This is a genomic window from uncultured Jatrophihabitans sp., assembly GCF_964251945.1.
Classification (GTDB): domain Bacteria; phylum Actinomycetota; class Actinomycetes; order Mycobacteriales; family Jatrophihabitantaceae; genus Jatrophihabitans.
The window spans coordinates 1-56,068 of record NZ_CAXULP010000012.1; the positions used below are offsets into that span (position 1 = coordinate 1).

The following is a 56,068-nucleotide window of genomic DNA, read 5'->3' on the forward strand; positions in this document are numbered from 1 at the left end:
CCCGGGCGGTTCCTGGTAATCAAGGTTTACCCAAGGGCCAAAGGTCCCTCACTCTTAGTAGTCAGAATCTACTTTCGGGCGACTCAGCGCGACCAAAGCAGGACAATCCAGCCGACACGCGACACCACGCGACACCCGCGCGACACCCGCGACTCCACGCGCGACCCGGCGACTCCACGCGCGACCCGGCGATGTCCCACAGCCCGACCAAAACGACCCGGACAAGGCAGCCCTGCCCCCGCCAGCAACGAGCGCCAGCGGGTCAGTCCTTGCGATTAACCGATGGCGCCGGTCAGCCCTGCGCGCGGACGCGAGTCGGGTAGAAAGTGACGACGACGCGGTCCTCCTGCGCCTGCTCCGCCATCGACTCCAGCGTCTGCCCGTACGTGCCGATGAGCTTCGCCATGAAGCTGCGCTGGGCGTCGTCGTCGGCGATCTCGACCGTGGCCCTGACTTCGAGGGTGTGGAACGGATTGGTCGGGGAGATCGAGAACACCGTGGCGTTCGGTCGGGCCAGCAGGTTGTCGTACTTCTTCCGGTTCTTGGCCAACGAGGTGCGCAGCAGCCCGTCGTCGCCGAGCAACACCCAAACCGCCGTGGTCTGAATGCTGCCGTCGTCGTTGATGGTGGAGAGCGCGACCGTTGCGGAGGTGACGAGGTCGTGGTGGCTGGCCGGGATGGACTTGGTGGTCATGTCCCCATACTGCCGCGACCCAGTCGGGACGTCGGCGACCCAACCGGTGATCATGGAGATCGTCACCGCGTCGCACTCGATATCGTGCGCCTCAGTTCGCGCCCGCGTGACTTTCTCGGCGTTGCCCGTGGGCGCCGTGCCAATCCAAAACAAGAATCGTGGCGTCGTCGGCGAGCGTCTGCCCTGCGGTTTGCACGACGGCGTCGGCAAGGTGTCGCGTGGTCTCCCGAGGGTGCTCGTGCCGGGTCTGAAGAAGTATCGCCGCCACGTCGATGGCCGCGGCGTTGCGTTCGAGCATGCCGTCGGTGACGAAGACGAGCCGGTCGCCCGGCTCGAGTGCTATTGACGTCGAGCGGTAGGCGCAGTCGGCGTTCAGACCGAAGGGCAGATCCACCGGCAGCTCGATCTCCTCGACGTGATCCTCCCGAACGCGCAGGGGCAGCACGTGGCCGGCGTTGACCAGGTCGAGCAGACCGGTGCGCAACGCCAGCCGGCCCAACACGCCGGTGCAGAAGGCGTTGCGCGCATACGTTCGCACCGCCTCGTCTGCCCCGGCCGCCTGCTCGAGAAGCGAGCCGCCGGTGCGCCGGGTGTTGCGCAAGCTGCTCACGCACACGGTCGCGGTGAGCGCGCTGGAGACCCCGTGGCCCATCGCGTCGGTGATCGAGAGATGCAGCGTGTCCCGGTCGAGGCTGTAGTCGAAGGTGTCTCCGGCGATTGTCGCCGCCGGCTCCAGCCAACCGGACAGCGTGAACGATCCCGCTTCGCAGGTCAACGCCGCCGGGAGCACCCGACGCTGGATCTCCGCGCTCAGGCTGAACGGGGTCGATCGCTGTCCCCACTCGAACAGGTCGGTGTGCCGCCGGTTGACGATGACCACGAACGCCAGCGTGTGCGCGACCTGGCTGATTTGCTCGATTGTCTGCGCGGACGGCTCGTTCGCGAGCAGAACCTCGAGCAGCCCGATGACCTCGCCGCGCTGCGTGACGGGGGCGAGGACTCGCCAGCCGTCCCCTTCGGCGAACGCGGTGCCGTGCTGTTCGCGCAGCACGCCTTCGATGATCGGGTCGGTGAACGGCAGCGAGTCGGCGGTCTCGGACCCGAGACCGCGCTCGTGGGAAGACTTCGACTCCCCCGGAACGCCGAGTCTGACCAGCGCGCGACCGGACAAGTCCGCGATGAGGAAGCCGACGTGGCGGGCGTCGAGGTCGACGGCCAACTGGCCGGTCACGGCGTCGACGGCGTCGACCGGCGAGGCCGCTTCGGCTTCCTCCAGGATCGACGCTCGGGCTGGCCGGCGGGATGAAACGATCATCGACCTCCTCGAACGCGCGACGAGCGCCAGCGGTGCATATGAGACTCGGTCGACGCTACCGCCGGTGTCCACCCCGGCGCCGACATACACCGCAGGCGCCGACCCGTCCGTCGGCCCAGCTGTCACCGACCCACGATCACGCGACCACTTTGCGGAGAAAGAGGCGTAAGGTCCACTTGCTGATCACGCAGCCAAGCCCGAGGCGTCGGCCTTTTGCCGATGTCGAGCAGCAGCTCAAGCCGGGCACGTCCAGGCAGGTCTGGGTATTCGGCGATCGATGGACCCGCGACACCGAGCGCTCGCAGTCGACGAGTCCGCCAGGTGCCTGAGGCACCACCACGCTGGACGCCCGCGCGATCCAATCGGCCGAATGCGGCCAGGCGATGGGAGCAGCTGGTGGGCCAGTGGCGGGCATCGATGGACATCCCAGCGACGCCACTCGGATTGGCTGCCGCCCGACACGTTGTGATCGGGCTGCTGCCTGGCTGGGACCTGCCGGATCAGGTGTGCGACAAAGCCGAACTCGTCATCAGCGAGCTGGTCACCAATGCGATCGTGCACTCCCCCTTGACCGACAGCTTCGAACTCGAGCTGGTCCGCCAAGCTGACGGGGTGCGCGTGTCGCTGGCTGACGGCTCGTCGATCCGACCAGTCATCCGCGAACTGTCCCGCGACCTGCCGAGCGGCCGCGGCATGTTCCTGGTCGAGCATCTGGCCAGCGAATGGGGCTCTGACGAGCACGCCGGCGGCAAACGAGTGTGGGTGACGCTGACGGCCGCTGATTGGTGAGCCCGTCCGGCCTCATGCTTGTTGATTGACCATCACGTGGACGGCGCGTTCGTGCTCGAGCCGCCCGGGACGCAGATGGTCGAGTGGATCTCGCGGGTCAGGTCGGCGATCGTCTTCGTCAGCGCAGTGTTCGCCTGCAGCTCCTGCTCGTTCGCCACGAAGTCGTGATCGGCCTTGTGCTGCTGGAAGTCGGCCTGCCGGTTCTGCCCGATCATCACGAACGTCGACAGGAAGATCGCCTCGAGCGAGACGATCAAAGTCAGCGTGGGCCACGGGCTCTTCTCGACGACCAGCATCCAGACGGCGAAGACGATGACGTGCACATAGACGAACATCATCGAGCCGGCGAACTTGGTGATGGCGTCGGCGATGCGCAGCTGGACATCTGCCGAGCGTCGTTCGACTTCAGCGGCGACGCTGGGGTGCCGGGCGGTTTGCGTTGTCGGTGTGGTCGACAATCCGGGTGAGGTCATGCCGGCATTGTCGTCGCGCGGTCAGCCAGCCGGCGGTCAGACGCGCGCGGCGGAACGCGAACGGTGCAGCAACAGCGCGAACTCAACCGCGCTGACCGGCCGCGAGAACAGATACCCCTGCGCGGTGTCGCACCCAAGAGCCGCGAGGTCGTCGAGGACCTGCGTGGTCTCCGCGCCTTCGGCCGTCACCGACAGGCCGAGGCTGCGGCCCAGTTCAATCACGGTTCGCACGATCGCGGCATTGCGCGGATCGTCACGCATCGACATGACGAAGGCGCGGTCGATCTTCAGCTCGTCGAACGGCATCATCACGAGATAGCTCAAGCTCGTCTGCCCGGCCCCGAAGTCGTCGACCGACATGGCGAACCCCGCGGCGCTGAGCGCGACGACGGTCCGCGCCGCGCGCTCCGGGTCGGTCATGATCGACGTCTCGGTGATCTCCAGCGCGAGCCGGCTCGGCGACATGCCGGCGGCGGTCACCAGCGTCGTGAGCTCGTCGGCGAGGTGCGGCCGGAGGAGGCTGCGCGCGGACACATTGACCGCGACCCTGAGCAGGCCCTCGGGGTCGAGGGACGGCAGCACTTGGCAGGTCGTCCTGATCACCCAGCGGGTGAGGTCTTCGATCAGCTCGGTCTGCTCCAGGGCGCCGATGAACGCGTCGGGATACAGCAAACCGCGGGTCGGGTGCTGCCAGCGCACGAGCGCCTCCGCGCCGACGATCGCGCCGGTGCGAACGTCGTGCTTCGGCTGGAAATGAAGCACCAGCTCGTCGCGCTCGATGGCCCCGCGGATATCCGACAGCAGCGCGAGCGCGAGGGAGTCGTAACGGTCCAGCTCGGGCGAGAACCGCACGACCGGACTGTGTTCGCGCTTGGCGGTCGTCAGCGCGACATCCGCCTCGCGGAGCAGCTGGTCGGCCGAACGCGCCGGCGAGCGCCCGATGGTGAAGCCGACCGACGCCTCGACGGCGAGCGGTGCCCCGCCCACCAGCATCGGCTTGGCGACGACCGCGCGCAGCCGGTCCATCATCAGCAACACGTCGCCCGCGGACCGCCCGCGCAGCAGAACGCCGAATTCGGCGCCGCCGAGCCGGGCGAAGCCGTCGTCCTCGCCGAGCACCGCGGCGATTCGCGTCGCCGTCACGGCGATGACTTCGTCGCCGCTCTCCCAGCCCAGCGTGTCGTTGACGAGCCGGAACCGACTCAGGTCGAGCAGCGCGATCGCCAGGTTGTCGAACGCGCGGTCCCGGCCGCGACTGGGTTTGCGCGAGCTCACCCACTCGGTGAACTGCGCGCGGTTGGCCGCTCCGGTGAGCGCGTCGTGCGTGGCGAGAAAGGCGTTGGCCTCGGACTCGCGCCGCAGCCGGCCCATCACCGACGCCGACACGCCGACCAGGCACAGCCACAGCAGCAGCAAGCCGCCGGTGATGGTGAGCAGCACGCCGCGCTGATCCCGCTCGATCGCCAACGCGATCGGCGAATACGGCACGTACATCTCCAGCACGCCGAGCGGGCGTCCGCGGGCTTCGCCGCGCAACGGGAGATACACCTCCACCGCTCGCGGTCCGCGCGGCCCGCTGGCGTCGTCGGCGTTGAGCCGGGTCAATTCGGCGACGGTGTGCCCGTTGGCCGCCTTCTCGGCGTTGTCGTCGTCCGGCGTCGCGCTCGAGCCGTCGCTGGCATACACGACCCGGCCGGCCAGGTTCCGGAGCCGGAGCCGCAGCACCTGGCCGGCGGCGATGGTCGTGCGCACGGCCCGCGACAAGGCGACGCGGCTGGCAGGCGGCAGCGTTGTCGCACTGGCGCCGAGCGGCTGCTGGCTGATGATCGGCGAGACCGCGGCGCCCTCGATCAGCTTGGCGTTGGCGACGCCGTCGGATAGACCGCGCGAGTCCGCCTGCGACCGCACCACGACGAGCAGCGCCGCGCCCAGCACCACGACCGGGACCAACGTCACGGCTGCATAGACGGCGAACAGCCGCCGCACGCTGGTCGCGCGGGCGATGCCTCCGGGCAGCCGCATGGGGCTCTTATCGACAGCTTCGGCCGTCACCTGAGCTCCCGCGACCCGTGCGGCGCAATCTCGCCGGCCGTTTCTCTAGCTGGTGACGTCCTTCGTCGTGATCCGGGAGAACGCGATGCTCAGGAAGATCGCGGCGTAGGCCAGGTGCAGGGCCGTCCAACGAGACAGGTCCGCGACGCTGATCGAGGAGCGCAGCAGCTCGCCGAACCCAAGCCAGTGGTCGGTCAGCAAACCCGGATGGATCGCCGACAACTGCGGCACCGCGTCGAGGAGGGCGGAGAAGACCGCGATGCTGATGGTCGCCGCCATCGCCGCGATGGCGTTCTCGGTCAAGGTGGAGATGAGCAGCCCGCCCGCGGCCAATGCGAAAAGGGCGATCGTGACATAGGCGACGATGCCGAGCGTGCGCAGCAGCCCGTCGCCGAGCCCGACGGTGTCGCCGGACAGCAGGACCAGCGAGTGCAGTCCGAACAGCGCCGCCCCGGCGATCAACCCGACCACCGACACCACGAGAACGGCGAGGCCGGTGAAGCTCGCCACCGCCGCGGTCTTCATCGCGAGCAGCCGGGCGCGCGGCACCGGCACCGTGAGCAGGTAGCGCAGCGTGCCCTGCCCCGCCTCCCCGGCGATCGAGTCGCCCGCGATCACGCCGATCACCAGCGGCAGGAAGAACGGAATGGAGACGGTGAGCGAGGTGAAGACGAGGAACAGGCCGTTGCCGGTGACCCGCCCGATGAACTGCGGGCCGTCGCCACCGCGCGGATCGCTGACCTTGACCGCGATGCCGATGACGATCGGCACCACGGCGAGCACTGCCAGCAGGATCATGTTGCGCCGGCGTCTGAGCAGCAGCCGCATCTCACCCCGGTAGAGACGCGCGAACGCGCCGCGGTAGCGCTGCACAGACAGGTCTGCGTCCACGGAGGACAGCTCACCGGAGGACAGCTCACCGGAGGACAGCTCACCGGAGGACATCGAAGCCCTCCCCGGTGATCGACACGAACAGGTCCTCGAGATCGGGACGCTCGACGTTCAACCCGCGCAGCCGCACGCCGGCCTGCACGAGCGCCGCCGCCACGTCCTCGGCCGCGAGCGAGCCGAGCCGCGCGACGACCGGGCCGTCTGGCCCGCCCGCCGAAGCGTCGAGGCCCAGGCGGCGCATGGCGAGCGTCGCGGCCTCGACGTCCGGCGTGTCGATCCGGATCGTTGGGACGCCGTCGGCGAGCACGTCGTGCAAGGTGCCTTGGCGTAGCAGCTTGCCGCCGGACATCATCCCGACGTGCGTCGCGACCTGCTCGATCTCGCTCAGCAGGTGGCTGGACACGAGGACCGTGGCACCGTCCGCGGCGAGGTCGCGGATCAGCTTTCGCACCTCGCGGGTGCCCTGCGGATCGAGTCCGTTCGTCGGCTCGTCGAGGATCAGCAGATCGCGCGGTTGCAGCAACGCGGCGGCCAACCCGAGTCGTTGCTTCATACCGAGGGAGTAGTTGCGGTACTTCTTCCCGGCGGCTGCGGTCAGCCCGACCCGGGCCAACGCCTCGGTGATGCGCTGCGCGGACGTCGCCGGGTTCGCGGTCGCATCGCTCGCGTCGAGGCGGCGCAGGTTGTCCCGGCCGGTGATGTAGGGGTGGAACGCCGGGCCCTCGATCAGCGCCCCGACGCGGGGGAGCACCCGCGCCGAGGCGCGCGGCATGGGCTGGCCGAGCAGCTCGAACGAGCCGGCGTCGGCCGCGATCAACCCCAGCAGGACTCGGATCGTCGTCGTCTTGCCTGAGCCATTCGGGCCGAGGAAGCCATAGATCGCGCCGCGCGGCACCGCGAGGTCGACGCCGTTGACAGCGATCTGCTCGCCGAAGGATCGCGTGAGGCCGACCGTGCGCACCGCGAGCGGTTCGGCGGCGTCGGCGGTCGGCGCCGTCCAGGCGGGCGCAGTTGGCGCCCTCGAAGCGGGTGCGGTCGCCGCCGGTGGATCCGCCCCCGGATCCGTTGCGGCCGTCGGCGGCGTCGGGCTGCTCACCGGTCGGTCAGCGCGGTGCGCTGGCCGCGATGTGCTCGAGGGCAGTGGGTTTGACCGCGCCCGCGAACACTCGCCCGTCCGGCAGCAGGACGACGTTGATCAGGGCCGTGTGCAGCAGCCGCATGCCCGAGGTCCCGACCGCTGTGGTGACGTCGTTCAGATTCGAGCCGCCGAGCAGGCCGCCGACGAGGTCGCCGCCCGAGGCCTCGACGACCGAGGTCCAGTCGGACCCGATCACCTTCGGCTTGGCGCCGTATGCCGCGGCGCTCGGGCGGTGGCCGAAAGATCCGGCGGGCCGCAGGCGCCCTTCGGGCCGCAGGCGCCCGTCATGGTGGAAACGGCGGCCGTCGTGGCGGTTGCTGCTCGCGCCGAGCGGGTCGTTCGAGAGGGTCGCGCCCTTGGGCAGGTGGAACGCGAAGGTGGACGCGGCCGGCTTGGCGAAGCTGATGGTCGTGAAGCCGATCTCGAACGCCGGCGACGACGCGGCCCCGAACACCTGCACCCGCAGCGGGATGTGCTTGGCCGCGTCGATCGCGATCGTCACCTCGCGCACCGTCGAGTTGGCGTCGCGCGGCGCGAGCACCAGCGTGTAGGCGCTCCGCCCGGCCACGGTCTTCGGCGGGTCGACGTGCACGGCGGTGCTCGGGCCGACCGTCTTCAGCACCTGGTCGGCGACGGCGGCCGGGGTCGGCTGGTCAGCTGTCGCTGCCGTTTCGCCGGCCTTGCCCTTCGGCACCACCGAGTGCGTCACGGTGTTCGACTGGGACGTGTAGGTCCAGACGTCCCGGCCGTTGTGGATGACGTCGGCCTCGGACAGCTCGCCGAGCAAGGCGACCCGTTGCTTGTCCACGCCGTCAGACCACACCCGGGCGGAGTGCGAGCCGGCGACGAACGTCTGCCAGGACAGCGAGGCGCTCGACCCGGCGGCGCCCGGCAGCGACGGCAGGCCCAGGTTGGCGACTTCGCGGATGTCGCCGGAGAACGTCGTCGCCCGCGAGGACTGGACGGCAATCAGCAGCTGCTTCGCCGTCCGCGCCGGCAGGTTAGGGCTGGCGGCGGACGTCGACGCGTTGACCACCAGCACGCCCGCGGCCACGGCGCCGGCGACGACAAACGGAGCGGCCCAGGGCAGGCGACGGCGCGCACGCCCGAGCTTCGCAGCGGGCGGTGGGGCTATCTCGGCGGCAGCCATAGACCCCATAGTGCGCCTCCAACCTGGGTGACGCATTGCCGGCGCCCCCAGCGCAGTCGAGTCAGCGGCTGATCCGCTGGACCACGCCCGCCTGCGTGCCGGTCACCCAGATCGAGCGCGAGCCCGGAGACACCGCGACGGTGTTCGGCTGGCGGACGGTGTCATAGCTCGCGATCACTTTCGGCGCGGGCGCCGACACCGCCACGCCGACGACCTTGTTCCTGCCGGTCAGCGTCACCCACACGGTGTCGGTGAGCCGGTCGACCGCCAATCCATACGGCGCGCCCGGCAACGCCAGCGCGCCGACCTGCCTCAGCGGGGAGACGTCGAAGATCAGCAACTGATTGCCCCGGGTGTCTGCCACGGCGATTCTGCCGCCGCCGATCAGCTCGCCGTGGGTCGGACCCTTGCCGGCCGCGATGGTGCCGCTGCGCCGGTAGGTGCTCAGGTCGTACGTGTCGAGCCGGTAGGCGCCGACGTCGACGATGCCGAAGATCGTCCCGTCGCCCACCACACCACCCGGCTGGGTGAGGCCGCGGATCGTGCGCACGACCTTGCCGTCGGAGATCACCGACGCCGACTTGCCGAACTCGTTGCCGACGACGACCTTCCCACCGCTCACGCCGGCCGCGTCGTGCGGCTGCTTCTCGACCTTCGTGCGCACCTCCGGCCCGCCGCGCAACGAAACCTGGACGAGCTCGTCGGCCGTCTCAGCCGGCACGAGCACCGGGCCGCCGGGCGCGGCCAGCTGCAGGTGTCGCGCCGAACCGGGCAGCGCGACGGTGCGGCGCACCGCAAGCGTGCTCGGGTCGAGCAGCAGCAACCGGTCCGGCGAGCGCACCGCGACGGCGACGGTGCCGGTCGTCGCGTCGTAGACGATCCCCTCGGGCTCGGCCCCCACGGAGCGCACCAGGCCCGCAGGCGCGGCGGTGGTGGCCGGCGCGGTCGCGGGCTCCGCCGCCTTGCGCGGGCTGCTCGAGCAGCCGACGGCCGCCACCAGCACCAGCCCGACGGCGAGCAGCGGACGGATCGACACGTGTCAAGTGTGCTCGATGGCGCGCCCGCGCCCGCGCCCAGACACCGGATGCCGGCGAGAGCCAATCCTTGACAGGAAACCAAAAGGTTTCCTATTGTGGCGGCGTGGAGGCGGTGTTCCGTGCGCTCGCTGATCCCACCCGTCGCCGGCTGCTGGACGAGTTGTTCGCCGCCGATGGGCAGCCGCTCGGCCAGCTGGCCCGGCGCTTCGACATGAGCCGGGTCGCTGTGGCCAAGCACCTCGCCCTGCTGGAAGCAGCTGGCCTGGTCGTCGCCCGGCGCCGCGGCCGGGAGAAGTTGCACTACCTCAATCCGGTGCCAATCCGGCAGGTCTACGACCGCTGGGTCAGCAAATACACCGGCACCTGGGCCGGCGGTCTCGTCGACCTGAAACACGACCTGGAGGCGCAGATGGAAAAGGTGTTCGAGATCTACATCCGGACGACGCCGGAGCGGCTCTGGCAGGCGATCGTCGATCCGCAAGTTCGCGCGCGCTATCAATTCGGCATCCGCGTCGAGGGCGAGATCGCGCCAGGGTCGGCGTTTCGCATGGTGCACAGCGGCGCCCCTGGCCCGCTGGGCGAGGGCGTCAACCTGGAGGTCGACGCGCCCCGGCGGCTCGTGCAGTCGATGCACGCGCTCTGGAACGAGGACGTCGAGCGCGAGGGCACCAGCCGGGTCACCTGGGAGATCGAGGCGATCGGCGACTCCTGCCGGCTCACCGTGACCCACGACCAGCTCGCGGACGGAGCGAACAGCCAGCTCTACGGCGGCTGGCCGATGATCTTGTCCGGGTTGAAGACGTGGCTCGAAACCGGCGAGGAACTGACCACCCCGGGCTCGCTGATGTATGGGGGCGCCCAGTAGCCGCGGTCAGCCGTCGGCGGTCAGCCGTCGGCGCGGGCAGGCGCCAGCCAAGCCGGCCGCGACCCAGAGCGCGTCGGGCGGTCGGCGGGCCGGGTCCTCGTCGACGAGCCGGAACTCGATGCCGAGCGTGACGCAGCCGCCGTCGTTGTCCGGGTTGTCGCCGATCATCACGCAATGCCGCGGCGAAACCCCGAGCTCGGCACAGGCCATGGCGAAGATCGTCGGGTCCGGTTTGACGACGCCGCGCTCGTCGGACAGCACGAGGACGTCGATGTGCTCGGCGACCCCGTGCCGGTCCAGCACCGGCCGCGGGTCCCAGCCGATGTTGCTGACGACCGCGACGGGGATTTGACGCGCGCGCAGCTCGCGCAGCGTCCGGACGGTGTCCGGGTAAGCGAGCCACGCGTCCGCCGCGACGCCCCGGTCGTAGAGCCGGGTGGCCTGCTCGGCAGTCAGACCGGCCAGCTGGCCGGCCCCGGCGTACGCGGCGCGGTGCGCGTCGGCGGACAGGTCCCGGTCGTCCCACGCGTCCGACAGCTCTGGCGGCACGTCCGGCGGCCGGGCGCTGCCGTTCAGCGCGCCGCGGCGCACCAGCTCAGGCACCAGGTGCAGCAGCTCATCGCCGAGCGCGATCCGCACCGCGTCGGCGGGCGGCTCGATGTGGAACAGCGTGCCGGAGAAGTCGAACAGCACCCCGCGCTCGGCCACGGCGCCGAGCGTAGTGGGGTGCTGCGGGCGGAGAATCTGGTTAGCTGCTCAGCTCGTCGCCGGTGGCCTTGGCCGCCTCGGTGTCGCTCGCCGCGCCGTCCTTCTCCCGCTCGAAGACGTCCTTCCACTCGAGCTCGCTGTCGGTCTGCTCGCCGACCTGCTTGACCATCTCCTCGTCGCTGACGCCTTCGCCGGCCGGCTTGACGTCGCCGCTCTCGCTCATGCGCTTGCTCCCTCACGCTCGGGTACGCCGGTGGCCTACCCCGGGTGCGCGGCCGGTCAATCGAGCTCACCGGCCGGACGTCAGCGATGTGAGGAAAAGGTCCTGCTCCAGGTTCAGCAGCGTGCGGTCCTGATCGCGGGTCGGCCCGGAGGCGTACCAGGCGTCGAAGACGTCGACCCCGTTGTCCTGGCCGACGACCTGGAACGCCTCGTGCGCCGGCACCGCTGTGGCGATCCCGGGTATCGAGTGGCCCTCGCGGAGCAAGTCGTCGATGCTGCCGGTGCCGTCGGCCAGTTCCAGCTTCTGGAACCGGATCGACACGCCGTAGGGATCCTGCGAGGTGCCCGCGAAGGACGTCGCGATCGAGGACACCACGACCTGCTGACCGGCCAGGTCGACGAGCGCGAGCGTCCGGTGGGTCGGCCCGCACTGATGGGCTTTCAGGAAGGCGACCATCGTCGCGCCGTAGGCGTGGGCGGCGCAGTCGGAGATGTCGTCGGCGGCGTAGACCTGCGCCTGGTACGTCTGCTGGCTACTGGTTCCGGTGACGGTGATCGCGGTCGGGGTGACGGTCGGCGCCGGCGTCGACGCCGGCATCGACGGGTCGGACGACGATGAACGAGCCGGCTGCGTCGGCGCAGGGGTGGTGGACGGGAAGTCGGCCGTGGTGGACGCGCTGCCGGCAACCGCGCCGGTCCCACTGACCGCGGAGGAACACCCAGCTGCGGCGAGCGCACCGAAGGCGACCACCACGAACAGCCGGGCGAGACGAACGGCAGGCCGGAGCATGACCCTCCCAGGTGGCGACACTGGGAGACTAGAGGCTCGCTCGTGCCGCCGGCAGCAGGCCGGTGGCGCCGAGGTGCTCGTCCACTCCATCAGGCAGCGGAGGCGCCGACATGCGGATCGTCCGGGCCGGCGCGGCACACGCGCCGGCGGTGGCGGATGTCTACCTGCGCTCGCGCGCGGCGGCCGGCGACGCGATGCCGGCCGGGGTGCACCCCGACGACGACGTCCGGGCGCACGTCGCCGAGGTGATCGTCCCGCAGCGCGAGACGTGGGTCGCGACGGACGCGACGGGCGCGGTAGTCGGCGTGCTCGTGCTGGCCGACGCCGATCTGCACTGGCTGTTCGTCGTTCCGGAGGCGCAGGGCGGCGGGGTGGGCTCGACGCTGCTCACGCACGCGAAATCGCGACGGCCGGACGGGCTGGCGCTCTGGGTGTTCACCTCGAACGAGCCGGCGCGCCGGTTCTACGTCGCGCGCGGCTTCGAAGTGGTCGGCGGAACGGAAGGCGACAACGAAGAGGGGGCGCCGGACCTGCGCATGGCGTGGCGGCCGGCCGAGAGTTGACGACTGACAATGCCATACCGCACGGTATGCACATGGCTATCGGCCGAGTGCCGCGTAGAACTCGAGGTGGGCTTCGGCGGCGGCCGTCCAGGTGTGCTTCGCCGCCAGGTCACGTCCCGCCGCGAGCCGGCCGGCGTCCGGCGCGGCCGCGGCGGCGAGCAGACCGGCGGCGAGTTCGTCGACCGTCGCGGCGAACGCGCCGGCCGGCCCGAACACCTCGCGCAGCACTGGCAGGTCGCGCAACACCACCGGCACCCCCGCCGCCATCGCCTCCATCGCCGCCATGCCGAAACCCTCCTTGACCGAGGGGAACGCCAAGGCGGCCGCCCCGGCGACCAACGACGGCAGCGCGTCGTGCGACACCGGGCCGAGCAGCTCGAGGTCGACATCGAGTTCGGCAGCGCGTTCGAGCACGGCCGACCGGTACTCGCGATAGTCGAACAGCGTCTCGCCGCCGGCCACGACCAGCCGCAGCGACGGGTCGACGCGTTGCACCAGCGCCATCGCCTCGACGAGGTCGGCGCTGCCCTTGCGCGGTTCGATGCCGCCCACCGCGACGACGTAACGGCCCAGCCGGCGGCGCCACGCCGCGATGCCGTCGGCGTCGTCGGCCGCCGCGGCGAACCGGCCGCCGTCGATGCCGTTGGCGATGACCGTCGCCTCGATCCCCCAGCCGGCGCGGAGCTCGGCGGCGACCGCGCCCGAGACGCAGACGTGCGCGTAGGGCCGGACGATCGCCTGCTCGTGGCAGGCCGCGAGCTGCGGCGTGGTGAACGTGTCGAGGTGGTGGACGGTGCGCACGCAGCGCGGTACGGCGTTCGCGCTGATGCAGTCCTGCGCGTGCACCACGTCGTACCCCTGCCGATGCCCCGCAGCGGCGCCCGGCCCGGCGTGTCGGGCCGCTGCGGGGCCAATCCCGGCGAACGCGTCGCCGAGCACGTCGATCGAGCGGACGATGCGGTCGCCGACGTCCTCGTCCTCGACGTCCGGGAAAGGCACGAGCCGCACGCCGACACCCGGCGACACCGGGCGGAAGAACCCGCCGTCGCCGCCGCGCGCCAGCGACCACACGTCCACCTCGTGCCCGAGCTCGGCCATCGCCTCGGCGAGCGCGAGAGTGTGCACCACCCCGCCGCGCGGGCGCGTCGAGTAGGTCAGCAGGGCGACGCGCACGTCACTTGTCGAGATAGAGGTCGGGGCGCCGCTCGTCGAGGTGGCGCAGCACGAGCCGGGCCCGTTCGATCTCGGCGTCCACGTCGAGTTCCGCGACCGCCAGGCCGGCCTTCGCCCAAGTGCGCGACCGCACTTCGCCGCCTGGCCCGACGACCTTCGACTGGCCGAGGAAGCGCAGGCCGCCGGTGGTGCCGGTCTGGTTCGCCGACACCCAGACGACCTGATTCTCCGCCGCGCGGGCGCAGTCGTAGAGGTCGAACAGGCGGGACTGCCGGTCCTGCGTCAGCCGCGGCGCGCGCTGGGTGATGCTCGCGGGCCACGCGGACAGGCACGCGATGATCCGCGCGCCGTCCAGGGCGAGGGTGCGGGCGGCTTCCGGAAAGGTCTTGTCGTAGTCGATCAGCATGCCGAGCCGGCCGACCGGGGTGTCGAACGCGGCGATGCGGTCGCCGGCGGCGTACACCAGCGCCTCGCCGGGCGGCTGGTGCACCTTGCGATACCGGCCGAGCACGCCGTCGCCGTTCAGGCAGATCGCCGAGTTGTACCGACGGCCGCCGGACAGCTCGGTGTAGCCGAGGCACACCACCAGTTCCCCGAGCATCCCGATGATCCGGCGGAACTCCGGCGCGTCCGGCGCGAGCGCAGGCGGCAGCGCGTCCGGATCCGGCGAGCGCAGGTCGGCGAGGTAGCCGCCGAGCACCGCGTCCGGGAGCACCAGCAGCGCGGCGGCTGCCTTCTGCGCGGCCCGGACGATCATCTCGACGCGCGCGATCGACCGCGGCAGGTCGCGGCCGAAGTGGGCGGCCGCCGCGGCGATCCGGGTCTGCGGCATCAGGCGAACTGGCTCGCGCGGGCCCCGACCATCCGCGGCGCGGGGTCCTCGGCGATGTGCCCGGCCACGTGCCCGGCCACGTGCCCGGCAGTGCGCGCAGCGATGCGCTCGGCGATGCGCTCGGCGATGTGCGCCGCGTCCGGCTCGAGGCCCGCGAAGCGGCCGGACCCCCAGGTGTGCTGCCAGGGCAGGCCGACGAAGTACAGGCCCGGCGTCGGCGTCACGCCCCGCAGGTGCGCCGGATGCCCGGCGCCGTCGAACACCGGCGCGTGCAGCCAGCGGTAGTCGCGCGTGAAGCCGGTCGCCCAGACCACCGCGGCGAGGTCGTCAGCCGCCAGCTCGGAGCCGGCGTAGCCCGTCGGACGCCACGACGGCTCGTAGCGGCTCGGCGGCTCAGCCGTGACGATGCCGCCCGCGGCGATGTGCTCGTCGATCAACTGGTTGATGCCGTTGTAGACGGCGTCGGCGGCGTCGAGGTTGTGCTCGAGGTCGGCGGCGAAGGAAAGCCGGCCGTCCTCGATGCCGGCCAGGCGGCCGTGCAGCGTCATGCCCTGCTCGGCGAACAGGCGCAGGTCGATGTCTCGTCCGCCGTCGCGACCGGTCACGTAGTGGTTCGTGCGGTCCTGCGTGCGTTCCTCGACCGGCTTCTCGGTGACCGGGCGGTCGTAGTGTCCGGTGTCCTGCATCCAGGCGATGACATCGCGGCCGCGATAGCGCCGGGCGAAACGCGGCGCACGGCCGACGGCGAGGTGCACCTCCCGGCCGGCGAGGTGCAGATCCTCGGCGATCTGCGCCCCGGACTGCCCGGTGCCGACCACCAGCACCGGGCCGGCCGACAGCTGCGCAGCGCTGCGGTACTGCGCTGAGTGCACCTGCGCGACGGACGCCGGCAGCCGCTCGCCGACACGCGGCACGGCCGGCGTGTGGTAACCGCCGGTGGCCACCACGACCTGGTCGGCGAGGTAGTCGCCGGCCGCCGTTCGGACCGCGAAGCCGGCGCCCGTGTCGAGCGGCCGCACCGACGTCACTGCCGTCCGCTCGCGCACCGGCGGGTCGAAGCTGGCGACGTAGCCGGCCAGCCACTCGACGATCTCATCGCCGACCATGAAGCCGTCCGGCTCCGGGCCGGCGTAGTGGTAGCCGGGCAGCCGGCACTGCCAGTTCGGCGTCACCAGGCAGAAGGAGTCCCACCGCGCGTCGGACCACGCGTGCGCGACCGTGTCGCGTTCCAGCACGACGTGCTCGACGCCGTCGCGGGTGAGCAGCCAGCTGACCGCAAGGCCGGCCTGACCCGCGCCGACCACGACGACGGGGACGTGCTGCGGCGTGCTTTCCGTTGCGTCGGCGGCCACCGCGTCACACCGCCGCGAGGGAGTAGGCGTCGGGGCGGCGGTCGCGCAGGTGGAACATCGGCCCGCGCGCAGCGCCGAGCATCCCGGCGAGGTCGACGCTCGCGTACGCCACGCCTTCCGTGGTGCCGGTGGTGGCGAGCACGTCGCCGCCGGCGTCCACCACCTTCGCCGACGCGACGAACCGCAGGTCGCCGAAGGCGCCGGACTGGTTGGCCGAGACCCACAGGTACTGATTCTCCAGCGCGCGAGCACGGTCGAACAGGTCGAAGCGGCGGGTCCACCGGTCGTCGGCGAGGTCGGGCGAGGAGTGGGTACGGGCCGCCGGCCACGCGGACATGCACGCGACGATTTCGGCCCCGTCGACGGCCAACGCTCGGGCCGCCTCGGGGAACGCCTTGTCGTAGCAGATCATCATGCCGAGCCGGCCGATCGGCGTCTCGAACGCGGCGAACGAGTCGCCCGCGGCGTAGAACGCGCCCTCGCCCAACGGCTGGTGCACCTTGCGGTGGACGCCGAGCAGCCCGTCCCCGGTGATGGCGACCGCGGTGTTGTACCGCTGGGCGCCGTCGGCCTCGCACATGCCCGCGGTGACGACGAGCTCGCCGGCGAGTGCGGCGAGGCGGCGCACCTCCGGCCCGTCGACCTCGAGCGCGGGCGGCAGGTTCACCTCGCCCGTGCCGTCGAGATTGGCGAGGTAGCCGCCGAGCGAGGCCTCGGGCAACACGACCAGCCCGGCGCCGCGGGCGCGAGCGTCGTCGAGAATGACGGCGATGCGGGCGAAGGCGTCGTCGAGGTCGCGCCCGAAATTGGCGGCGACGGCGGCGACGGTCAGTTCGGCCATGTCGGGTCCTTCGTCGAGTCGAAAGCGTCATGCTCAGCGGTCGTCATGACGTGCCCAGGGCATGACGGACCTCGACGCAGCGGCTGGCGCCGAGGCCGGTGACCGGCCCCGGGACGCCGTCGGTCAGCTCGCCGTCTGGCCAGCGCAGGGCGACGCCGCCGGCCGCACGACCCGTGACGAGCTCGCCGCAGACGGCGCTCGTGGCCGGGCCGGCCGGCGGGACGCCGCGGCCGGGCTCGTCGCAGGTCAGCATCGCGAAGCCGGGGAAGCAGCCGAGCCAGTCGGCGACCCCGGCGCCGGCCGGGACGGGCGCCGCGGCGACGTCGAGCACCGCGCCGCAGCCGCTGGCCTCGGCGAGCATCCCGAGCGTGCCGACGACGCCGGCCATGCTGACGTCCTTCGCCGCGGCCGGCTGCGCGTCGGCCACGAAGCCGGCCAACATGCGCAGCTCGGCGCCTGTCCGCGAGGTGGTCGAGTCCCATTGCCGGCCGGTGTGCCCGGGCCGCCAGTCGCCGCCGAGGTCGGCCGTCATCGTGACCGCGTGGCCGGGACGGCCGCCGGACGCCGGCACCGGGCGCCGGGTGCGGCCGAGCGCGGTGACGGAAAGCGCCGCCGGCACGCCGAACTGCGTGTGGCCGCCGAGCACCGGCACGTCCCAGGCCACGGCCGCGGCGCGCAACCCGGCGAGCACGCGCGCGGCGAACGACGGGTCGCGCGCGCCGATGGCGTCGAGCAGGCCGACCGGCGCCGCGCCCATCGCCGACAGGTCGTTGACGTTCACGAGCACCCCGCACCAACCGGCCCACTCGGGATCGCGCTCGACGAGCGACGGGACGATCGCGTCGCACGCGGCGACGAGGTCGCTGCCGGGCACCGGCGCGCCGTCGTCGCCCACGAACCCGACGCCGCCGAGATGCAGGCCGGCCAGCAGCGGTCCCAGGGCGGACTTGGCGGCGCGCGCCTGGGCGGCATGCCGGCCGATCGGCCAGCGCATGCGCACGTGCGGCGCGCCGGCGACCTCGGCGGCGCCGACGCGTCGCCAGCCCAGTCGGGCGAACAGCTGCTCGTTGGCTCGCTGGACGGTCGCGTCGAAGCGCAGCGCGCCAAGCCGTTCGGCATGGGCGCAGGCAGCCCGGACGAGCGCGGGGCCGATCCCCGCGGTGTGCCGCGCCTCGGGGCGGACCGCCAAGCGGCTGCCGACCCACCAGCCGATGTCCGGCGCGACGGCCGGCGCCAACCGGACGCCGCCGAGCACCGAGCCGTCGTCGGCACGCGCCACGAGCACGAGCGCCCGCGGGTCGTCGTCGACGTCATCGGCGTCCGAGCCGGCGAACAGGCCCTGCTCGTCGACGAACACGCCATGCCGTACCGCATGGTATGCCCGCACGGTGGCGAGGTCGGAGGCGATGTCGATGGCCCACGGCCGCCGGGCACGGCCATGGGCGCCCAGCAGCACCTGCCCGAGCTCGCCCTCGCTGATCGCCGGGGTTGCCCGCGCAGCGGCGCGCCACGCCGGACGCGGGGCCGCTGCGGGGCCAAGAAGGACGTCGGTCATCGCGGCCTTCATCCGCCCGCGGTGGCCAGCGCGCTGCAGGCGCCGCAGGCCGCGCACCCGGCGCGCTGATCGGCGCCGCGCATGCCCGCGGACACCAGCAGCTCGGCGACCCGGTCGGTCACGTCGGCGACCTGCCACGAGGGCGGCGCGGCGACCCGATCGACGTCGACCGCGAGCGTCCCGGCGATCGGCCGGAACGGCACGACGAACGGGTAGACGCCCAGGTCGATCAGCTCGGCCGCGCCGGCGACGAGGTCGTCCGGGTCCTCGCCGAGGCCGACGATCAGATAGGTCGACACCTGGTTGCGGCCGAACACCCGGACGGCCTCGCGCCAGGCGGCGCGGTACTCGGCCATGGGGACGCTGCCCTTGCCCGGCATCCAGCGCCGGCGCACGTCGTCGTCCAGCGATTCGACGTGGATGCCGATGCTGACGGCCCCGGCGTCGCGCAGCTCGGTCAGCACCTCGAGGTCGCCGGGCGGCTCGATCTGCACCTGCACGGGCAGGCCGGGCACCGCGGCGGTCACCGCGGCGACGCAGCGGGCGAGGTGCCGCGCGCCGCGATCGCGACCGGCGGAGGTGCCGGTCGTCATCAGCATCTGGGCGACGCCGTCGAGCCGGACCGCGGCCTCGGCGACCTCGGCGAGCTGCGCCGGCGTCTTGACCGCGGTCGTCGACCCCTGCTTCAGCGACTCCTCGATCGCACAGAACCGGCAGCGCTCGTCCTCGCCATAGCGGATGCACGTCTGCACCACCGTGGTGGCCAGCACGTTCGCGCCGTGCAGCCGCGCGATCTTCTCGTAGGGCACGCCGTCGGCGGTCACGAGGTCGTAGAACCTCGGCCGCTGCACCGGCGTGATCTCGAGGCCGAGGTCGGCGCCGTCGAGCAGCAGCCGGCCCTCGCGCACCGTGTATTTACTGCGCTGCACGATCGGCAGCGCGACGCCGACGCCGCCCAGCAGCACGTGGCCGTCGTCGGACGGCCCGGCGCCGGCCCGGCGCGAGACGGGCGCGTCCACCGCGACCCCGCACACGGCGAGGTCGGCCCGCAGGCTGGTGGAGGTCACGAGCACGCCGACTCAGACCATGTAGGTGGAGTTGATGATCGCGCCCTTGCGGGCGTAGTGGATCACCGCGTCCTGCACGTCGAGCGGGTGGGCCGGGATGACGCCGGCGATCAGGTCCTCTTCCCGGGCGCCGTGCAGGGCGAGCCCGAAGCGGCAGCAGTACACCGTGCCGCCCTCGCCGATGAACGTCTCGAGCGCGGCGTTGATGTTCGTCTCGCCCGGGAACGCGGCGTCGCCGGTCGTCGGGAAGCCGCGGTTGGCGATGCAGTTGATCGAGCCGGGACCGTAGAAGTAGAGCGCAGACTCGAAGCCCTTGCGCAGGGCGCGGGTCGCCTGCAGCACAGCCACGAAGCTGACCGAGGACTCGTGCGCGATGCCGTGCACCAGCGTGAAGAACGATTCGCCCTTTTCGGCTTGGTAGTCGGGGAACAGTTTGGTGCTGCCGTAGATGTTCGTGCCCTTCGGCAGCGACGGGTGCGGGATCTCGGCGAGCGCCTTGTCCATGTTCTCGCGTAGCTGCTGGTCGATCGTCTCTTCGACGGCGGTCATGGTGTCTCCTTCATCGTGCGGTGGGTGATGCAGGACGGGTGCGGTGGAAGTCAGTCGTAGAGCGCGGCGAAGTTGTCCGCGAACACGTGCCGGGCGAGCTCGCCGTCGCCCGCCGCCGCGGCAAGCCGCGCGTGTTCGCCGGCGTGGTCGCCCCAGGGCTCGTCGCTGGCGAACAGCACGCGGTCGTGGCCGACGCCGCGGCGCTCGATCTCGGCGGCCAGCCAGCGCGGCGCGAAGCCGATCGCCCAGCTGGTGTCGGTGTAGACGCGCTTGCCGGCCGCGATCCAGTCGAAGAAGCGGCCGCCGATCAGCTTGATGTGCCCGCTCATGCCGCCGCCGAGATGGACGAGGTGGATCTTGACCTCATCGGCGTACCGGTCGACGAGCAGGCCGACCTCGTCGATGTCGGACGCGGCGCCGGGCGAGGTGTGCACGTGCACGATCAGGTCGTGCTGGCGGGCCGCGGCGAAGATCGCGTCCAGCTGCGGCGCGCAGGCGGCGTCCGACGGCGACCCGCCGAGCAGGAACGTCGTCTTCAGGGCCTTGACCCCGGGCTCGCCGGCCAGCGCGAGCGCCTTGTCCGTCAGCTCGGCGTCCTGCGGCAGGGGCGAGACGTAGAGGCCGGCGCTGATCCGATCGTCCCGCGCGGCCGCCTCGAGCACCACCTCGTTGAGGGCGAAGGTCGCTTCGACCTGCGGCACGCCGTAATTGGGGATGACGAGCGCGCGGTCGGTGCCCTCGCGGTCGAGGTCGGCGAGCAGCTCGTCCACCGTCGCCCGGGCGTCGATGTCGGGGTTCACCGGCGGGCCGCCGTAGAAAGCCCAGGCGGGCAGCACGCCGAGGTGGCGGTGCGCGTCAGCCAGAGGCATGGGTCAAGTAACCGGCCGTCGGATGCTCGGCTGGTTACCGTCGGAACAAATCGGTGTGTCGCGCCCGACGGCCGCTCAGCCCGACTTTCCGGCCGAAACTCCCGGCACAGCGCGGCCGCAGCCGGCGCACGGGCGGTCGCGAATGTTTCGGCGCAGCGACATGTCGTGCCGGTTAACGCCGTCGCGACACGGGCGGGCCGTGTCGCAGCACGTTTCCGCGGTGCGCGCGAGCAATAATCCGGGCACAAGCAGATGGGGCCCCGGTCAGGTATGAGCTGACCGGGGCCCCGCTGTCATCGGACCGGATCCGGATTGTCCAGCGCTAGCGGCCCGAGGACCGTTTCGCGTCGACCGCATCCGAACTGCCCGCCAGCGCGCGGCTGGCGCGCTGGTCCGACGAAGCCGACCGGGGCGGCACGCCGCGAAGGCGGCGCCTCGGTCAACCAGTCCCGCACTTGTGGAATATGACGTCGGGCCGGACGGTCTCCCGCCCTGCCCGGCCCGCCGAAGTTTCCTTCGACTTGTCTTTCCTGCGGTGCGAGGACACAAGAGATACGCGCTCCCGCAGCCCCGCACAAGGGGTTGCGCGCGCGTCGTGGAAAGTGATTTCGGCCGTCCACAACAAGCGGCCGGTTGTCCCCCGAGACGCCCCGGTTGTGCACCGGTTACCCACAAAAGGATCAACAGCTGCGGCAGTTCACAGCCGTGCCGCGAGCCGCGTGCCCTGGTCGATCGCGCGCTTGGCATCGAGCTCGACGGCGACGTCGGCGCCGCCCACCAGATGCGCCGTGCGGCCGGCGGCGACGAGCTCCTCGAACAGCTCGCGCCGCGGCTCCTGGCCGGCGCAGACGACGACGTCGTCCACTTCGAGCAGGCGCGGGCGACCGCTGACCGTCACGTGCAGCCCCGCCGCGTCGATCCGCTCGTAGGAGACGCCGTTGATCAGCTCGACGCCGCGTCGTTGCAGCGTCGCACGGTGCACCCAGCCGCTCGTCTTGCCCAGCCCGGCGCCCACCTTGGTCGTCTTGCGCTGCAGCAGGTAGACGGTCCGCGCCGCGGGCGTGTCGCGCGCCGCCACCAGGCCGCCCGGGATCGCGGCGCCGTCGCCGTCGAGGTCGCGGCCGACGCCCCACTCCGCGAGCCACTCGTCGCGGTCCTGCGGCTCGCCCTGGGCGCCGGCGTGCGTCAGGAACTCGCTCACGTCGAAGCCGATGCCGCCGGCGCCGATCACCGCCACCCGGGCGTCGACCTGCGCCGCGCCGGTGAGCACGTCGGCGTAGGAGTGCACGTTGGGCCCGTCTGCGCCGGCGAGCGACACCGGCCGCGGAAGCACCCCGGTGGCGAGCACCAGCTCGTCCCAGCGGCCGTCGAGCAGCTCGGCCGCGACGACGCGGTGGCCGAGGTGCAGCTTCACGCCGGTGCGCTCGAGCCGCCGAGTGAAGTAGCGGATCGTCTCGGCGAACTCCTCCTTGCCCGGCACCCGCCGGGCGAGCTGGAACTGACCGCCGATCACCGGGTCGGCCTCGAACAGCTCGACGGCGTGCCCCCGCTCTGCGGCCGCGGTGGCGACGGCGAGGCCGGCCGGCCCCGCGCCCACCACAGCGACTCGCTTCGCCCGCCGGGCCGCGGTGAGGACCAGCTCGGTCTCGTGGCCCGCTCGCGGGTTGACCAGGCAGCTCGCGACCTTGTGCGCGAAGGTGTGGTCGAGGCAGGCCTGGTTGCAGGCGATGCAGGTGTTGATCTCGTCGCTGCGATCGTCGGCCGCCTTGCGCACCCAGTCCGGGTCGGCGAGGAACGGCCGGGCCATCGACACCATGTCGGCGTCGCCGCGGGCGAGGATCTCCTCGGCCGTCTCGGGCATGTTGATCCGGTTCGACGCGACGACCGGCAGCGAAACGCTTGTGCGCAATTGAGCGGTGGCCCAGCTAAATGCCGCGCGCGGCACCGAGGTCACGATCGTCGGCACCCGCGCCTCGTGCCAGCCGATCCCGGTGTTGATCAGCGTCGCGCCGGCGGCCTCGATCTCGGCCGCGAGCTCGAGCGTCTCGGTCCACGTCTGGCCGTCCGGCACCAGGTCGAGCAGCGACATTCGGTAACTGAGGATGAAGTCCGGCCCCGACTCCTCGCGCACCCGGCGCACGATCTGCGTCGCAAACCGCCGCCGGTTCGCCGGCGAGCCGCCCCACACGTCGTCGCGGCGGTTGACGCGCGGCGCGAGGAACTGGTTGATCAGGTAGCCCTCCGAGCCCATGATCTCGACGCCGTCGTAGCCCGCCTCGCGAGCGCGGACGGCGGCGCGCGCGAAGTCCTCGACCGTGCGCCGCACCTCCCAGCCGGTCATGCCGCGCGCGCGGAACGGGGTGATCGGCGACTTGCTGCGCGACGCGGAGGCGCTGAGCGGGTGGTAGGCGTAGCGGCCCGCGTGCAGCAGCTGCAGCGCGATCCGGCCGCCGTTGTCGTGCACGGCGGCGGTGATCTCGCGGTGCCGGCCGACTTCGCTCGCGGTGGTCAGCTTGCCGGCGAACGGCAGCAGCCAGCCCGTGCGGTTGGGGGCGAAGCCGCCGGTGACGATCAGCCCCGCGCCGCCGCGGGCCCGCTCGGCGTAGAACTCGGCCAGCCGCGCGAGGTTCTTCGGCCGGTCCTCCAGGCCGACGTGCATCGACCCCATCAGCACCCGGTTGGGCAGCGTGACAAAGCCCAGGTCGAGCGGCGCCAGCAAGTGTGGATAGCGGTTCGGCATGTCGACGACCCTCCGCGATGATCTCGGTCAGAACATCGGTTTTCGCCGGTTCCGCCCGAGATCATGTCAGGAGTCGGCCGCCTCTTGCGCGGCGCGCAGCACCCGTCGGACGTTTCCGTTCGTCAGCGCGCCGATCTCGGCCGCCGACCAACGGCGGCCGAGCAGCTCCTCGATCAGCGCCGGATACCCGGACACGTCGGCGAGCCCCTCGGGCAGCCGGTCGCAGCCGTCGTAGTCGCCGCCGATGCCGACGTGCTCGACGCCCGCGACCTCGCGCACGTGCTCGACGTGGTTGGCGACCTGCGCGACGGTGGCGACCGGCGGCGGCGCCGCGGCGGCCCAGCGCGCGGCGGCCGCCATCTGGGCGCTCCAGTCACGCGCGTCCTCGCCGCGGGCAAGCATGTCGTCCTTCACCGCGGCCTCCCACGCCGCGACCGCCGGCGACACGAACGCCGGCACGAAGGTCACCATGCACACGCCGCCGTTGCCGGTCAGCGTCTGCAGCACGTCGTCCGGGACGTTGCGCACGTGGTCGCACACCGCGCGCGACGACGAGTGGCTGAAGATCACCGGCGCGGTGGTGGCAGCCAACGCGTCGCGCATGGTGGACGGGGCGACGTGCGAGAGGTCGACGAGCATGCCGAGCCGGTTCATCTCGGCCACGACCTGGCGGCCGAAGTCGGTGAGGCCGCCGTGCACCGGCTCGTCGGTGGCCGAGTCGGCCCAGGGCGTGTTGTCGTTGTGCGTCAGGGTCATGTACCGCACGCCCATGGCGTGCAGCGTGCGCAGCACCGCGAGCGAGCCGTCGATCGAGTGGCCGCCCTCGGCGCCCAACAGCGAGGCGATCCGGCCGGCGCGAAACGCAGCGTCGACGTCGTCGGCCGTGAGCGCCAGCGCGAGGTGCTCGGGATAGCGGGCGGTCATCCGCAGCACGAAGTCGATCTGCTCGATCGTCGCAGTGACCGCCGCGCCGCCGCTCAGCTGGGCCGGCACGAACACCGACCAGAACTGACCGCCGACCCCGCCTGCGCGCAGCCGCACCAGGTCGGTGTGCGTGCGGTCCTGCTCGACGTCGAGCGGGTACGCGTCGAGGTCGTAGCCGACCAGGTCGCGCATCGCCCAGGCGAGGTCGTTGTGGCCGTCGACGATTGGCGAGCGGGCCAGCGCCTCGTGCGCGCGGGCGGACACGGTCAGGCGCTGACCGGGTCTGCGAACGAGCCGAAGTCGACGGCGTACCGCTCGGCCAGCGGCTTGAGCATGTTCTGCAGGATGCCGTGGAAGTAGTCGTTCACGATCGCGTCGTGGATCGGATAGGCCTTCGGCGCGCGGACGGCGATCGCGAAGTCGATCGTCTCGCTGATCTTCGACCAGGGCGCGACCGCCGGCAGCAGCAGCACGCTGACCGGCGCCTGCGGCACGGCGAACGAGTCGCCCGGGTGATACACGGCGCCGTCGATGAGATAGCCGACGTTGGCGATCACCGGCACCAGCGGGTGGATGACCGCGTGCTGGCCGCCGAACGTGCGCACGTCGAAGCCGGCGGCCTGGAACGTCTCGCCCGGGCCTACCGCGGTGACCTGGTCGCCGAGATCGGCGAACGTCTCGCGGACCGCCGCCGGCGCGTAGACCCGCAGGCTCGAGTTCGCCTTGGCGGCGGCCCGAAGGGCGTCCGGGTCGACGTGGTCGGCGTGCTCATGGGTGATCAGCACCGCGTCGACGCCGTCCAGCGCGGGGGCGACGTCGCTGAACAGGCCGGGGTCGAGGACGAGCGCCCGGTCGCCGTCGTCGACGCGGACGCAGGAGTGCCGGAACTTCGTCAGCTGCATCGTGAGAGAAGCTACTCCGTCGCGTCCTCGTCGATGACGTGCACCGCGGCCTCCTCGGCCGAGGACGCGTAGCCGGCCGGGCCGACGTCAGCAGCGATCTCGTCCTTCTCCTCATCCGCGTGCGCGCCTTCGTCCGGGGCGACCAACCGGCCGGCGCGCGGATCGGCGTCGCCGGCGAAAACGTCCTCTTCGCTGACCTCCGGCTCCTCTTCGGACAGCTTCTGGTCGAGCGACTCGCCCTGCGCCTCCTCGAACGGCGTCGGGATGTGGCTCAGGTTGTAGGGCTCGCGGTCCGGCGGGTTGTAACCGGTCTGCATGGCCTCGTCCGGGTCGTCGCCGGTGAGGGCCTCGATGGGGTCGAGGTCGTCAGTGTCCTCGACCGCCTCGCCCCCCTCGTACACGCTGTCGCCGTAGAGATCGCTGTCGCTCATGGCTAGCTACCTTTCCCGGTTCGCCGGCCCCCTAGCGGGGCACGATCGGCGTGTGACGTCAGTGCTGTGGCTGCGCCGAGACCTGCGCTTGCGCGATCATCCCGCGCTGCACGAGGCGGCGAAGCGCGGGCCCGTCGCCGCCCTGTTCGTGCTGGACCAGCGGTTGCTGGCGCCGGCGGGCGATCCGCGGCTGGCCTTCCTCTATCGAACGCTACGCGCGCTGGACGGCCAGCTGCGCGAGCACGGCGGCCGCCTGCTCGTCCGGCGCGGCAATCCAGTCGTCGAGGTGCCGAAAGCGGCGCGCGAGGCGGCGGCGGAGTCGGTGCACGTCAGCGCCGACTTCGGCCCGTACGGCCGGCAGCGGGACGAGGCGGTCGAGCAGGCGCTCGGCGACATCGCGCTGGTGCGCACCGGCTCGCCGTACGCCGTCGCGCCCGGCCGGGTGCGCAAGCAGGACGGCACGCCGTTCAAGGTCTACACGCCCTTCTACCGGGCCTGGGAGCAGCACGGCTGGCGCGCGCCGGCGAGCGTGATCGCCGGCCGGGTCGAGTGGCATGCCGAGCTGGCCGGCGTCGACATCCCCGACGAACCGTCGCTGCCGGCCGGGCTGGCGCTGCCCGAGCCGGGCGAGGACGCCGCGCTCGCCGCGTGGCGCGCGTACCGCAAAGCGGCTCTCGCGGCTTACGCCGAGGTCCGCAACCGGCCGGATCTCGACCGCACCTCGCACATGTCGGTGTATCTGAAGTGGGGCTGCGTGCACCCGCGCACGCTGTTGGCCGACCTCGGCCCGGACGACGAGGTGTTCCGCCGCGAGATCGCGTGGCGGGAGTTCTACGCCTCCGTGCTCTACGACTGGCCGGAGTCCGCGCGCTCATACTTCCAGCCTGCGTTGGCGAAGATGACGTACGCGCCGGCGGACACGAAGGCGTTCCGGGCCTGGCAGGAGGGCCGCACCGGCTACCCGATCGTCGACGCCGGCATGCGCCAGCTGCTCGCGCAGGGGTGGATGCACAATCGAGTCCGGATGATCGTCGCGTCGTTCCTGGTGAAGGACCTGCACATCGAGTGGCAGCACGGCGCCCGGCACTTCATGCAGCACCTCGTCGACGCCGACCTGGCGAGCAACCAGCACGGCTGGCAGTGGACGGCCGGCACCGGCACCGACGCCTCGCCGTACTACCGGATCTTCAACCCGATCACGCAGGGGCTGAAGTTCGACCCGGACGGCGATTACGTCCGCCGGTTCGTGCCGGAGTTGCGGGGTGTCGCGGGCAAGGCGGCGCATGAGCCGTGGGACCTCGGCGACGACCGGGCGGCCGACTACCCGGAGCGGATCGTCGACCACGCGCTCGAGCGCACGGTGGCGCTGGACCGCTACAACGCCGTCCGCGGGTAGCCGCGCCGAGCCTCCCGATCAGAGTGGTCGGCCCGCGACGATGCCCCAGCGTCCGGACCAGCTCTCCCCCGGCTCGAGGACGAGCAGACCGTCGCCGGAGTTGAACGCGTTCGGCGCGCAGGTCATCGGCTCGAACGCGACGCCGGGCTGACCGGGCGACACCTCGTCGACGGTGTACACCTGCAGATACTTGAACCCGCTGTCGAACCAGATCGAGCTGCTGAAGCCCGCACCGCTCAGATGAACCATGCTGTAGAGGTCATCGGGGACGCTGTCTTCGATGACGAGGCTGGTGAACCCCTGGTCGAAGCGGCGCGCGCCAAGCCGACTCGAGCCGCCGAAGTCCTCGTCGTCTCGGATCGGTCTTGTCCGGACGGGGATCTGCTGGTCGTCGACGTCGAACGTCTCGTCAGCCGCAACGCCCAGCAGGACGTCGTCGAGCGACGCGCCCTGGGCCGACAGGTAGGGGTGCGAGCCCATGCCGAACGGCGCACGTTGCGAGCCGTCGTTGCGCCCGGACAGCTCGACGACGAGCCCGCGGGCGTACTCCAGGACGTACTCGACCTCGGCGTGCAGCTGGAACGGATAGCCCTTCTGCGGCACGATGTCGAGGCCGAGCCGAACGCTGTCCGAGGTCTGCTCGACCAGACTCCACCGCGCCCACCGGCCGAGGCCGTGGATGGCGTTGCGCTTGTCCGGCTCGGTGAGCGCGAGCTGCTGCTCGACGCCGTCGAAGGTGTATCGGCCGTCGCGGATGCGGTTCGGCCAGGGCACGAGGGTGGTTCCGCAGCCCTTCGGCGGCAGCTCGTCGTCGCCGTAGCGGCAGGTGACGTCGCGGCCCTCGTGGGTGTAGCTGCGCAGGCCCGCGCCGACCTCCGCGATTGTGGCTCGGTGCGGGCCCGAGGTGATCGTCCATGTTTCGCCGCCGAGCCCGGTCATGCTTCGGACGCTAACGCTTCGGGCACAGCGTCCACGGGCGGCGCCGCCGAGGCGTCGTAGTTCCAGAACGGCCGGACGAGGAACCCGGCGACGGCGACGACCACCAGGCAGATGATCCCGCCGGCCGTCCACGAGATGGTGACGGTGGTGGCGGCGGCCATCGCGCCGGCGCGCACGTCGCCGAGCCGCGGGCCGCCGGCGACGACTGCGGTGAATACGCCCTGCATCCGCCCGCGCATCTCATCCGGCGCGTACGTCTGCAGGATCGTCTGCCGGAACACCGCGCTGACGAGGTCTGCCGCGCCCGCGAAGGCGAGCAGCACCAGCACCAACCACAACTGGTGCGCGATCCCGGACAGCGCGACGCACGCGCCCCACCCGACGATCGCCATGGTCAGCACGACGCCCTGCCGCCGCACCCGGCCGATCCACGCGCTCGTCAACCCGGCCAGCACCGAGCCGATCGGGATGGCGGCGTAGAGCAGGCCGACCGAGCCGTGCACGTGTGAGAAGCGATCGGCCGCGGTAGCCGGGAATAACGAGCGCGGCATCGCCAGCACCATGGCGACAATGTCGACGAGGAAGGACATCACCAACACCGGCCTCGAGGCGATGAACATCAGCCCCTCTCCGACCGAGCGCAGCCCGGCGCGCCGGGTCTGCCCGTCCGGCGGGATCGGCGGCAGCCGCAGCGCCGAGTACAGGGCTGCGGTGAACAGCACCGCGTCGATCGCGTACGCGTAGGCGAAGCCGTGGTCGAGCGCGACGAGCACGCCCGCGATCAGCGGACCGAGCACCTGGCCCACGTTGCCGACGGTGAAGTTCAGCGTGTTCGCCGCGGGCACCAGGTCGTGCTCGACGATGCGCGGGATGATCGCGCCGCGGGCGGAGGACGCGACGGCGAACATGGCCGACTGCACGGCGACCAGCACGAGGATCAGCGGGATGTTGCGCAGGTTCGTCAACGTCTGGGCGAGCAGCGCGAGCGTGACCAGCCAGGTGCCGAGCGAGGCCCAGAAGTACAGCCGCCGACGGTCGACGGCGTCGGCGATCGCGCCGCCGTACAAGCCGAAGACCACGATCGGGACGAGGCCGGCCAGCCCGACGAAGCCGACGTCCAGCGACGATTTCGAGATCGCGTAGACCTGCACAGGCACCGCGACCTGGGTGAGCATCGAGCCGATGAACGAGGTGCCCTGCCCGATCAGCAGCCGCCGGTATTCCGGGATGGCGAGCGGGCGGGTGTCCACGGCGTGCCGGCGCAGCAGGCCGCCCACCGAGCGTTCCCTGGTGGCCGACGACGCCTCGGGCAGCGGATCGGGGCTCGGCTCGGGCGGCCCGGAGTTCGGCTCGTCGGTCATGGGGCGAGCCGTTCGCGGACCCAGCCGTCGTCGGCCAGCCGGAACCGGACGCGGTCGTGCAGCCGGCTCGGCCGGCCCTGCCAGAACTCGACGGCGTCCGGGCTGAGCCGGAACCCGCCCCAACCCGGCGGCGCCGGGATCTCGCGATCGCCGAAACGCGCTGCGGCGTCGGCGTACCGCGCGTCCAGCTCCGCGCGCGACGCGACGACCGACGACTGCGGCGACGCCCACGCCCCGAGCTGGGAGCCGCGCGGCCGGGAGGCGAAGTACGCCTCGGTCTCGGCCCGCTCGACCTTCGCGACAGGCCCGGTCAGCCGGACCTGCCGCTCGTGCGCGAGCCACGCGAACACCGCCGAGGCGAGCGGCCGCGCAGCGAGTTCGCGCGCCTTCGCCGAGTCGTAGTTGGTGTAGAAGACGACGCCGCGCGCGTCGATCGCCTTGGCCAGGACGGTGCGCACCGCGGGGCGTCCGGCGGCGTCGACGGTCGCGAGCTGGATCGCGTTCGGCTCGCGCACCGCGGGGTCTGCGGCGGCTGTCGCGAACCACGCCTGCAGCAGCGGCGGCCAGGCGTCCGGCAGCCCGTCGTCGTCCAGCCGGCCGTGCTCGTAGCTCACGCGCAGTGCGGCCGGGTCGCTCATCCGGGCCATGATCGCACCTTGCGTGGACCGCGCCGATGACCGTTGGTCCGGGTGTGAGCAGAATGGGCTCGAAGGTGCCGACCGGCCCTCTTGCGCACGTGCCGACCAGTCGAAATCGGAGACGTCATGGCGAACGACTACAGCCCTGGCCTGGAAGGCGTTATCGCCTTCGAGACGGAAATCGCCGAGCCGGACAAGGACGGCGGCGCGCTGCGCTACCGCGGCGTCGACATCGAGGACCTCGCCGGGCACGTGACGTTCGGCAACGTCTGGGCGCTGCTCGTCGACGGCAAGTTCGGCCCGGGCCTGCCGCCTGCTGAGCCGTTCCCGATCCCGGTGCACACCGGCGACGTCCGGGTCGACGTCCAAGCCGCGCTCGCCATGCTCGCGCCGGTGTGGGGGTACCGGCCGCTGCTCGACATCAGCGACGAAGAGGCCCGCGAGCAGTTGGCCCGCGCCGCGGTCATGGCGCTGTCCTACGCGGCGCAGTCCGCCCGCGGGTTGTCGACCCCGGCCATCCCGCAATCCCGCATCGATCAGAGCACCACGATCGTCGAGCGGTTCATGACTCGGTGGCGCGGCGAGCCGGACCCCGCGCACATCAAGGCCGTCGACGCCTACTTCTGCTCCGCCGCCGAGCACGGCATGAACGCCTCCACCTTCACCGCCCGGGTGATCGCCTCCACCGGCGCGGACGTCGCCGCCGCGATGTCCGGCGCGATCGGCGCGATGAGCGGCCCGCTGCACGGCGGCGCGCCAGCCCGCGTGCTGCCGATGATCGAGGAGGTCGAGCGCAAGGGCGACGCCAAGAAGGTCGTCAGCGACATCCTCGACCGGCACGACCGGCTGATGGGCTTCGGCCATCGCGTTTACCGCGCCGAGGACCCCCGCGCCCGCGTGCTGCGGCGCACCTGCAAGGAGCTCGGCTCGAAGCGCTACGAGGCGGCCGAGGCGCTGGAGCAGGCCGCGCTCACCGAACTGCGCGAGCGCCGCCCGGACCGGCCGATCGAGACCAACGTCGAGTTCTGGGCCGCCGTGATCCTCGACTTCGCCGAGGTGCCGCCGCACATGATGCCGGCGATGTTCACCTGCGCCCGGACGGCCGGCTGGTCGGCGCACATCATGGAGCAGAAAAAGACCGGCCGCCTGGTCCGGCCGTCCGCCCGCTACATCGGGCCGGAGCCGCGCAAGCCCGAAGAGGTCGAGGGCTGGGCCGACATCGCCCACGACTGACCCTGCTCGCGGGTTCGACGCTCGGCCGCCCAGCGCGGGCGCGGCTGCGGGTGCCCACAGCTTCGCTTTCTACGCTGTGGCGTGCGCCTGAGATCGACCGCCCGCGGGTTGGCCGCCGCCGTGCTGGCGACCTCCGCCTGCCTCGCCGGCTGCACGGACACCGTCGGCGGCAAGGGCACGGCGCTCGCCCCCGCCTGTCCGGCCGCGTTCTTCGCCGCGCCCGGGTCTGGAGAGGGGTTGGCGAACCCGGCGCCGTCCGCCGTCCCGGACGGGCTCAGCGCCGCCGACGTCGCCGCCTACGGCGTGACGATGACCGTGTTCACCTCCGCGCTCGTCGAGATCGCCGGCAAGGGCCACGTCACGACGGCGGCGCTGGACTACCCCGCCATCCCGTCCAACGCCTACCTCGGCGCGCGCGGCCTCTCGCCGGCGCTCGACAAAAGCGAGCGGGCCGGCGCGACTGCGCTGGTCACGGCCGTCCGCGCTCGCTGGACGCGCAGCTGCCCCGCTCGGCCGATCCTGTTGGCCGGCTACAGCCAGGGCGCGGAGGTGGTCGTCCGCGCCGTGGGCGAGCTGACCGCCGCGCAGCAGAAGCACGTCAGCGTGGTGCTGTTCGGCAATCCCAGCTACGAGCCGGGCGAGCCCGGCGACTATCCCGGCCACACCGGGGCGGCCGGCCTGCGCCCGACCTTCTTGGACGGACAGGCGTTCCGGCTGCCCGAGCCGGTTCGTCGGCGCACGTTGGACGTCTGCGCGCCCGGCGACCCGGTCTGCGGCGTGCAGGCCGGGCTGCTCACCGTCGTGCAGCGGCTGTATTGGGTCTACCGGCACGCCGGCATCCACAGCACGGCGTACCGGACCGACGCCGGCGGCTACACCCGGCACGCGGCCCAGTTCCTGTGGGCGCACCGGACCGTCAAGTAGCTGTTCATCCCCCATCCGCCGCCGAGCAGCGTGACGCCGGCGGACGCGGCAGATGACAGGATGCCGGCGATGAACGCGACGGCGAGCGACCCGCGGGAGCAGCACTTCCGCGCTGTCGAGGCGATCGCGAAGGACGTCGGCGGACGGCCGCACTGGGGCAAGCTGCACTATCGCGACGCCGAGTCGTCGGCCGCCGCCTACCCGCGGTTCGCGGACTTCGCCGCCCTGCGCGACAAGCTCGACCCGCACCGCATCTTCGGCAACGCCTACCTCGCGCGGGTGCGCGGCGGCTGACAGCGCCATCTCCGCGCCGGCAGATGACAGGATCGGGGGGTGACGGCGCCGCAGATCCGCATTCCCGTCGACCTGTTGCCGGCCGACGGCCGATTCGGGTCCGGCCCGTCGAAGGTGCCGGCGGCCGCCCTCGTCGAGCTCGCCGAGACGGGCACGACCCTGCTCGGCACGAGCCATCGGCAGCCGCCGGTGAAGCGGCTCGTCGGCCGGATCCGAGCCGGGTTGGCCGACCTGTTCGACCTGCCTGACGGGTATGAGGTCGTGCTCGGCAACGGCGGGTCGACCGCCTTCTGGGACGCCGCCGCGTTCGGCCTCGTCCGCGACCGGGCGCTGCACGCCGTGTGCGGGGAGTTCTCGGCGAAGTTCGCCACGGTGACTGGCGGCGCGCCGTTCCTGGGCGAGCCGGTGGTCGTCCGCAGCGACTACGGCAGCGCCCCGCAGATCGACGCGCAGCCCGGCGTCGACGCCTACGCGTGGCCGCAGAACGAGACCTCCACCGGCGTCGCCCTGCCGGTCGAGCGAGTCGCAGACGCGGCCGGCGACGCGCTCATGCTCGTGGACGCGACGTCGGCCGCCGGCGCGTTGCCCGTCGACCTGGCGCAGACGGACGCGTACTACTTCGCGCCGCAGAAGGTGTTCGCCGCGGAGGCGGGCCTGTGGCTCGCGATCTGCTCGCCGGCGGCGCTGTCGCGACTGGCCGAGCTGCGCGCGACCCGGTGGGCGCCGCCGTCGCTGGATCTGACGCTCGCGGTCGAGAACAGCCGCAGGGACCAGACTTACAACACCCCCTCGGTCGCCTCGCTGTGGCTGTTGGCTCGCCAGCTGGACTGGATGCTGGCTGAGGGCGGCCTGCCGTGGGCTGCGAAGCGGGTGGCCGACTCGTCGTCGCGGCTGTACGCCTGGGCCGAGGCGTCGAGGTTCGCGACGCCGTTCGTCGCCGAGCCGGCTGTGCGCAGCCCGGTGGTCGCCACGATCGACTTCACCGACGGCGTCGATGCCGGGACGGTGGCCGCGGTGCTGCGCGCGAACGGCATCGTGGACACCGAGCCGTACCGCGGACTCGGCCGCAACCAGCTGCGGATTGGCATGTATCCCGCCGTTGACCCGCCCGACGTCGAGGCGCTCACCGCGTGCATCGATCACGTCGTGCACGCTCTGTGACGGATCGCCTTCGGCCAACTCAAAGTTGTCCTCGCGTGGTCGGGGTGAACGCCGAGCAAGCGAGGACAAGTTGGCGACCGGCGTGTGCTGCCGGGCTGCGCGGTCCGACGCGCCTATGGTCCCGGCATGCGTTCGTTGCGCGTGGTGCATCCGACGGATTCCGGTTCGCTGCTCGTTCTGGAGACCGATGACGGCGCGGAACGCTTCGCGTTAGCCGTCGACGACTCCCTCCGCTCGGCTGTGCACGTCGAGTCGGCCGACGTCGAGCCGGCGGCCGAGTCGACCGGGCGGCACGAGGCCGAGCTCACCGAAACGGCCGGCGCAACCCCGCGGATGATCGAGGACGAGCCCGACGCCAGCCCAGCGCGCGTCCCAGCAGCGTCCGTCACCGGCGACCCGCCGATCGGCCCGCGCGAGATCCAGGTCCGGGTGCGCGCCGGCGAGAGCCCGGCCGAGCTCGCCGAGGCCTACGTCATGACGCTCGAGCGGATCATGCGCTTCGCGGCGCCGGTGGTGTCCGAGCGGCTGCGCATCGCCCACGAGGCCCGCCGCGCACGCGCACGCCGCAGCACCGCCGAGGCGCACGTCGTCGTGTTCGGCGAGGCGGTCGACGAGCGGTTCGCCGCGCACGGGATCGCCCCGTCGGCGGTGTCCTGGGACTCCTACCGGCGCGAGGACGGCGAGTGGATCGTCGTCGCGAGTTGGTTCGGCGGCGACCGCCGGCACAGCGCCGAATGGGTGTTCAGCCGGGCCAGCCGCAACGTCCACCCGGCGGACGAGACCGCCGTCGATCTGCTCAGCGACCGGCCCATCCGCCCGATCGCCCCGCCGGCGCCGGAACCGCCGCAGCTGCGGGTCGCTCCGCCGCTCGTGCCGGGCCTCGTCGCCTTCCCGCCGATGCCGGACGCGCAGACCGGCCCGGTCCCGCACGTCGAGGAGGTGTTCGACCAGGACGCCGCGTCGTTGGACGCGCCGCGCGCAGTCCCGCCTCCGGCCGACGAACGGTTCGCAGCCACTCCGCTCGAGGACTTCGACTTCGAGGCGGCGCCGCTGCCGCTCGGCATCGCCGCGCCGCTCGAACGCGCCGGGGTGCACGGCGTGGGCGCGCTGCACAACCTGTCCTCCCGGCGCGAGGAGTCCGAGGACGACCGGGCCGCCCGCGCCCGCATCCCGTCCTGGGACGACATCGTGCTGGGCGTCCGGCGCACCACAGACTGAAGAACCCGCCCCCCGCTCCGGGATCGGGCAGGACCAGCTGCGCGCGGTCCTGCCCGATCACCCGGTCGCCGGCAAACTAAGTCGCACCTGTCGGACCGGCTGCGTACCGTGAACTCACGTGACGATCCCCGCTGAAGCCGACGCCGCCGCGGCGACTTCAGCGCCGGCTGCAACGCCGCCGCCAGCGCCGGCGTCAGCGGGCGGCACCTACGCCACCCTGCTGCGCCTACGGCACTGGGCGCGTCCGCACCGCGGCGCCGTCGCGGTGATGGTCCTCGCGGCGACGGCGGCGATGCTCGTCCAATCGTTCATCCCGCTGGTCGTGGGCGCGGTCGTCGACGGCCCGATCCGCCGGCACGACACGTCGGGCATCTGGTCGCTGGCCGGGCTGGCGCTGCTGTTCGGCGTGGCCGAAGCGGCGTTGTTCTTCTTGCGCCGCCGGGCGATGTCGAGCGCGGCGCTCGCGATCGAGACCGATCTGCGCCGGGATTTCTTCGCCCATGTGCAGCGGCTGCCGGTCAGCTTCCACGACCGCTGGCCCTCGGGGCAGCTGCTGTCCCGATTCACCACCGACCTGTCGACCCTGCGGCGCTTCGTGGGCTTCGCCGCGGTGTTCCTGTTCGCCAACACCGTCGCCTCGCTGGTCGTGCTCGCCCTGCTGATCCACATCCAGGTCGTGCTCGGGTTGTGCGTGCTTGTGGCGATGATCCCGCTGGTGCTGTTCACCCGCAGCTTCGAGCTGCGCTATAGCCAACAGGCCAGGCGCGCGCAGGACCTCACCGGCGATCTCGCGACCACGGTCGAGGAGTCCGCGCTCGGCATCCGAGTGATCAAGTCCTACGGCCGCCGCCCGCACATGCTCGCCGACTTCAGCGCCGGGGCTCGCCGGCTGCAGGGCGCCGAACTGACCAAGATCGCCACGCTGGGCCGGTTCTGGGCGATGCTCGAGGGCCATCCGCAGCTCGTCCTCGCCGGCGCGACCGTCGGGGGCGTGTTCGCGGTCGCGCACGGCGCGATGACGATCGGCGCGCTCGTCGCCTTCCTGACGCTGTACCTGCGGCTGGTCTGGCCGATCGTGTCGCTGGGCTGGCTGCTGGCGCTGGCCGAGGAGTCCGCCAGCGCCGTCCGCCGCATCTTCGAGGTCCTCGACGCCGAACCGACCATTGTCGACCCGACCACGCCGGCCGTCGCCGAACACGGCGCCACCGTCCGGCTCGAGGGCGTGCGGTTCCGCTACGAGGGCGCCGAGGTCGACGTGCTGCGCGGCGTCGACCTCGACATCCGCGCCGGCGAGACGATGGCGCTCGTCGGCGGCGTCGGCTCGGGCAAGACGACGCTGACCGCGCTCGTCCCGCGGCTGTACGACGTCACCGGCGGCCGGGTGCTGATCGGCGACGTCGACGTGCGCGACCTGCGTCTCGACCAGCTGCGGCACGCCGTCACCACGGCCTTCGAGGACGCCACCCTCTTCTCGGCGAGCGTGCGCGAGAACATCACGCTCGGCCGGGCGGGCATCACCGACGACGACGTCGCCGAGGCCGTCGAGGTCGCGCAGGCCGACTTCGTGCACGGGCTGCCCTACGGCTTGGACACCCGCATCGGCGAGCAGGGCCTGTCGCTGTCCGGCGGCCAGCGGCAGCGGCTCGCGCTGGCCCGCGCCGTCGTCGGCCGGCCGCGCGTGCTGGTGCTCGACGACCCGCTGTCCGCCCTCGACGTGCACACCGAGGGCCAGGTCGAGGCGGCGCTCCGGCGCGTGCTCGCGAGCACCACGGCGCTCGTCGTCGCGCACCGCCCCTCGACCGTCATGCTCGCCGACCGCGTCGCCCTGCTCGCCGACGGCCGGATCGCGGCGGTCGGCACGCACAGCGAGTTGCTGGCCAGCGTGCCGGCCTACCGCCAGTTGCTCGCGCAGACCGCCGAGCTCGAGCAGGCGGGCCAGCCGCAATGAGCGAGAAAGACGACACGATCGCGCTCGACGAGCAGTGGCGCGACGACCAATGGCGTGGAAGGCAGGCGCCGGAGGCCGCGAAGAACGAGCCCGCAGAGGTCGCGGGCGGCATCGCGCTGCGCGGCGGCGGCCGGCAGCTGCTCGGCGAGCTGATCCGCCCGCACCGCCGCGCGATCACCGGCGTGCTGGCGCTCGCGCTGGCGCAGGTGGCCGCGACGATGGCCGCGCCCTGGCTGATCGGCGTCGCGATCGACGACTCGCTGCCCGACGCCCGGCGCGGCGACTACACCTCGCTGACCGTCGTCGGCTGCGCCCTAGTGCTGGCGGCGCTGCTGTCCGGCTGGCTGCGCTCGGTGTTCGTGGTGCGCAGCGGCCGGGTCGGCCAGGACATCCTGTACACGCTGCGCCAGCGGGCCTTCGACCACACCCAGGCGCTGTCGGTGTCCTTCCACGAGCGGTTCACCTCCGGCCGGGTGATCTCCCGGCTGACCTCGGACGTCGACACGCTCACCGAGCTGCTCGACACCGGGCTGGACGGCCTGCTGACCGCGCTGTTCAACAGCTCGGCGATCGCGGTGCTGCTGCTCGTGCTCGACGTGCCGCTCGCCGTGATCGCGATCGGCGCGCTGATCCCGCTGTGGCTGCTGTACCGCTGGTTCTCACCGCGCGCCGCGCAGGCCTACCGCAGCACCCGCGAGGCGGTCGCGGTGCTGATCGTGGAGATCGTCGAGACGCTCAACGGCATCCGCGCCGTCCAGGCCTTCCGCCGCGAGAAGCGCAACGACGCGATCTTCGCCGGGCTCAACGAGCGCTACCGCGAGACGAACCGGGAGACCTTCACGCTGCAGGCCTGGTTCATCCCGGGCACGGCGCTGATCGGCAACCTGGCCACCGTCGCGATCCTGCTGGTCGGCGGCATCCGGGTGGCGCACGGCGGGCTCGAGCTCGGCGTGCTGACCTCGTTCCTGCTCTACCTGCGGCAGTTCTACGACCCGATGGAGGACGTCGGGATCTTCTACAACTCGCTGCAGTCGGCCACCGCCGCGCTCGGCAAGATCGCCGACGTGCTGGCCGAGCCGCCGAGCGTCCCCGAGCCGGACGAACCGCGGCCGCTGCCGGACCCCGTGCGCGGCGCCGTGTCGCTGGAGCAGGTCAGCTTCGGCTACCGCGCCGACCGCCCGGTGCTCGCCGCGCTCGACCTGGAAATCCCCGCCGGGCAGACCATCGCGCTCGTCGGCGCGACCGGGGCGGGCAAGACGACCATCGCCAAACTGCTCTCGCGCTTCTACGACCCGAGCTCCGGCGTGGTTCGGCTCGACGGCGTCGACCTGCGCGACGTCGGCGACGAGCAGCTGCGCGCCGCGGTCGTGATGATCACCCAGGACGGCTTCCTGTTCTCCGGCTCGGTGGCCGACAACATCGCCTTCGGCCGGCTCGACGCGACCCGCGAGGAAATCGTCGCCGCGGCCGAGGCCGTCGGCGCGCACGAGTTCATCCGCGCGCTGCCCGAGGGCTATGACACTGATGTGCGCAAGCGCGGCGGCCGGCTGTCGGCCGGGCAGCGCCAACTCGTCGCCTTCGCCCGGGCGTTTTTGGCCGACCCGGCCCTGCTGATCCTGGACGAGGCGACGTCCTCGCTCGACGTGCCGACCGAGCGGGCGGTGCAGCGCGCGCTGCGCACGGTGCTCGCCGAGCGGACCGCGCTGATCATCGCCCACCGGCTGTCCACCGTGGAGATCGCCGACCGGGTGCTCGTCCTCGACGGCGGCGTGCTCATCGAGGACGGCACGCCGAGCGAGCTCATCGAGGCCGGCACCGGGCAGTTCGCGGCGCTGCACACGTCATGGCGCGACTCCCTGGTCTGAGGAGGCCCTGACCGCAGGCTTGACGGCCACCCGCAGATCGCACCGGGGTCACCGAAGCGCGTTTGGCAAACAGGCGCGTTTGGCAAACAGGCGCGTTTGGTAGACAGGCCGGGTGCCTGGACACCCGATCCGCCGATTGGCCCGGACGGTCGCCGCGCTGCTGGCAGCGGCGATGGCGGCCGCGGGCTGCTCGAGCAGCGGCAAGGCGGCCCCGAAGACACCGAGCGCCAAGCCCGTCGCGACCTACGCCCAGGTCACCGGCACGAGCAGCACGTTGGCCCTGGACACGACGTTCGTGCAGGCCATCAGCAGCCTCCAGCTGACGCCCGGCCTGATCGGCAGCGCGACGCTGCACATCGCCGATCTCGCGTTCCCGATCACCGGCGGCCGGCTGACCGTCTACTCGGCAGGGCACAAACCGGCGCTGACCGGCGAGCTGCAGCACGCCGGGAGCGGGCTCAGCTTCACCGGGACGGGCGCCAAGATCGCGCTGCAGGACGTCGTGCTGCACTTCGGCGCGACCTCGACGCTGAGCGGCGACGTCGTCGTCAACGGCAAGACCGCGTTCCCGGCGGCGACGCTGTTCGACGTCGACACGACGAAGTTCGGCGCGCCGACCACCAAGGCTGGCACGACGACGATCGCCGGCGCCGCGGTGTTCCTCGACCCGGCTGCGGCGAAGAAGCTGGACACCGCGCTGCACAGCACCACCCTCGAGCAGGCCGGCAAGATCCGGATCGGCACCCTGACGGTCGCCGCCACCGACTGAGGCCCCCGGGTCAGGCGAGGTGCGCGAACACGATGGCGGCGGCGGTGGCGACGTTCAGCGAGTCGACGCCGTCGGCCATCGGGATCCGCAGCAGATCGTCGGCCGCGGCGAGCGCGCCGGGCGACAGCCCCGGCCCTTCGGCGCCGAACAGCGCTGCCCAGCGCGGCGGCACGGACAGGTCCCGCAACGCGGGCGCGGCGGGGTCGGGCGTCGCGGCCAGCAGCCGGAAGCCGTGCGTGCCCACGACGTCCAGCGCCGCCGGCCACGGATCGGGCAGCACCGCGAACGGCACCCGCAGCGCGTGGCCCATCGACACCCGCACGCTGCGGCGGTACAGCGGATCGGCGCAGCGCGGATCGAGCAGCACCGCATCGACGCCGAACGCGGCGGCGTTGCGGAACAGCGCGCCGAGGTTCTCGAAGTCGTTGAGGCCCTCCAGCACGGCCACCCGGCTGGCGGCGGCGAGCAGCCTGCCCGGGTCGGCGCCCGGCGGCCGGTCCGCGGCCGCCAGCACGCCCCGGGTGACCCGGAAGCCGACGACCTCGGACAGCAGCCACTTGTCCACGGCATAGGCCGGGACGTCCCACGCCGGCAGCCGGGCGGCGAGCGCCTCGAGCCGGGCCGGAACGCCGAGCACGGCGCGCGCTGGATAGGGCGAGCCGGCCAGTCGCTCGACGACGTTCACCCCCTCGGCGATCACGACGCCACGGCGGTCCGGCCGGACATCGGCGTCGGCGAGGTCGCGGAAGTCGTCCAGCCGCGGGTCGGCCGGGTCGCCGATCTCTACGATGCGCACGCGGGCGTCGAGCCGGGCCGGGCGGCGGGTGGCCGCGTTACTGCTCGGCGAGCTTGTCGAGGACGGGCACGATCGACAGCAGCGCGGCGAGTTCGGCTGCGCTCAGCGTCTCGAGCCGGCGCGACAGCCACGCGTTGCGCGAGCTGCGCTCGGAATCGAGCAGCGCCAGGCCGGGCTCGGTGATCTCGATGATCGCCTGCCGGCGGTCGGTGGGATGCACCTCGCGGCGCACCAGGCCGCGGTCCTCGAGCTTCGCGAGCACCTTGGTCATCGACGGCGGTTGGACCCGCTCGCAGGTGGCCAGCTCGCCCGCGCTCATCCGGCCGTACTTCTCCAGCGCCGCCATCGCCGACAGCTCGGTCAGCGTCACGGACATATCCGCGCGCTGGTTGCGGACCAGCCGGGTGAGCCTCAGCAGCACCGGGCGCAGCAGGGACGCGAGTTCGGCGGGAGACTGGCGCGTCGCTGCGGTCACGATCGTTAGACTAGCTAACGAATGCCGGAGCGGCCAGCGGATCCCGCTAGGCTGACGTGCCGTGCCCGACCTGGTGACTCCGCCCGCGGTGCAGATGAACGCCCGCAAGATCGTCGCCGTCGGCACCGCGCTGTGGTTCGTCGCGTTCGTGGCGCTCTTGCCGTTCTGGGGCTGGCTGGGCCGCCACCACCATCGGCTGTGGCTGTGGACCTGCCTGGCCGGCTGGGTGCTCGGCCTGTTGGGCTGGGCGCTGATGAATCGGCACCGCGGCCTCGGCCGGACGATCTGACCGGCCGGCCGGCCGGCCGGCCCGCTCAGCCAGCCGGCGCGTCGACGACGATCTCCTCGCCGTCGTCGTAGACGAGTTCGGCGAAGTCCCCGCGCGGGGTCGGCTCGGCGACGACCTCGGAGTGCGCGCCGCAGCCGTACTCGACGCTCACCACCTTGCCGTCGGCCTCCGGGATGTCGTTGCCGCAGACGCCGAAGCCCGCCTGCAACGCGCCGGCGAGCGGCAGGTAGAAGCCGCAGGTGCCGCAGCGCGCCGGTGCGTGCCGGGCCATCGCGGCGTCCGGTCCGAAGTCGCCGGCCCGCCAGCGGTCTGCGGCGAGCAGTCGGCCCTCGCGAGACAGCACCCGCTCGCGGCCCAGGCCCAGCTCGAAAGCGACCGCCTCGACGGCCGGATCGTCGGACAGCAGGTAGGCGGGGGCCAGCCGCGGGTCGTCGGGCAGCGGCGGCAGCAGATCGCCAGGGCCGAGGTCGCCCGGCCGGACGCGCTCCTCCCAGGGCACCCAGGCGGGGGCGAGCAGCGAGCCGTCGCCAGGCAGCAGCACGACCTCGTCGACGGTCGCGACGTCCGAACCGGCGGCGCGCACGAGCGAGACGGCCCAGTGCCACCCGACGTAACCGGGCACTTGGGCGCCGAAGGCGTGTGTCACGAGTTGCGCGCCGCCCGACTCGTCGCCCGCGCGGGCGCCGAGGTGGTCGCCCACCTGGCTGCCGCCGACCTCGCGAGCGGCCGATCGGGCGAGCTCGACGTCCGCCCCGTCGCGATCCGCGGGTTGATCTGGGTTGGTCACCACCTCATTGTCTCATCGCGCGGAGACGGCCGTCGCAGCCGCGTTGGGGCAGGATGGGTTCGTGGCCAAGAAGCAGGGCGACCGACCTGGCGGCCGGTTCTCCAAGTCCGGCCACACCACGCACCGGCCGCCGGTCGAGCCGCCGGCCCCGGCGTATCCAACGCCGTCGTCCTATCCGCCGTCGTCCTATCCCGCGCAACCGCCGGCCGGCCGGCGCCCCGACGACTTCGGCGCGCAGCCCGGCTACCAATCGGCACCGCCGTCGTACGCGCCGGCCGGAGCCGACCCGTACGGCTCGCCCACCTACCACCACACGCCGGCCGCCCGGCAGGCGTCGGCCGCCGGCGCCCAGCGCGGCGTCGGCCGGGCGGCTGTCGCGGGCACCAACAGGGCGGCCCGGCTCGTCACCCGCAAGGTCATCGACGCGAGCAAGGCCGACGGCGCCGAGGAATCCGGGCTCACCGCGCTGATCTGGAACCAGGTGCTCAGCTACGGCACCGACGCGATGATCACTGTCGCGCTGGCGGGCACCGTGTTCTTCGGCGCGTCCGCCCACGCCCAGCGCGGCAATGTGCTGCTGTACCTGCTGATCACGATGGCGCCGTTCGCGGTGATCGCGCCGGTGATCGGCCCTGCGCTCGACCGTCTGCAGCACGGCCGGCGCTGGACGATGGCCGGCACGGCGATCGGCCGGGCGGTGCTCGCGCTGATCATGGCCGGCCACCCGACCGAATTGCTCGTCCTCTATCCGTGCGCGCTCGGCTCGCTGGTGCTGTCGAAGGCGTACGGCGTGGTGCGGGCGGCGGCGGCGCCGCGGCTGGTGCCGCCGGGCATGACGCTCACCGAGGCGAACGCCCGGCTGACGATCTTCGGGTTGGCCTCGACCCTGGTGCTCGGCGGCCTGGTCGGCGTGGTCATCAAGGTGACGGGCTCGTACTCCGTCGGCCTCATCGTGACCGCGATCGGCTTCGCCGCATGCGGGGTGTTCGCGTTCCGGCTGCCGAAGCAGGTCGATTCGGCGGTCGCCGCGCCGCGACATCCCGAGGAGCCCGGCCGGGCGAGCAAGCAGGTCCGGGTTCCCCCGCTGAAGCGCATCCAGCAGTGGGCCGGCTACGGCTTCCCGCAGCACCTGGTCATCGCGCTGCAGGGCGAGTCGGCGCTGCGGCTGCTGTCCGGGATGCTCACGATCTACCTCGCCTTTTACGTCGAGTCGACGAGGCACGGCTTCCCGGCCGTGCTCGACCTCGGCCTGGTGATCGGCGCCGCGGGCGTCGGCAACTTCCTCGGCACCGCCATCGGCACCCGGCTCAAGATGGTCAAGCCGGAAGTCGTGATCATCGTCTCGACCTGCGTCGCGGCGGCAGTCTGCCTCATCGTGGGGCTGGTCTTCAACATCGCGTTCGCGGCGGCCGGCATGCTCGTCGCGAGCGTCGGCAATGCGCTGTCCAAGATCGGGCTGGACGCGTTGATCCAGCGCGACGTCGTCGAGACGCTGCGCTCCAGCGCTTTCGCACGGTCCGAGACGTTCCTCCAGCTGGCCTGGGTCATCGGCGCGGCGATCGCCGTCGGGCTGCCGAGCAACAGCAAGTCCAACGGGACGCTCGCCTTCCTGGTCGCCGGCGTCATCGTGGGCGCGGTCGGCGCGGTGATCGTGCTGCGCAACCGCGCGATGAACCGGGCCACACCGCCGCGACGCCGGGGAGGGCACGCTCCGGCGGCCGGTAGCGTGGGCGGTCCCGACGCCGACCACAGCGTCGACTGATCCGCTGTTCCTGGGAGCGTCATGCGCCGCCGCGTGCTCGGCCTCGTCGCGGTGCTGCCCTGCCTGCTGGCGCTCGGCGGCTGTGACAAGCCGGTGCCGGGGGTGACCGTGCTGTCCGGCAGCACCTCCACCGTGATCCCCCCGCAGAAGTACTGCTTCGACAGCGGCGCGCGCGCCTGCCGGGTGTCGGAGAAGATCCGCACGATCAACGCCCGCTCGTCCTCGACGTTGCTCATCGACGTGCCGCGCGCCGTCGCGAACAGCCACTGGCTGGTCACGGCGTTCCGCCGGGACAAGAACGGCAAGTCGACGCCGCTGGACGGTTTCGGCTCGCCCGACCTGATCCACGGCCGGCACAGCACCCAGGTGAGCGTGCCCTACGGCACCGGCGACTACTTCCTGTCAGTGGCCGAGCTGGCCGGCGGCAGCCAGCAAGGCGCCTGGGTGGCCCGCGTCCACGTCATCGGCTGACGATGCGGGTGCTCGTGGTGACCGCCGTCGACGCCGAGCGCGACGCCGTGGCCGCTGCGCTGCCCACCGGCGCCGATGTCCGGGTGCTGACCGTCGGCGTCGGCCCAGCTGCCGCGGCGGCCGGCGCCGCGACCGCGCTCGCCGGCGACGGCTCGGTCGACCTGGTGCTCTGCGCGGGGATCGGCGGCGGGTTCGCGCCGCTTGGTCCCGGCGAGATCGCGGTGGCGGCCGCCTCGGTGTTCGCCGATCTGGGGGCGGAAACCGCCGCCGGCTTCTTGCCGCTCGCCGAGCTGGGCTTCGGCGTCAACCGCTACGACGTCCCGCCCGCGCTGGCCGTGCAGCTCGCCGACCGCACCGGCGGCCGGCTCGGCACGATCCTGACGGTCGCGACGGCGACCGGGACGGCGGCGTCCGCGGAGTCGCTGCGCGCGCGCTACCCGGACGCGGTCGCCGAGGCGATGGAGGGCGCCGGCGTCGCGGCCGCCGCGCAGGCGCACGGCGTGCCGTTCGCCGAGCTGCGCGCCGTCAGCAACCGGGTCGGTCCACGCGACCGCGACGCGTGGGAGGTGCCGTTGGCGCTCGACGCGCTCGGCACGGCCGTCGCGGCGGTGCTGGCATGAGCACCCCAGGCGCCTTGAAGATCGCGTATTCGCCCTGCCCGAACGACACGTTCGTCTTCCACGCCTGGGCGCATGGGCTGATCGAAGGCGCGCCGCCGCTCGAGGTCACCTTCGCCGACATCGACGTCACCAACGGCGCCGCCGAACGAGGCGAGTTCGACATCGTCAAGGTGTCCTATGCGGCGCTGCCGTGGCTGCTGGACCAATACACGCTGCTGCCGTCCGGCGGCGCGCTCGGCCGCGGCTGCGGGCCGCTCGTGCTCACCCGAGCCGACGCCGCGACGAGCGCGGACAGCGTAGACGGCCGGACGGTCGCGGTGCCCAGCGAGCGTTCGACGGCCTACCTGCTGTTCCGGCTCTGGGCGAGCGGGCAGCGGCCGAAGCGCATCGAGGTCGTCCCGTTCGCGTCGATCATGCCGGCGGTCCGCGACGGCGAGTTCGACGCCGGGCTGGTGATCCACGAGGCGCGCTTCACCTATCCGAGCTACGGGCTGACCGCGCTCGTCGACCTCGGCCAGTGGTGGGAAGGCGACACCGGCCTGCCGATCCCGTTGGGCGCGATCCTCGCCCGCCGCTCGCTGGACGCCGGCGCGCTGGCCCGCGCCGCCCGAGCCTCGGTCGAGCACGCGTGGGCGAACCCGGCTGCCTCGGCGCGCTACGTCGGCGCGCATGCCGACGAGATGTCGCCGGCCGTGCAGCAGCAGCACATCGCCCTCTACGTCAACGAGTTCACCCGCGACCTCGGCGACGAGGGCTACGCGGCGGTCGCCGCCTTGCTCGATCGGGCCTTCGCCGAAGGCCTCACCCCGACGAGGCCGCCCCTGCGATGAGCTATTAGGCGTCGAAGTCGTCGGCGAAGGCGCGCAGCAGCCCGGCGATCTTGTGCGCCTCACCGCGGTCCGGATACCGGCCGCGGCGCAGCGAGTTCGAGGTGCGGTCCAGCAGCTTGATCAGGTCCTCGACGAGCGGCGCCATCTCCTCGGCGGGCTTGCGCGCGTTGCGCACCACCGATGGCACCGGGTCGAGCACCCGCACCTGCATCGCCTGGCTGCCCTTGCGGCCGGACACCACGCCGTACTCGACGCGGACGCCCGCCTTGAGCTCGAGCACGCCGTCGGGCAGCGCGTCGCGATGGACGAAGACGTCCTCTCCCTCGTCGTTGGAGAGAAAGCCGAAACCCTTGTCCGAGTTGAAGAACTTGACCTTGCCGGTAGGCACCGGGAACTCCTTGAGCATTCATTGGTTGTGCGTCACCCGACCGACCTGTGCCGCCAGTGACCAAGGCTACTGAACGGCGCGCGGACATTCACCATCTCCTGGAAAGGCGGACAATCGCCTGCATGGCAACGACGGTCCGCACGACGACAGCACGGTGGGCTCGGGCGGGCGTCGCCCTGTTCGTCGTCGGGCTGGCGTTCATCGCGATCGACGTCCTGCCGTTCTTCGCCGGCGACCACAACACGTCGCTCTGGCTGAACCTCGCCTGCCTGCTGGCGCCGCTGGGCTTCGCGATCACCGTCTGGTCGGGCGTCCGCGGCGGCCGGGCCGACCAGCGGGCCGCGGCGCAGCGGACCCACGGCGAGCGCCCGATACACTGAACGGTCTCCAACGCACGTGAGAAAGGCGGTCCAGATGGCCGGCACCGCGCCTCGCCTGCCCGAGCAGTTCCGCAGCCCGACCGAGACCGTCGACTTCCAGGTCTCGGAGCTCGTGTCGGATGCCACGGGCGCGCACTCCCCGTACGGCGATGTGGAGTTCCCGCTGCCCCACGACAAGCTGCTCTACGAGCACCCGAAGCCGGCGAACCGTCCCAAGCTCGCCGGCGGGCGCTGACCGCCGGGTCGGTGGCCGGCGAGCGGGACACGCCGCCCCGAGCGACGTCGCTGACCGACTGGCTGCGCAGCCGCGCCGACGGTGACCTGGTGCGGCTGCTGCGGCTGCGGCCCGACCTCGCGTTGCCGGCCCCCGCGGACATCCCCGCGCTGGCCGCCCGGGTCGGCGTCCGCAGCTCGACCCAGCGGGCGGTCGACGGCCTGTCCGCGCCCGCGCTGCGCCTGCTCGAGACGCTGGTGCTCGCCGCCGGGCCGGACGACGCGGTCGACGACCCGCCGGCCGCCGGGCTGGCCGCGCTGTTCGACCTCGCGCTGGTGTGGGGCGACCCCGACCTCGTCCATCTCTCGCCGACGGTGCGCGAGTCGGTCGGGCCCTACCCAGCGGGGCTGGGCCGGCCGGCCGCGACGCTGTTCGCGGCCGTCCCGGAGTTGCACATCGTCCCGGTTTTGCGCGGCCTCGGCCTGCCGGTGGCCGGTCAGCCGAAGGCGGCCGCGGCGCTGGCCGCGCGACTGTCCGACCCGGCTCAAGTCGGCGCGCTGATCGACGCCGTCGACGACGCCGAGCGCGACATCCTGCGCCGGCTCGCGGCCGGCCCGCCCGTCGGCTCAGTGCGCAACACCCGGCTCGCGGCGAGCGGCGACGCGGCGTCGGCCGCGCACCAGTTGATGGCGCGTGGCCTGCTCGCCCCGATCGACTCGCAGCGCGTCGAACTGCCGCGCGAGATCGCGCTGGTGCTGCGCGAGCGCGCAGACGACGGCGACGCGGCGGACGTCGGCGCGCCGCCGCAGCCGGAGCTCGTCACTCGCGCGCCGGACGAGCTGGACCGGCTGGGCAGCACGGCGGTGCTGGAGCTGATCCGCCTCGTCGACGCGCTCGCCGACGAGTGGACCGCGCAGCCGCCAGCGCTGCTGCGCGCCGGCGGGGTGGGCGTGCGCGACCTGCGGCGCACGGCACGCGCGTTGCGGGTCGACGAGCCGGCTGCCGCGCTGATCGCCGAGGTGGCCTACGCCGCCGGGCTGGTGAACGCGACCAACGGGATCGAGCCGGTGTTCCTGCCGAGCACCGAGTACGACGTGTGGCGCGGACGCGAGCCGGCGCAGCGGTGGACCGCGCTCGCGTCGGCGTGGCTGGCGATGACGCGGCAGCCGAGCCTGGTCAACCAGCGCGGCGAGCGGGACCGGGTGATCTCGGCGCTGGGCCCGGATGTCGAGCGCGGCACGTTGCCAGCGACCCGCCGGCAGGTGCTGGCCGCGCTCGCGCAGTTGCCGCCGGGCGCCGCTCCGGCCGACCGGGCGGACGTGCTGGCGCTGCTCGCCTGGCAGCAGCCGCGCCGCGCGTCCGGCCAGCGACAGCTCGCCGAGGCGGTGCTCGCGGAGGCCGACGCGCTCGGAGTGACGGCCGCCGGCGGCCTGCCCGGCTACACCCGCACCCTGCTCGCCGGATCCGCGGCGCCGGCCGAGCACGCGCTGTCCCGCGCGCTGCCCGAGCCCGTCGACCACTTCCTGGTGCAGCCGGACCTCACGGTCATCGTGCCCGGCCCGCCCGAACCGCGGATGGGCGTCGAGCTCGCGACGCTGGCCGACCTCGAGTCGACGGGCGGCGCCAGCGCGTACCGGATCACCGAGCGGACGGTGCGCCGCGCGCTCGACTCCGGCCGGACCGGCGCGCAGCTGGCCGCCTTCATCGCCCAGCACTCCCGCACCCCGGTGCCGCAGGCGCTCAGCTACCTGATCGACGACGCCGCGCGCCGGCACGGCGTCCTGCGCTCGGGCGCGGCGAGCGCCTACCTGCGCTGCGACGACGAGGCGCTGCTCGCCCGGGTGTTGGCCGACCGCGCTGCCGACGGGCTTCGGCTGCGGCGCGTCGCCCCGACGGTGCTGGTGTCCGAGGCGCCGGTGGCGCAAGTGCTCGAGGTGCTGCGAGACGCTGGTTTCGCGCCGGCCGCCGAGGCGCCGGGCGGGGAGCTGATCACGCTCGGCATCGAGGCGGCGCGCGCCCCCAGCCGGCCGGCGAGCCGGCCCCTCGTGTCGCGCACGGCGGCCGGGACGGACGGCCAGCTGGCCGAGCTGGTGCGCCGGCTGCGCGCCGGGGACGCGGTGAGCGAGCTCGGGCGGCGGATGCAGTCCATCGCGGCGCAGGTGCCGGGCGTCACCTCCGCGGCGATCATGGACCTGCTGCGCAGCGCCGTCCGCGAGGAGCGGACGGTCTGGCTGGGCTGCGCGGAGCCGGACGGCACGTCGACGGCGCACGAGCTGACGCCGATCTCGCTGGCCGCCGGCTACGTGCGCGGGTACGAGCGCGGCAAGGCGCAGCTCTCCGCGTTCCCGGTGCACCGGATCACCTCCGTCCAGCTCGCCGGCGAGGACGACGACTGATCCGTCCCGACTCGGGCCGGTGGCGGCCGAGCGGAAGTGCGCGGGGCCGCCGGGCGTTTGCGACAATGGACAGTCCCCTTCGTCCCTTTGGGAGTCACGTGACCGACGGACCGCTCATCGTCCAGTCCGACAAGACGCTGCTGCTCGAGGTGGACCATCCGTTGGCCGGCGAGGCCCGCGCGGCGGTAGCGCCGTTCGCCGAGCTGGAGCGCTCGCCCGAGCACGTCCACACCTATCGGCTGACCCCGCTGGGACTGTGGAACGCGCGGGCGGCCGGGCACGACGCCGAGCAGGTGGTCGACGCGCTCGTGCGGTACTCGCGCTACGCGGTGCCACACGCGCTGCTGGTCGACGTCGCCGACACGATGGACCGCTACGGCCGGCTACAGCTGGTGAAACATCCCGTGCACGGGCTCGTGCTGGTGTCGTTGGACCGCGCGGTGCTCGAGGAGATCCTGCGGCAGAAGAAGATCGCGCCGATGTTGGGCGAGCGCCTCGACGCGGACACCGTGCAGGTGCACCCGTCCGAGCGGGGCCGGTTGAAGCAGGCGCTGCTCAAGGTCGGCTGGCCGGCCGAGGATCTCGCCGGCTACGTTGACGGCGAGGCGCACCCGATCGCGCTGGACCAGGAGAACTGGCAGCTGCGGGACTACCAGCAGCAGGCCGCCGAGATGTTCTGGGCGGGCGGCTCCGGCGTGGTCGTGCTGCCCTGCGGCGCCGGCAAGACGCTGGTCGGCGCGGCGGCGATGGCGCAGGCGCAGGCCACCACGCTGATCCTCGTCACCAATACGGTGGCCGGCCGGCAGTGGCGGCGCGAGCTGATCGCGCGCACGTCGCTCACCGAGGACGAGATCGGCGAGTACAGCGGCGAGCGCAAGGAGATCCGGCCGGTCACCATCGCCACCTATCAGGTGATGACGACCCGGCGGAAGGGCGAATACCGCCACCTTGAGCTGTTCGACTCGCGCGACTGGGGGTTGATCATCTATGACGAGGTGCACCTGCTGCCGGCGCCGATCTTCCGGCTGACCGCGGATCTGCAGTCGCGCCGCCGGCTCGGCCTGACCGCCACGCTGATTCGTGAGGACGGCCGCGAGGGCGACGTCTTCTCCCTCATCGGGCCGAAGCGTTACGACGCGCCGTGGAAGGACATCGAGAACCAGGGCTGGATCGCGCCGGCAGACTGCACCGAGGTGCGGGTGACGCTGACCGACGCCGAGCGGATGGCCTACGCCACCGCCGAGCCCGAGGATCGGTACAAGCTCGCGGCGACCGCCCGGACGAAGCTGCCAGTGATCAAGACGATCGTCGACCGGCATCCGAACGACCAGGTGCTGGTCATCGGCGCCTACCTCGACCAGCTGGACGACGTGTCGGCGGAACTCGACGGCGCGCCGATCATCCAGGGCTCGACGTCGACCAAGGAACGCGAACGGCTCTACGACGAGTTCCGGCGCGGCGAGTCGCGGGTGCTGGTGGTGTCGAAGGTCGCGAACTTCTCGATCGACCTGCCCGAGGCGGCCGTCGCGGTGCAGATCTCCGGCACGTTCGGGTCGCGGCAGGAGGAGGCCCAGCGGCTCGGCCGGGTGCTCCGGCCGAAGGCCGACGGCCGGCAGGCGCACTTCTACACGGTCGTCGCGCGGGACACCCTCGACGCGGAGTACGCCGCGCACCGGCAGCGCTTCCTCGCCGAACAGGGGTACGCGTACACGATTGTCGACGCCGACGACCTACTACGTCCGCTGTGACGCGTGGATAACCCGGCCGACGGCCTGCTGCGGCGCGCGGCAGCCGCGGCCCGCCGAAACCCCGCGGCGAGGCGCCCACTGGGCCGCCGCCCGAGAGGCGGGTACCCCTCCTGCGACGTGTGTTACGCCCGTAGCACAACTCCAGACCACACATGGCCGCCCCGGCCGGCCGGCCGCCCGGCACGAGCACGGCTCGTTCGAATCAGCGTCGGTCAGGGGTCGCCGGGATTGGGGACCAAGACGCCGCGGGCCTCCTTCACCTGCAACGGCGTCTGCGCGGTCGGACCCGCGATGGCGCCCGGAATGGTCTGCGTCGCGCCGCCGTCCACGCGGAACGTGGCCACCCAGCTCACCGTCGCCGACACCCGCACCGCGCCGGTGGCTGTGTAGACATGGCCGAAGTAGCCCGGGCAGGTGACAGTTCGGCAAGGGTGGCGCGCGCCGTCATAGGACTGCCCGGCGTCGTGGGTCGTGGCCGAGACGCCGTCGCCGAACCGCCAGTCCACATGATCGATCTTGATGCCGATCGTCACCCGCCGGCCCAAGATCGCCACCGCCGGCAACTCGCGGATTGCCGGGGTGTTCGCCCACATCACCGTCTGGATGTTCACCAAGGTCGCGGTGTGCGGAGCGACGCCCACCGACGCGGACGGGATCAACCGCACCGCCCGCGCCCGCACATCCGCCGCCGTCACCTGCGCAGCCGGCGGCGCGTCCGCGGGCGCCACGCACGTGGTGCCGACCGACTGCCACGCCCCCGCTGCCGTCATCTGCAACGTCATCAGCGCGACGGTCTTGGCATTCTGCAGACCAACGCAATACTTCGAGAACGCGGTGCACGACGTCTCCTCCGCGTCCATCTGCTGAGACGCGTTCCCCGCCCCGCAACGGACAACCCGAGTCACCAGCCCCGCAGCTCCCGCCGCGCTCGTGCTGCCTTGATCGCCGCCGCCGTCTTGACCCTTGACCTCGACGCCGCCATCGAAGCCGCATCCACCTACCGATCCACCAGTGGCGGTGCATGGGCCCGCCGCAGCGGCATTGTCGGGAAAGCAAAGTAGCGACGTAACTAACGACAACGCCGCGAGCAGCCCGGACAACGACCTCATACGACATGGCCCTTCTGAACGGCCGTCCACGTCGACCCGGTCCACCGCAGCCAGAGCCGAAAGGTCTTCTTCGAGACTGCCGGCTCGCGGCTCAATATTGCGCCGTTCGCAGAGACGGTGCGAAGCGCTGTCTGTTCGACCGTGACATCCACGGCGGTCTCAGCGCCAAAGCGCTTGTCGTTCGGGGCAACGAACGTCGAAATGACTGATACGCGACCGCCGGAAAAGTGTTCACCGCGAGCCGATCGGTCCGTGAAAACTGATTCGGCAAGTTTGCAGTCACTGCAGGTGGGCGCCGAGTGTTGCTGCAGCAAGGTTGTGTTCATGGTCGCATAGGCCCAATCGACACTCTGGAACCAGAACCTTCCGAATTCGATTGCGCCGAGGTTGTCGCGCGACACGTTCCTGAGCACCGGAGGCTTTTCGCCGGGGCGGACATTTGGGCCGGTTGTCGGCACGGAGGCGCTTGTCGAACTGGGCGCCTTCGGCGTCGTGGCGACAGATGCGCTCGTGGTCGGCGTGCCTGCTGTGCTGGACGCCTCGCCGCCGGCGGAGGTTCCGGTGCAGCCGGCAGCCAGCATCGCGACAACCGCGATGGCCCCCGCCCATCGAAACCGCACCGCCCGATTTTGCCATGATCCGCCCGGCTGCGCCCCTCGTGTCCACAGGCTCGACAACGACTCCGGACGGACGGTCCTCTCCTGGTTCGGTGCTGCTCATTTTCCGGCCGAATTCGGACGTCACGGAACCAGGAGAAGACCCGACGTGGCGGGCCGAACGCTCGGCGGTCCAGCGGAATAGAACGCGACGCGGCAGCGGATGGTATGCATGCACCATGCGTCTGCGTAGAGCCCCGCTCGTCCTCGTCCTGCCGGCAGCGGCGGTGCTCGCCGCATGCTCGTCCACGACCGCCGGCAAGGGCAGCGAGGACACCGCGGCCGCGACCGCCGGCAGCACCAGCACCAGCACCAGCACCTCTAGCGCCAGCACCTCTAGCGCCAGCGCGCCGTCCACGACCGCCAGCACGCCGGCCGACGCCCACGGCCTCGGCGCACTCTTGCAGCGCGGCGTCGCGAACGTGCAGAGCGCGCACTTCACGCTCGACACCAAGATCGCCACCCAGTCCGTCACCGGTACGGGCGACGAGAAGCTCGACCACGGCAAGGTGCAGGCCTTCCGGGTGACCGAGACAATCGGCAGCGCTGGGGAAATAGAGATCATCCTGGTCGACGGCAAGGCCTACGCGAAGCTGCCCGCGACGCTCAACACCAGCGGCAAGCCGTTCGTTCTGCTCAGCACCAACAGCAGCAATGCCACCATCCGCCAGCTCGCGGCGTCGATCACCAGCTCGCTCTCCTCGGGCGCGTCGCTGCAGTCGATCAACGCGCTCGCTACCGCGGCGACCTCCACCCGCCTCGTCGGCAAGCAGGAGATCAACGGCGTGCAGGCGACGCACTACGACCTCGTGATCGACCCGACCAAGATCACGACCGACCCGACCACCAAGCAGGGCTTGACGCAATCAGGCATCACGAGCATCCCGATGCAGCTCTATGTCGACAGCCAGGGTCGCCCCGTCGAGGTCGACGAGAACATCACTGTGAGCGGCCAGACCGTCACCACGAAGGTGGCGCTGAGCCGCTACAACCAGCCGGTCACGATCACGGCGCCGCCGGCGAGCCAGGTCTCGACCAGGTAGCGCCCGCGCCGCCGGGCGGAGTCCGGCGGACGGCGCCGCCGCACAGAGTCCGGCAGAATGACTCGGTGGACGCGGCGCTGAACATCCTGGGCCTGGCCGCGATCGCGACCGTGGTCGCGGCGTTCGCCCGCCGGGTCGGCTGGTCCGAGCCGTTGCTGCTGACGGTCATCGGCATCGGCATCTCCTACATCCCGCGGGTCCTCGAGATCACGCTGACGCCCGACATCGCGCTCGTCGGCCTGCTGCCGCCGCTGCTCTACGCGGCCGCGATCCGCACGTCCCTGATCGACCTGTCGGCGAACAAGCGGCCGATCCTGCTGCTGTCGGTCGGGTTGGTGGCGTTTTCCACCATCGCCGTCGGCCTGTTGGCGTGGTGGGTCATCCCGAGCGTCTCGGTGGCCGCGGGCCTCGCGCTCGGCGCGGTGGTGGCGCCGCCGGACGCGGTCGCGACGACGACGGTCGCGCGGCGGGTCGGCATGCCGCGGCGCATCGTGTCCGTCCTCGAGGGCGAGAGCCTCGTCAACGACGCCACCGCGCTGGTCGCATTGAACACCGCGATCGCGGCGCTCAGCTCGACGATCAGCCCGTGGCGGGTCGGCTGGGATTTCGTCCGGGCGGCGGGCGGCGGCGTGCTGATCGGCGCGGCGGTCGCGATCGTCCTCGCCCAGATCCGCAAGCGCATCAACGACCCGGTGCTCGACACCGTGCTGTCTTTCGCCGCGCCCTATGCCGCGTTCCTGCCGGCCGAGGAGATCCACTCCTCCGGTGTGCTGGCCGTCGTCGTCACCGGGTTGCTGCTCGGCCATCGGGCCCCGGTCATCCAGACTGCCAGCTCGCGGATCGCGGAGAACATCAACTGGCGCACCGTGCAGTTCCTGCTCGAGAACGTCGTCTTCCTGCTCATCGGACTGCAGATCCGCACCATCATCGACAACGTCGGGCACAGCCATTTGCCCTGGACGCGGGTCGTCTGGCCGTGCGTGGCGATCCTCGCCGGCACGATCGTCGCGCGCGGTCTGTGGCTGGCGATAGTCGTGCCGACCCTGCGGCTGCTGCGTCAGCCGACCTGGGATTGGCGCACCAGCGTGGTGGTCGGTTGGGCGGGCATGCGCGGGGTGGTCACGCTCGCCGCCGTGTTCGTGCTGCCGGCCGACACCCCCGAGCGCGCCCTGCTGACGCTTGCCGCGTTCACCGTGGTGGCCGGCACGCTGCTGATCCAGGGCCTCACCCTGCCGTGGCTCGTGCGCCGGCTCGGGCTGCCCGGGCCGGACGCCGCGGAGGACGCGCTGCAACGCGCCGGCCTCGTCACCGACGCGGCCCGGGCCGGGTTGGCCGTGCTCGAGGAGCTGACGACGGACGACGACCCGCCCGACGTCATCGAGGAGCTGCGGCAGCGCGCCCACTCGCGCAGCGACCGGATTTGGGAGCAGCTGGGCCGCGCCCAGTCCGATCTCGAGCCGCCGGCGGCCGCGTACCGGCGGCTGCGGCTGCAGATGCTGTCCGCCGAGCGCAGCTCGATCATCGAGGCGCGCGACCGCGGCGTCTACGACGACGAGGTGCTGCGCGGCGCGCTGCAGTCGATCGACATGGAGGAGTCGCTCCTGGACCGCATCGAGGACGCCGCGTCGCTGGTCGATGACGAACTGCGCACGCCCGGGCGCCGGGCCGGCGACTGCGAGCACCTGCGCGACGCGCACCGGGTCGTGCAGGCGCGGACGCCGAAGGGCTGCGAGGAGTGCCTGCGCGACGGCACCCGTTGGGTCCATCTTCGGCTGTGTTTGACCTGCGGCCATGTGGGCTGCTGCGACTCCTCGCCGCAGCGCCACGCGGAGAAGCACAACGCCGAGACCGAGCACCCGGTGATGCGCTCGATCGAGCCGGGCGAGGCGTGGCGATGGTGCTACGTCGATCACCTGCTCGGCTGACAGCCGAAAGGGGCGGCCCGCTTGCGCGGACCGCCCCTTCGTGACGTGCTGGTCGGACTCAGAAGTCCATGTCACCGCCGGGCATGCCGCCGCCCGCGGGGGCGCCAGCTTTCTCCGGCTTGTCGGCCACGACGGCCTCCGTGGTGAGGAACAGCGCGGCGATCGACGCGGCGTTCTGCAGCGCGGAACGCGTCACCTTGGTGGGCTCGACGACGCCCTCGGCGAACATGTCGACGTACTCGTTGGTCGCGGCGTTGAGGCCCCAACCCGGCTTGAGGCCGAGCACCTTCTCCGACACGACGCCGCCCTCGAGGCCGGCGTTGATCGCGATCTGCTTCAGCGGAGCGAGCAGCGCGACCTTGACGATGTTGGCGCCAGTGGCCTCGTCGCCGGTCAGGTCGAGCTTCTCGAATGCGGTCACGGTGGCGTTGGCCAGCGCGACCCCGCCGCCCGGGAGCAGGCCCTCTTCGACGGCCGCCTTCGCGTTGCGGACGGCGTCCTCGATGCGGTG

56 protein-coding genes (1 of these 56 cut by a window edge) are annotated in these 56,068 nt (G+C 72.2%); 23 read left to right on the forward strand and 33 right to left on the reverse strand.

The window, feature by feature from the left end; translation table 11 throughout:
• Nucleotides 1-292: 292 nt before the first annotated feature.
• Both ACFFBG_RS16900 and ACFFBG_RS16905 read right to left on the reverse strand, forming a co-directional pair.
• Complete coding sequence (locus ACFFBG_RS16900) at nt 293-694, reverse strand: TIGR03618 family F420-dependent PPOX class oxidoreductase (RefSeq protein WP_375480727.1); 402 nt, start codon at nt 692-694, stop codon at nt 293-295.
• Nucleotides 695-785: 91 nt separating this feature from the next.
• Nucleotides 786-2,009, reverse strand: a complete 1,224-nt coding sequence (locus ACFFBG_RS16905; RefSeq protein WP_375480728.1) for a PP2C family protein-serine/threonine phosphatase — start codon at nt 2,007-2,009, stop codon at nt 786-788.
• 417 nt (nt 2,010-2,426) lie between these two features.
• Between ACFFBG_RS16905 and ACFFBG_RS16910 the strand changes: the two genes are divergently transcribed.
• Complete coding sequence (locus ACFFBG_RS16910) at nt 2,427-2,798, forward strand: ATP-binding protein (protein WP_375480729.1); 372 nt, start codon at nt 2,427-2,429, stop codon at nt 2,796-2,798.
• Nucleotides 2,799-2,830: 32 nt separating this feature from the next.
• Here the strand turns inward: ACFFBG_RS16910 and ACFFBG_RS16915 are convergent, their stop codons facing one another.
• The 6 genes from ACFFBG_RS16915 to ACFFBG_RS16940 all read right to left on the reverse strand — a co-directional run bounded on the left by ACFFBG_RS16915 (nt 2,831) and on the right by ACFFBG_RS16940 (nt 9,538).
• On the reverse strand, nt 2,831-3,271 hold the full coding sequence (locus tag ACFFBG_RS16915; protein WP_375480730.1) for a DUF1003 domain-containing protein: 441 nt from the start codon (nt 3,269-3,271) through the stop codon (nt 2,831-2,833).
• A gap of 36 nt (nt 3,272-3,307) precedes the next feature.
• Entirely contained in the window at nt 3,308-5,293 is a 1,986-nt protein-coding gene (locus tag ACFFBG_RS16920) for a putative bifunctional diguanylate cyclase/phosphodiesterase (protein ID WP_375480731.1), read from the reverse strand.
• A gap of 75 nt (nt 5,294-5,368) precedes the next feature.
• Nucleotides 5,369-6,268: an ABC transporter permease gene (locus ACFFBG_RS16925; RefSeq protein ID WP_375480732.1), complete on the reverse strand. Its 900-nt coding sequence runs from the start codon at nt 6,266-6,268 to the stop codon at nt 5,369-5,371.
• On the reverse strand, nt 6,255-7,175 hold the full coding sequence (locus ACFFBG_RS16930; RefSeq protein ID WP_375480733.1) for an ABC transporter ATP-binding protein: 921 nt from the start codon (nt 7,173-7,175) through the stop codon (nt 6,255-6,257). Before ACFFBG_RS16930 ends, ACFFBG_RS16925 begins: the two co-directional genes overlap by 14 nt.
• A 142-nt stretch (nt 7,176-7,317) precedes the next feature.
• Nucleotides 7,318-8,502, reverse strand: coding sequence for an outer membrane lipoprotein carrier protein LolA (locus ACFFBG_RS16935; protein WP_375480734.1), 1,185 nt, complete (start codon nt 8,500-8,502; stop codon nt 7,318-7,320).
• A 61-nt stretch (nt 8,503-8,563) separates the two neighbouring features.
• On the reverse strand, nt 8,564-9,538 hold the full coding sequence (locus ACFFBG_RS16940; protein WP_375480735.1) for a YncE family protein: 975 nt from the start codon (nt 9,536-9,538) through the stop codon (nt 8,564-8,566).
• 104 nt (nt 9,539-9,642) lie between these two features.
• Between ACFFBG_RS16940 and ACFFBG_RS16945 the strand changes: the two genes are divergently transcribed.
• Nucleotides 9,643-10,404, forward strand: coding sequence for an ArsR/SmtB family transcription factor (locus ACFFBG_RS16945; RefSeq protein WP_375480736.1), 762 nt, complete (start codon nt 9,643-9,645; stop codon nt 10,402-10,404).
• Between the two features lie 6 nt (nt 10,405-10,410).
• Here ACFFBG_RS16945 and ACFFBG_RS16950 read toward each other — a convergent pair whose 3' ends face one another.
• From ACFFBG_RS16950 to ACFFBG_RS16960, 3 genes are all read right to left on the reverse strand, one after another.
• Nucleotides 10,411-11,112 carry an HAD family hydrolase gene (locus ACFFBG_RS16950; protein ID WP_375480737.1) on the reverse strand — a complete coding sequence of 234 codons (702 nt, stop codon included), beginning with the start codon at nt 11,110-11,112 and terminating at the stop codon, nt 10,411-10,413.
• Between the two features lie 40 nt (nt 11,113-11,152).
• Nucleotides 11,153-11,335: a hypothetical protein gene (locus ACFFBG_RS16955; protein WP_375480738.1), complete on the reverse strand. Its 183-nt coding sequence runs from the start codon at nt 11,333-11,335 to the stop codon at nt 11,153-11,155.
• A gap of 66 nt (nt 11,336-11,401) precedes the next feature.
• On the reverse strand, nt 11,402-12,124 hold the full coding sequence (locus ACFFBG_RS16960) for a hypothetical protein (protein ID WP_375480739.1): 723 nt from the start codon (nt 12,122-12,124) through the stop codon (nt 11,402-11,404).
• A gap of 110 nt (nt 12,125-12,234) precedes the next feature.
• Between ACFFBG_RS16960 and ACFFBG_RS16965 the strand changes: the two genes are divergently transcribed.
• Complete coding sequence (locus tag ACFFBG_RS16965) at nt 12,235-12,687, forward strand: GNAT family N-acetyltransferase (RefSeq protein WP_375480740.1); 453 nt, start codon at nt 12,235-12,237, stop codon at nt 12,685-12,687.
• Between the two features lie 36 nt (nt 12,688-12,723).
• Here ACFFBG_RS16965 and ACFFBG_RS16970 read toward each other — a convergent pair whose 3' ends face one another.
• From ACFFBG_RS16970 to ACFFBG_RS17025, 12 genes are all read right to left on the reverse strand, one after another.
• Nucleotides 12,724-13,860 carry an MSMEG_0565 family glycosyltransferase gene (locus tag ACFFBG_RS16970; RefSeq protein WP_375480741.1) on the reverse strand — a complete coding sequence of 379 codons (1,137 nt, stop codon included), beginning with the start codon at nt 13,858-13,860 and terminating at the stop codon, nt 12,724-12,726.
• A 1-nt stretch (nt 13,861) separates the two neighbouring features.
• Nucleotides 13,862-14,692 carry a carbon-nitrogen hydrolase family protein gene (locus tag ACFFBG_RS16975; protein WP_375480742.1) on the reverse strand — a complete coding sequence of 277 codons (831 nt, stop codon included), beginning with the start codon at nt 14,690-14,692 and terminating at the stop codon, nt 13,862-13,864.
• Nucleotides 14,692-16,044, reverse strand: a complete 1,353-nt coding sequence (locus ACFFBG_RS16980; RefSeq protein ID WP_375480743.1) for an MSMEG_0569 family flavin-dependent oxidoreductase — start codon at nt 16,042-16,044, stop codon at nt 14,692-14,694. Before ACFFBG_RS16980 ends, ACFFBG_RS16975 begins: the two co-directional genes overlap by 1 nt.
• A 4-nt stretch (nt 16,045-16,048) precedes the next feature.
• A complete protein-coding gene (locus ACFFBG_RS16985) occupies nt 16,049-16,885 on the reverse strand; it encodes a carbon-nitrogen hydrolase family protein (RefSeq protein ID WP_375480744.1) in 837 nt (278 codons plus the stop codon).
• Nucleotides 16,886-16,928: 43 nt separating this feature from the next.
• Nucleotides 16,929-18,440 (reverse strand): MSMEG_0567/sll0787 family protein, encoded by a 1,512-nt coding sequence (locus tag ACFFBG_RS16990; RefSeq protein WP_375480745.1) that lies wholly within the window; start codon nt 18,438-18,440, stop codon nt 16,929-16,931.
• Between the two features lie 8 nt (nt 18,441-18,448).
• Complete coding sequence (locus tag ACFFBG_RS16995; protein ID WP_375480780.1) at nt 18,449-19,507, reverse strand: MSMEG_0568 family radical SAM protein; 1,059 nt, start codon at nt 19,505-19,507, stop codon at nt 18,449-18,451.
• Between the two features lie 12 nt (nt 19,508-19,519).
• Entirely contained in the window at nt 19,520-20,056 is a 537-nt protein-coding gene (locus ACFFBG_RS17000; RefSeq protein WP_375480746.1) for an MSMEG_0572/Sll0783 family nitrogen starvation response protein, read from the reverse strand.
• Nucleotides 20,057-20,106: 50 nt separating this feature from the next.
• Entirely contained in the window at nt 20,107-20,925 is an 819-nt protein-coding gene (locus ACFFBG_RS17005; RefSeq protein ID WP_375480747.1) for an amidohydrolase family protein, read from the reverse strand.
• A gap of 697 nt (nt 20,926-21,622) precedes the next feature.
• On the reverse strand, nt 21,623-23,665 hold the full coding sequence (locus ACFFBG_RS17010) for an FAD-dependent oxidoreductase (RefSeq protein ID WP_375480748.1): 2,043 nt from the start codon (nt 23,663-23,665) through the stop codon (nt 21,623-21,625).
• A gap of 66 nt (nt 23,666-23,731) precedes the next feature.
• Nucleotides 23,732-24,853, reverse strand: a complete 1,122-nt coding sequence (locus ACFFBG_RS17015) for a dipeptidase (RefSeq protein WP_375480749.1) — start codon at nt 24,851-24,853, stop codon at nt 23,732-23,734.
• Between the two features lie 2 nt (nt 24,854-24,855).
• Nucleotides 24,856-25,491 carry an MBL fold metallo-hydrolase gene (locus ACFFBG_RS17020; protein ID WP_375480750.1) on the reverse strand — a complete coding sequence of 212 codons (636 nt, stop codon included), beginning with the start codon at nt 25,489-25,491 and terminating at the stop codon, nt 24,856-24,858.
• 11 nt (nt 25,492-25,502) lie between these two features.
• The gene (locus tag ACFFBG_RS17025) at nt 25,503-25,922 is read right to left on the reverse strand and encodes a DUF5709 domain-containing protein (protein ID WP_375480751.1); all 420 of its coding nucleotides are present in this window, start codon (nt 25,920-25,922) and stop codon (nt 25,503-25,505) included.
• Nucleotides 25,923-25,974: 52 nt separating this feature from the next.
• On the opposite strand from ACFFBG_RS17025, the gene ACFFBG_RS17030 reads away from it, so the two are divergent.
• The gene (locus tag ACFFBG_RS17030; protein WP_375480752.1) at nt 25,975-27,318 is read left to right on the forward strand and encodes a cryptochrome/photolyase family protein; all 1,344 of its coding nucleotides are present in this window, start codon (nt 25,975-25,977) and stop codon (nt 27,316-27,318) included.
• An 18-nt stretch (nt 27,319-27,336) separates the two neighbouring features.
• Here ACFFBG_RS17030 and ACFFBG_RS17035 read toward each other — a convergent pair whose 3' ends face one another.
• Genes ACFFBG_RS17035 through pdxH form a run of 3 tightly spaced genes read right to left on the reverse strand, consistent with a single transcriptional unit; the run spans nt 27,337 to nt 30,265 of the window.
• Nucleotides 27,337-28,257 carry an aldose 1-epimerase family protein gene (locus ACFFBG_RS17035; RefSeq protein ID WP_375480753.1) on the reverse strand — a complete coding sequence of 307 codons (921 nt, stop codon included), beginning with the start codon at nt 28,255-28,257 and terminating at the stop codon, nt 27,337-27,339.
• The gene (locus ACFFBG_RS17040) at nt 28,254-29,618 is read right to left on the reverse strand and encodes an MFS transporter (protein ID WP_375480754.1); all 1,365 of its coding nucleotides are present in this window, start codon (nt 29,616-29,618) and stop codon (nt 28,254-28,256) included. Before ACFFBG_RS17040 ends, ACFFBG_RS17035 begins: the two co-directional genes overlap by 4 nt.
• A complete protein-coding gene (gene pdxH / locus ACFFBG_RS17045; protein WP_375480755.1) occupies nt 29,615-30,265 on the reverse strand; it encodes a pyridoxamine 5'-phosphate oxidase in 651 nt (216 codons plus the stop codon). Before pdxH ends, ACFFBG_RS17040 begins: the two co-directional genes overlap by 4 nt.
• Nucleotides 30,266-30,382: 117 nt before the next feature.
• Here pdxH and ACFFBG_RS17050 point away from each other — a divergent pair, with 117 nt between their 5' ends.
• From ACFFBG_RS17050 to ACFFBG_RS17085, 8 genes are all read left to right on the forward strand, one after another.
• Nucleotides 30,383-31,489: a citrate synthase 2 gene (locus ACFFBG_RS17050; protein ID WP_375480756.1), complete on the forward strand. Its 1,107-nt coding sequence runs from the start codon at nt 30,383-30,385 to the stop codon at nt 31,487-31,489.
• Nucleotides 31,490-31,570: 81 nt separating this feature from the next.
• Complete coding sequence (locus ACFFBG_RS17055) at nt 31,571-32,413, forward strand: cutinase family protein (protein WP_375480757.1); 843 nt, start codon at nt 31,571-31,573, stop codon at nt 32,411-32,413.
• Nucleotides 32,414-32,482: 69 nt separating this feature from the next.
• Nucleotides 32,483-32,707 (forward strand): D-arabinono-1,4-lactone oxidase, encoded by a 225-nt coding sequence (locus ACFFBG_RS17060; protein WP_375480758.1) that lies wholly within the window; start codon nt 32,483-32,485, stop codon nt 32,705-32,707.
• A 39-nt stretch (nt 32,708-32,746) separates the two neighbouring features.
• Nucleotides 32,747-33,868: a phosphoserine transaminase gene (gene serC, locus ACFFBG_RS17065; RefSeq protein WP_375480759.1), complete on the forward strand. Its 1,122-nt coding sequence runs from the start codon at nt 32,747-32,749 to the stop codon at nt 33,866-33,868.
• Between the two features lie 126 nt (nt 33,869-33,994).
• Nucleotides 33,995-35,086, forward strand: coding sequence for a septation protein SepH (gene sepH, locus ACFFBG_RS17070; RefSeq protein ID WP_375480760.1), 1,092 nt, complete (start codon nt 33,995-33,997; stop codon nt 35,084-35,086).
• A 268-nt stretch (nt 35,087-35,354) separates the two neighbouring features.
• Nucleotides 35,355-37,034, forward strand: coding sequence for an ABC transporter ATP-binding protein (locus ACFFBG_RS17075; protein WP_375480781.1), 1,680 nt, complete (start codon nt 35,355-35,357; stop codon nt 37,032-37,034).
• Nucleotides 37,031-38,899, forward strand: a complete 1,869-nt coding sequence (locus ACFFBG_RS17080) for an ABC transporter ATP-binding protein (protein WP_375480761.1) — start codon at nt 37,031-37,033, stop codon at nt 38,897-38,899. Before ACFFBG_RS17075 ends, ACFFBG_RS17080 begins: the two co-directional genes overlap by 4 nt.
• Before the next feature lie 112 nt (nt 38,900-39,011).
• The gene (locus ACFFBG_RS17085; RefSeq protein ID WP_375480762.1) at nt 39,012-39,668 is read left to right on the forward strand and encodes a hypothetical protein; all 657 of its coding nucleotides are present in this window, start codon (nt 39,012-39,014) and stop codon (nt 39,666-39,668) included.
• Nucleotides 39,669-39,678: 10 nt separating this feature from the next.
• Here ACFFBG_RS17085 and ACFFBG_RS17090 read toward each other — a convergent pair whose 3' ends face one another.
• Nucleotides 39,679-40,464: a TrmH family RNA methyltransferase gene (locus ACFFBG_RS17090; RefSeq protein WP_375480763.1), complete on the reverse strand. Its 786-nt coding sequence runs from the start codon at nt 40,462-40,464 to the stop codon at nt 39,679-39,681.
• A 37-nt stretch (nt 40,465-40,501) separates the two neighbouring features.
• The gene (locus tag ACFFBG_RS17095) at nt 40,502-40,939 is read right to left on the reverse strand and encodes a MarR family winged helix-turn-helix transcriptional regulator (protein WP_375480764.1); all 438 of its coding nucleotides are present in this window, start codon (nt 40,937-40,939) and stop codon (nt 40,502-40,504) included.
• A 61-nt stretch (nt 40,940-41,000) separates the two neighbouring features.
• Here ACFFBG_RS17095 and ACFFBG_RS17100 point away from each other — a divergent pair, with 61 nt between their 5' ends.
• Entirely contained in the window at nt 41,001-41,228 is a 228-nt protein-coding gene (locus ACFFBG_RS17100; RefSeq protein ID WP_375480765.1) for a DUF2530 domain-containing protein, read from the forward strand.
• A 25-nt stretch (nt 41,229-41,253) separates the two neighbouring features.
• Here ACFFBG_RS17100 and ACFFBG_RS17105 read toward each other — a convergent pair whose 3' ends face one another.
• Nucleotides 41,254-42,018 (reverse strand): DUF3027 domain-containing protein, encoded by a 765-nt coding sequence (locus ACFFBG_RS17105; RefSeq protein ID WP_375480766.1) that lies wholly within the window; start codon nt 42,016-42,018, stop codon nt 41,254-41,256.
• A gap of 58 nt (nt 42,019-42,076) precedes the next feature.
• On the opposite strand from ACFFBG_RS17105, the gene ACFFBG_RS17110 reads away from it, so the two are divergent.
• Genes ACFFBG_RS17110 through ACFFBG_RS17125 form a run of 4 tightly spaced genes read left to right on the forward strand, consistent with a single transcriptional unit; the run spans nt 42,077 to nt 45,698 of the window.
• Entirely contained in the window at nt 42,077-43,777 is a 1,701-nt protein-coding gene (locus ACFFBG_RS17110; protein WP_375480767.1) for an MFS transporter, read from the forward strand.
• Nucleotides 43,778-43,798: 21 nt separating this feature from the next.
• Nucleotides 43,799-44,248 carry a DUF2771 family protein gene (locus ACFFBG_RS17115; protein WP_375480768.1) on the forward strand — a complete coding sequence of 150 codons (450 nt, stop codon included), beginning with the start codon at nt 43,799-43,801 and terminating at the stop codon, nt 44,246-44,248.
• Nucleotides 44,249-44,265: 17 nt separating this feature from the next.
• Entirely contained in the window at nt 44,266-44,868 is a 603-nt protein-coding gene (mqnB, locus tag ACFFBG_RS17120) for a futalosine hydrolase (protein WP_375480769.1), read from the forward strand.
• Entirely contained in the window at nt 44,865-45,698 is an 834-nt protein-coding gene (locus ACFFBG_RS17125; RefSeq protein ID WP_375480770.1) for a 1,4-dihydroxy-6-naphthoate synthase, read from the forward strand. The genes mqnB and ACFFBG_RS17125 overlap by 4 nt, the downstream gene beginning before the upstream one ends.
• 4 nt (nt 45,699-45,702) lie before the next feature.
• Here ACFFBG_RS17125 and ACFFBG_RS17130 read toward each other — a convergent pair whose 3' ends face one another.
• Complete coding sequence (locus tag ACFFBG_RS17130) at nt 45,703-46,086, reverse strand: cold-shock protein (RefSeq protein WP_375480782.1); 384 nt, start codon at nt 46,084-46,086, stop codon at nt 45,703-45,705.
• 122 nt (nt 46,087-46,208) lie between these two features.
• Here ACFFBG_RS17130 and ACFFBG_RS17135 point away from each other — a divergent pair, with 122 nt between their 5' ends.
• The 4 genes from ACFFBG_RS17135 (at nt 46,209) to ACFFBG_RS17150 (ending at nt 50,824) form a co-directional block, all read left to right on the forward strand.
• Complete coding sequence (locus ACFFBG_RS17135) at nt 46,209-46,466, forward strand: hypothetical protein (protein ID WP_375480771.1); 258 nt, start codon at nt 46,209-46,211, stop codon at nt 46,464-46,466.
• A 16-nt stretch (nt 46,467-46,482) separates the two neighbouring features.
• Nucleotides 46,483-46,701 (forward strand): hypothetical protein, encoded by a 219-nt coding sequence (locus tag ACFFBG_RS17140; protein WP_375480772.1) that lies wholly within the window; start codon nt 46,483-46,485, stop codon nt 46,699-46,701.
• Between the two features lie 11 nt (nt 46,702-46,712).
• The gene (locus ACFFBG_RS17145) at nt 46,713-49,076 is read left to right on the forward strand and encodes a helicase-associated domain-containing protein (protein WP_375480773.1); all 2,364 of its coding nucleotides are present in this window, start codon (nt 46,713-46,715) and stop codon (nt 49,074-49,076) included.
• Between the two features lie 98 nt (nt 49,077-49,174).
• Nucleotides 49,175-50,824, forward strand: a complete 1,650-nt coding sequence (locus ACFFBG_RS17150) for a DNA repair helicase XPB (RefSeq protein ID WP_375480774.1) — start codon at nt 49,175-49,177, stop codon at nt 50,822-50,824.
• A 212-nt stretch (nt 50,825-51,036) separates the two neighbouring features.
• Here the strand turns inward: ACFFBG_RS17150 and ACFFBG_RS17155 are convergent, their stop codons facing one another.
• A complete protein-coding gene (locus ACFFBG_RS17155; protein WP_375480775.1) occupies nt 51,037-51,606 on the reverse strand; it encodes a hypothetical protein in 570 nt (189 codons plus the stop codon).
• 323 nt (nt 51,607-51,929) lie between these two features.
• Nucleotides 51,930-52,553 (reverse strand): DUF6318 family protein, encoded by a 624-nt coding sequence (locus ACFFBG_RS17160; RefSeq protein WP_375480776.1) that lies wholly within the window; start codon nt 52,551-52,553, stop codon nt 51,930-51,932.
• 215 nt (nt 52,554-52,768) lie between these two features.
• On the opposite strand from ACFFBG_RS17160, the gene ACFFBG_RS17165 reads away from it, so the two are divergent.
• Nucleotides 52,769-53,632: a hypothetical protein gene (locus tag ACFFBG_RS17165; RefSeq protein WP_375480777.1), complete on the forward strand. Its 864-nt coding sequence runs from the start codon at nt 52,769-52,771 to the stop codon at nt 53,630-53,632.
• Nucleotides 53,633-53,697: 65 nt separating this feature from the next.
• Nucleotides 53,698-55,557, forward strand: a complete 1,860-nt coding sequence (locus tag ACFFBG_RS17170; RefSeq protein WP_375480778.1) for a Na+/H+ antiporter — start codon at nt 53,698-53,700, stop codon at nt 55,555-55,557.
• 58 nt (nt 55,558-55,615) lie between these two features.
• On the opposite strand, the gene groL is transcribed toward ACFFBG_RS17170, so the two are convergent.
• On the reverse strand, nt 55,616-56,068 hold part of the coding region annotated (gene groL / locus ACFFBG_RS17175; RefSeq protein WP_375480779.1) for a chaperonin GroEL (this coding region is incomplete at its 5' end). The annotated region continues 974 nt past the right edge of the window; 453 of 1,427 annotated nt are visible.

Bases quoted from the DNA above. Each gene is read 5' to 3' on its own strand.
- ACFFBG_RS17060 (WP_375480758.1), top strand. From the start codon at position 32,483: ATGAACGCGACGGCGAGCGACCCGCGGGAGCAGCACTTCCGCGCTGTC.
- ACFFBG_RS17135 (WP_375480771.1), top strand. From the start codon at position 46,209: ATGGCAACGACGGTCCGCACGACGACAGCACGGTGGGCTCGGGCGGGC.
- pdxH (WP_375480755.1), bottom strand. From the start codon at position 30,265: ATGGCCCGGATGAGCGACCCGGCCGCACTGCGCGTGAGCTACGAGCAC.
- ACFFBG_RS16910 (WP_375480729.1), top strand. From the start codon at position 2,427: ATGGACATCCCAGCGACGCCACTCGGATTGGCTGCCGCCCGACACGTT.
- ACFFBG_RS17005 (WP_375480747.1), bottom strand. From the start codon at position 20,925: ATGCCTCTGGCTGACGCGCACCGCCACCTCGGCGTGCTGCCCGCCTGG.
- ACFFBG_RS17025 (WP_375480751.1), bottom strand. From the start codon at position 25,922: ATGAGCGACAGCGATCTCTACGGCGACAGCGTGTACGAGGGGGGCGAG.
- ACFFBG_RS17050 (WP_375480756.1), top strand. From the start codon at position 30,383: ATGGCGAACGACTACAGCCCTGGCCTGGAAGGCGTTATCGCCTTCGAG.
- ACFFBG_RS17000 (WP_375480746.1), bottom strand. From the start codon at position 20,056: ATGACCGCCGTCGAAGAGACGATCGACCAGCAGCTACGCGAGAACATG.
- ACFFBG_RS17020 (WP_375480750.1), bottom strand. From the start codon at position 25,491: ATGCAGCTGACGAAGTTCCGGCACTCCTGCGTCCGCGTCGACGACGGC.
- sepH (WP_375480760.1), top strand. From the start codon at position 33,995: ATGCGTTCGTTGCGCGTGGTGCATCCGACGGATTCCGGTTCGCTGCTC.
- ACFFBG_RS17125 (WP_375480770.1), top strand. From the start codon at position 44,865: ATGAGCACCCCAGGCGCCTTGAAGATCGCGTATTCGCCCTGCCCGAAC.
- ACFFBG_RS17040 (WP_375480754.1), bottom strand. From the start codon at position 29,618: ATGACCGACGAGCCGAACTCCGGGCCGCCCGAGCCGAGCCCCGATCCG.
- ACFFBG_RS17075 (WP_375480781.1), top strand. From the start codon at position 35,355: ATGGTCCTCGCGGCGACGGCGGCGATGCTCGTCCAATCGTTCATCCCG.
- ACFFBG_RS16975 (WP_375480742.1), bottom strand. From the start codon at position 14,692: ATGCCGCAGACCCGGATCGCCGCGGCGGCCGCCCACTTCGGCCGCGAC.
- ACFFBG_RS17035 (WP_375480753.1), bottom strand. From the start codon at position 28,257: ATGACCGGGCTCGGCGGCGAAACATGGACGATCACCTCGGGCCCGCAC.
- ACFFBG_RS17080 (WP_375480761.1), top strand. From the start codon at position 37,031: ATGAGCGAGAAAGACGACACGATCGCGCTCGACGAGCAGTGGCGCGAC.
- ACFFBG_RS17155 (WP_375480775.1), bottom strand. From the start codon at position 51,606: ATGACGTTGCAGATGACGGCAGCGGGGGCGTGGCAGTCGGTCGGCACC.
- ACFFBG_RS16920 (WP_375480731.1), bottom strand. From the start codon at position 5,293: ATGCGGCTGCCCGGAGGCATCGCCCGCGCGACCAGCGTGCGGCGGCTG.
- ACFFBG_RS17010 (WP_375480748.1), bottom strand. From the start codon at position 23,665: ATGCCGAACCGCTATCCACACTTGCTGGCGCCGCTCGACCTGGGCTTT.
- ACFFBG_RS16990 (WP_375480745.1), bottom strand. From the start codon at position 18,440: ATGACCGACGTCCTTCTTGGCCCCGCAGCGGCCCCGCGTCCGGCGTGG.
- ACFFBG_RS16965 (WP_375480740.1), top strand. From the start codon at position 12,235: ATGCGGATCGTCCGGGCCGGCGCGGCACACGCGCCGGCGGTGGCGGAT.
- ACFFBG_RS16955 (WP_375480738.1), bottom strand. From the start codon at position 11,335: ATGAGCGAGAGCGGCGACGTCAAGCCGGCCGGCGAAGGCGTCAGCGAC.
- ACFFBG_RS16900 (WP_375480727.1), bottom strand. From the start codon at position 694: ATGACCACCAAGTCCATCCCGGCCAGCCACCACGACCTCGTCACCTCC.
- ACFFBG_RS16985 (WP_375480744.1), bottom strand. From the start codon at position 16,885: ATGGCCGAACTGACCGTCGCCGCCGTCGCCGCCAATTTCGGGCGCGAC.
- ACFFBG_RS16935 (WP_375480734.1), bottom strand. From the start codon at position 8,502: ATGGCTGCCGCCGAGATAGCCCCACCGCCCGCTGCGAAGCTCGGGCGT.
- ACFFBG_RS16915 (WP_375480730.1), bottom strand. From the start codon at position 3,271: ATGACCTCACCCGGATTGTCGACCACACCGACAACGCAAACCGCCCGG.
- ACFFBG_RS17165 (WP_375480777.1), top strand. From the start codon at position 52,769: ATGCGTCTGCGTAGAGCCCCGCTCGTCCTCGTCCTGCCGGCAGCGGCG.
- ACFFBG_RS17115 (WP_375480768.1), top strand. From the start codon at position 43,799: ATGCGCCGCCGCGTGCTCGGCCTCGTCGCGGTGCTGCCCTGCCTGCTG.
- ACFFBG_RS16925 (WP_375480732.1), bottom strand. From the start codon at position 6,268: ATGTCCTCCGGTGAGCTGTCCTCCGGTGAGCTGTCCTCCGGTGAGCTG.
- ACFFBG_RS16905 (WP_375480728.1), bottom strand. From the start codon at position 2,009: ATGATCGTTTCATCCCGCCGGCCAGCCCGAGCGTCGATCCTGGAGGAA.
- ACFFBG_RS16960 (WP_375480739.1), bottom strand. From the start codon at position 12,124: ATGCTCCGGCCTGCCGTTCGTCTCGCCCGGCTGTTCGTGGTGGTCGCC.